We start from the raw sequence: 56,527 nt of genomic DNA on the forward strand, positions 1-56,527 counted from the left end.
GTACGAAAACCGGCAAATCTTTCGGCAGCACTTTTTGCGCCGCTTCGTCCCAATGGTCGTCATGGGTGTGGGTCACGACAATCGCGTCCACGCCTTTGATGATATCGGCAACAGGTTGCGCTAATTCAGTCAGCGGATGGCGCAATCGGCTATTTACTGTGCCTGCAAAACCGGCATATGCACCTTTAGGCGCAAGATACGGATCAACCAAAAAAGTGGTGCCGCCGTAATTGATTTTGGCGGTGGCGTTTCGGATATGCTGATAGCTTACTTCGGCCATGGCAGGCGCGGCGGCCAGCAGGGTGGAAGCGGCCGATACGGCGGCAAACAGGATATTCGATTTCATGATTTTTCCTTCGTTCAGATGATTGAATCCATTGTACGCAGCATAAGGCCGTCTGAAAATTGACATTCAGTTCAAAAAACATAACAATCGGGTCAATTCCAACCAAAGAATCTCATCATGCTGACCATCGCCTTGCTGCTTTATCCCGAAGTCAACCCGTTTCATTTTTCCGTGCCGTATATGGCGTTTCAAGATGGGGTAGAAAACGGTTTGTTTGACGTGAAAATCGTCACGCCCACCGGCAAGCCGTTGCGCAATCAGATTATGCAGCCGCCTATCGATGGCGGTTTGGACTTGATGGCGCAATGCGATATTTTGATAGTACCGGGCTGGAAAGACGAAAAAACGCAGCCTGCACCCGAATTAATCAGTGTGCTTCAGACGGCATATCGGCGCGGCGCATATATTGTCGGCCTGTGTTACGGTGCGTATGCCTTGGCTTACGCCGGTTTGCTTGACGGCAAAAAAGCGGCCACGCATTGGAAGGGTGAGGCTGATTTCAGCCGCCGCTTCCCTGAAGTGAAATTGGACGTGAACTCGATTTATGTAGAAGACGGCAACATCATCACCTCTGCCGGAACCGCCGCCGCATTGGATTGCTGTTTACACATTATCCGTAAGTTTTACGGTGCGAAAGCGGCCAACAAAACCGCGCGTTTGCTGGTGGTGCCGCCGCATCGCGAGGGTGGACAGGCGCAGTTTATCGAGCGGCCATTGGCACAATCCACCAAAGACACGCAAATCAATGCGCTGCTGGATTATTTGCGCGACCATCTGCATGAGCCGCAAAATATTGATGAAGCCGCCCGACGCGTTTCCATGAGCCGAAGCACTTTCACCCGCCATTTCAAAAAAGCCACCGGCATGACATTTCTCGAATGGTTGCACAAAGAGCGCCTGCAGCGCAGCTTGGATTTATTGGAAAATTCTGGTTTTAGCGTTGGGCAGATTGCAGAGAAAACCGGTTTTCAGAATGAGGTGTCGTTTAGGCAGCAGTTTTTCAAATATTATCAAGTGAATCCGCATGTTTGGCGGAAAATGTTTCGCAATGCGGAATAGAATTGAAACAGGCCGTCTGAAAATCATTAGTTTTCAGACGGCCTGTTACTTCATGTCGGTTTAACCCAAAATCATCGGTGCAAAGCGGCTGATGGTGTCGCGCAATACAATCAGTTTGCCGTGGAAAAAGTGAGTAGATCCGGCAATGGCAATCACCGGAATATCTTGCGGCTCCGCCCATGCCAAGGCTTTTTCGATTTCGACTACTTCATCTTCCGCACCATGAATGATTAAGGTCTTGTTCGGATCCGGTGCTGCTTCAGGTTCGGGGCGGTCGGTGTAGTGGCGTAAGGCGGCACCCATCAGCAACAGCATATCCGGTTCGCGCTCTTGCGCGGCGAAGTTGGCGACGTAACCGCCGAACGAGAAACCGGCTAACACGAATTTTCCCAATTCGGGATGTTGCGCGTGGGCGTAGTCGATAACGCAGATGCAATCATCGGTTTCGCCTTGACCGTAATCGTGTTCGCCATCACTGTTGCCCACGCCGCGCAGGTTGGGCAGGTAGCAGTGAAAACCAAGCTGGGTCAGGGCTTTGGCGGCGGTTTGAATCACTTTATTGGTGTTGGTGCCGCCTTGCAGCGGGTTGGGGTGGTTGACTACCGCCACGCCGCGTGCTGTGCCTTGGGCGGGCAGGTAAATGGTTTCGAGTGCACCGGCCGGGCCTTGGATGGCGATAACTTCGGGTTTCAACATCATGATTTCCTTTTGATGGATGGTGAGGCCGTCTGAAAATATTCAGACGGCCTTCCCGTTATAAATAAAAATGTTTGCCGTTATTCTGATTATGGGCTTTTAAGTCAGCCAGCATACGTTTGAAATTCAAGCCGTATAAGTTGCTGAGTTTGTCGGCGCGTTTTTTCAGGTTGTCGAGATTTTGCTCTTTCGGGCTGCTTTGAAATGCCATTACCGCCATGTTGCCGTGACTTTCGGCCGGCAATTCCAACACGCGCCCGTCAAACACTTTCAGCAAACGCTCGACAAAACGCTGATAACGCTTGTCGCCGCTCCACCAGTTGGTCACAAACACGCCTTCGGGCGACAGCGCTTGACGGCAGTTTTCAAAAAACGGTTCGCACACCAAATCATCGATAATCTGTTCACCGTCGAAACCGTCGACCAAAATCACGTCGGTATTATGGCGAAACACCTTAATATATTCTGCACCATCGGCTTCCACGATTTCAAACTTTTCCCCCTCAAACGGCAATTCAAACAAACTGCGTGCCACGGCAATCACTTGCGGATTAATGTCGACGGCAGTTTGCTTGGTGTCGGGCAGATAGGTGTCAATCCAGCGGGCAAACGAGCCGCCGCCCAAGCCGATTTGGGTGATGTGGCGCGGTGTGTTTTCGGCAAACAGAAGCCAGCCCATCATGACGCGGCTGTACGACAAAACCAACTCGGCAGGGTGATCCAGATTCATCGAGCTTTGGATTGTCGGGCTGCCCAAATGCAGCGAGCGGATATTACCTTCTTCAGAAATGCCGACTTCGGGCAAATGCGCTTGCGGCGCGCGCAAGCGGCGGTAGGGATGTTGTGCCATGGGAAATCGTGAAATATTGGGAAAGTCCGCTATTTTAACAGATTTTGCGGCCTTTTTCAGACGGCATGTTGCAGAATGATTGGCCTTATGGATTTCCATCATGTCATTTGCGTGAAATGTAGGAAAGTATATTCAATTTAAAATCAAAGATTTTGTGTGCCGGTAGATTTTTTTCGCAGCAAAGACCTTGTCAATGGCGAGGCTTAAAGGCATAATGCTGTCTTTCTTAGCCGGTATAGCTCAGTTGGTAGAGCACCTGACTTGTAATCAGGGGGTCCCGAGTTCGACTCTTGGTGCCGGCACCAGTTTAAAACTGTATCGCTTTTATGCAGCCAGTTAAGCCGGTATAGCTCAGTTGGTAGAGCACCTGACTTGTAATCAGGGGGTCCCGAGTTCGACTCTTGGTGCCGGCACCAAAATAAAACAGCTTAATCATGAATGTGGTTAAGCTGTTTTTTATTTCCCGGCGCATACCATATTTAATACGAAAGCCTTATAATGGCCTCGTTTTAATCTACATAAGGCCGTCTGAACAAGGCGGGAAAGCCAAACGACATGATTACTGTGAACACATTGCAAAAAATGAAAGCCGAAGGCAGTAAAATCGCCATGCTTACCGCTTACGAAGCAAGTTTTGCCGCGTTGATGGACGAAGCGGGTGTAGATGTTTTGTTGGTGGGTGATTCCTTGGGCATGACTGTGCAGGGGCGTACATCCACGCTGCCGGTAAGTTTGCACGATATGTGTTACCACACCGAAGCCGTGGCGCGCGGTACGAAAAATGCCATGATTGTGAGTGATTTGCCTTTTGGTGCGTATCAGCAAAGCAAAGAGCAAGCCTTTGCTGCTGCGGCGGAATTGATGGCCGCCGGTGCGCACATGGTAAAACTGGAAGGCGGCGTATGGATGGCGGAAACCACTGAATTTCTGCAAATGCGCGGTATTCCCGTGTGTGCGCATATCGGTTTGACACCGCAATCGGTGTTTGCATTCGGCGGCTATAAAGTCCAAGGGCGCGGCGATAAGGCGCGGGCTTTGTTGAACGATGCCAAAGCACATGATGAAGCAGGTGCGGCAATTGTGCTGATGGAATGCGTGCCGGCGCAATTGGCCAAACAAGTGACCGAAGGCGTGGCTTGCCCAACCATCGGGATTGGCGCAGGCGTGGATTGCGACGGTCAGGTTTTGGTGATGCACGATATGCTGGGCGTGTTTCCGGGAAAAACGGCCAAGTTTGTGAAGAACTTTATGCAGGGCAAAGACAGCGTGCAAGCGGCTGTAAAAGCCTATGTCGATGAAGTGAAAGCGCAAACCTTCCCCGCACCCGAACATACCTTTGCTGATTAATCAGTAAATAAAAAATAAACATGCCGTCCGAAAACCTATTATTTCAGACGGTATGTTCGTTTTTATCGTCTGGATTTGGTTATCGTCGGGGCTAAGCGTATAATTAGGCCGTTATTTTCAGACGGCCTTGCCGTCTCTAAGGATTATTCGAATTATGCAAATCATTCATACCATTAAAGAATTGCGCGAATGGCGCAAACAGGCCGGCAAAGTGGCGTTTGTGCCGACCATGGGCAATCTGCACGAAGGTCATCTGGCTTTGGTGCGCGAAGCGAAAAAACGAGCCGATAATGTGGTGGTCAGTATTTTTGTGAACCGTCTTCAGTTTGGTCAGGGCGAAGATTTTGATAAATACCCGCGCACTTTGCAGCAAGATGCCGATAAATTGGCCAATGAAGGCGTGGCAGTGGTGTTCGCGCCGGATGAAAAAGAGCTGTATCCCAATGTCGAGCAGCGTTACAACGTCGAGCCTCCGCATCTGCAAAACGAATTATGCGGCAAATTCCGCCCCGGTCATTTCCGCGGTGTGGCAACGGTGGTGGGCAAATTATTTAATATTGTCGAAGCAGATGTGGCTTGTTTCGGTAAGAAAGATTATCAGCAATGGGCGATTATTAAAGGTTTTGTCGAAGACTTAAACTTTAATATTGAAATTGTGCCGGTCAACACAGGCCGTGCTGCCGACGGCTTGGCTTTATCGAGCCGCAATCAATATTTAAGCGAAACCGAGCGTACCGAAGCGCCGCGTTTATACCGTGAATTACAAGCCGCTGCGGCGCAATTGCAGGCCGGTAATGTTGCATATACGCAAATCGAGCAAACGGCAATAGAAAACTTAAATCAAGCCGGTTGGGCGGTGGATTATGTTGAAATCCGCCAAGCGGAAAGCCTGGAAGTAGCGCGTGTGGGTGACAAACATTTAGTGGTATTGGCAGCGGCCCGATTGGGCAGCACACGTTTGATTGATAATTTAGAAGTTTCATTAGATTTGTAAATATATTTATAGTTATAATAAAGGCCGTTTGAATATGTTTAGGCGGTCTTTTTTATGGCCAATGGAAACTTTTATTTATTTTAGGTTATAATATTGGCATAAAAGCAGTTTTATTATCTCTGAGCATCATAAAAATAAGCGAAACGTACTCACGATAGAATAAAAAAGGAGACGCTATGGGAATGCTGGCAACTTTATTGATTCTTGTCTTATTGGCCGGCGTGGTCATTATCTGCCAGCAGAAATTAACCGCCGGAAAACAAGACTATCAAGAATCCTTCATGGCCTTAAAAATCGCCTTATCGTGCCGCCATCAGGCTGCCAAACATGTTTTGGACGCATCCCAACTTTATCTGCTCAATGCCGCCGATTTAAACGAAAATCTAACCAAAGCCTGCCGGGAAGCCGAGCAGGTATTGTCACAAGCAGCACGATCGGTGTCGGACGAATCATTAAGCACACTAAGCAAAGCCGAGAATAAACTCACCACTTTACTGCGCCGTTTGCAAAATCATTTACGCGACGAATTGAAGCACCGCGAAGATGCCCGCTTGAGCAACCAACTTGAAATGCTGGAAGCGGCAGAAAGCGATGTCTTGCATTCGCGCCGTGCCTATAACCGTTCGGCAGAGCGTTACAATCACTTATTACGCAAATTGCCGATGTCGGTGTGTGCTTATGTGTTGGGACACAAAAACTGCGTCGGTTTGATCAAATTTGAAGACAACAATGCCGCGCAGATGAGCAAGCATTTAATGGTTTAAAAGTTTCTGTACAGGGCCGTCTGAAACAAAATATCGGAATATTTTGTTTCAGACGGCCTTTGTTATATGTTTTAGTTATAAATGATAGCAGAAAGCATTCTTTGTATTTGCAGGCAGTATCCATTAAAATAAGCGCTTTAAAGATACACACAGGAATCAAGCGATGTTGAAAAAATTCTTATTGGGCAGCATGACTGCTTTGGTATTGGCCGCTTGCGGCGGCAGCGAAGGCGGCTCTACTGCTTCAGGTGCGGTATCCGCGGCCAAGACTTCGGGGTCTTTGATTGAACGTATCAATAATAAAGGTACCATCACTGTCGGTACCGAAGGCACTTACGCGCCGTTCACCTATCACGACAAATCCGGCAAACTGACCGGCTACGATGTTGAAGTGACCCGCGCCGTGGCTGAAAAATTGGGCGTAACGGTTGAATTTAAAGAAACTCAATGGGATGCCATGATGGCCGGCTTGAAAGCAGGCCGTTTTGACGTGGTGGCCAACCAAGTTGCCTTGACCAGCCCCGAACGCCAAGCGACTTTCGACAAATCCGAGCCGTACAGTTGGAGCGGCCCGGTTTTGGTGGCGCGCAACGACAGCGCCATCAAGTCAGTTGAAGAAATTGCCGGTAAAAAAGCCGCTCAATCTTTAACCAGCAACTATGGCGAACGCGCCACTGCGGCCAAAGCCGAAATCGTACCGGTTGACGGTTTGGCGCAATCTTTGATGTTGATTGAGCAAAAACGTGCTGAAGTGACACTGAATGATGAATTGGCGGTATTGGATTATCTGCAAAAAAATCCGAATGCCGGTGTGAAAATCGTATGGGCTGCTCCTGCTGATGAAAAAATAGGTGCCGGTTTGATTGTCAACAAAGGCAATGATGAAGCCGTAGCCAAATTCAGCGAAGCAATGAAAGAATTGCAGGCAGACGGTACTTTGAAAAAACTGGGCGAACAATTCTTCGGAAAAGACATCAGTGTTAAATAATTTACTGGCTTCGCTGCCGTTTATGACCGAGACACGCGCTGATTTGGTAATCAGCGCGTTTTGGCCCATGGTCAAGGCCGGATTTCTGGTATCCATGCCGCTGGCGATTGCTTCGTTTATCATCGGTATGGTGATTGCCATCATCGTGGCGGTGATTCGTGTGATGCCGTCTGAAAGCTGGCTGCACAAAGTTTTATTGGCTGTGGTGAAATTTTATGTTTCCGCTATTCGCGGCACGCCGATGCTGATTCAACTGGCGGTGGTGTTTTACGGTTTACCGGCGGTAGGGATTTACATTGATCCGATTCCGGCGGCAATTATCGGCTTTTCGCTGAATGTCGGCGCGTATGCTTCCGAGACCATCCGTGCGGCGATTTTGTCGGTGCACAAAGGCCAATGGGAAGCCGGTTTTTCCATCGGTATGACCTATATGCAGACGTTCCGCCGCATTATTGCGCCACAGGCTTTCCGCGTATCCGTGCCGCCTTTGAGCAATGAATTCATCAGCTTATTCAAAAGCACATCGTTGGCTTCGTTTGTAACGGTAACGGAATTGTTCCGCACCGCATCCGAAGCGGCTAACCGCGCCTATGATTTTTTACCGGTATATATCGAAGCGGGCTTGGTGTATTGGTGCTTCTGCTGGGTATTATTCCTGATTCAAGCGAAAATTGAAAAACGCTTCGACCGCCATGTGGCTAAGTAAGGGAAAAAGATGATTAAAATCCGTAACATCCACAAAACATTCGGCGACAACACCATTTTGCGCGGTATTGATTTGGATGTGAACAAAGGCCAAGTAGTGGTGATTTTGGGGCCTTCGGGTTCGGGTAAAACCACATTTTTACGCTGCTTGAACGCTTTGGAAATGCCCGAGCAAGGGCAAATCGAATTCGACAATGCCGCACCTTTAAAAATTGATTTTGCCCGGAAGCCGAGCAAAGCCGAAATTTTGGCCTTACGCCGTAAATCGGGCATGGTGTTTCAGCAATACAATCTTTTCCCGCACAAAACCGCTTTGGAAAATGTGATGGAAGGGCCGGTATCGGTGCAGGGCAAAGCCAAGAACGAAGCGCATGCCGCTGCTTTGGCCTTGCTGGAAAAAGTAGGCTTGGGCGATAAGGTGGATTTGTATCCGTATCAATTGTCGGGCGGCCAGCAGCAGCGTGTCGGCATTGCCCGCGCCTTGGCAATTCAGCCGGAATTGATGCTGTTTGACGAACCGACTTCCGCACTCGACCCGGAATTGGTACAAGATGTGTTGAACACCATGAAAGAGTTGGCGCAGGAAGGCTGGACGATGGTGGTCGTGACCCACGAAATCAAGTTTGCCATGGAAGTGGCCGATATTGTGGTGGTGATGGACGGCGGCGTGATTGTCGAACAGGGCGCGCCGGAAGTGTTGTTTGACAATCCGCAACACGAACGCACCCGCCGCTTCTTGCAGCAAATCCGTGCGCCGCATTGATGATTTTTGTCGGGCCGTCTGAAACTGATATTCAGACGGCCTTTATGAATTTCAATCAAACGAATGCATGAATTTTTCATATCTTTTTGACTTCAGGTCATTAATGAATTCATTTATACTTGCCGACAGATAAACTTAATCTAAGGAAACCTACCATGAGCAAAACCTTACCTTTGCGTGCCGATACTGTCGGCAGCTACCTGCGTACTGAAAACCTGAAAAAAGCCCGCGCCGAATTTGCAGAGGGCAAAATCAGCCGCGAAGAGTTGACTCGCGTGGAAGACCAAGAAATCGCCAAATTGGTGCAAGACCAATTGGATGCGGGCATTCAAGTGATTACCGACGGCGAATTCCGCCGCTCATGGTGGCATATCGACTTTTTGGAAAACCTCAATGGCATTGAAGGCTTTGTGCCGGAGCAGGCTTATGCGTTCAAAGACACCGAAGTGCGCAAGTACAATACGCGCTGCAACGGCAAATTGTCTTGGAACGAAAACCATCCGTTTATCGCCCATTACAAAGCCTTGGCCGAAATCGTCGGCGACCGCGGCATTGTGAAATACACCATTCCAAGCCCGAACCAATTGATGTATCCGTTTATCTGGGATACCGGCGTGTATGAAAGCAAAGCCGCATTCTGCGAAGACGTACGCCAAACTTATAAAGACGCAATCAAAGCGTTTTACGATGCCGGCTGCCGTTATCTGCAAATCGATGACGTGTATTGGGGCACCTTGTGTAACAATTTCAGCAACCCTGAATTTGATTTTGAAGCCAGCAAACAATTTGCCTTGGAAAACATCCAAGCAATTTTGGCCGGCAAACCGGCCGATATGACCATCACCACCCATGTTTGCCGTGGTAACTACAAATCGTCTTATTTGTTGACCGGTGCTTACGATCCGGTAGCGCCCGAATTGTTCGGCCAAACCGCTTACGACGGCTATTTCTTGGAATACGACAACGAGCGTTCGGGCGGTTTTGAGCCGTTGAAATACTTCAACGACAATCCGCACAAAGGCCGCATTGTGTTGGGTTTGGTGACTTCCAAATTCCCTGAATTGGAAAGCAAAGAAGCAATCAAAGCACGCATCGCCGAAGCTGCGAAAATCGTGCCGCTCGAGCAATTGGCCTTGTCCCCGCAATGCGGTTTTGCTTCAACCGAAGAGGGCAACATCATGACCGAAGCCGAGCAATGGTCTAAAGTGCGCTTGGTGGAAGAAATCGCCGCCGAAGTATGGGGCGAAGATTAAGGTTAAACAATAAACAAGGCCGTCTGAAACATTGGGTTTCAGACGGCCTTGTTTGTATTTTCAGACGGCCTATCGAATCACGCTATTCCAATCTCGTTTAAAATATAGTGGATTCACTATAGTTGACTAAAATCTGATTATTCAAACATTCGTTCCACATCGCGCCGCATCCATAGCGGGCGGGAAGTGAAACATTGCCGCGGTGGTTTCGGCATTGAGAAAACGCGTCGGCACATCATGGCGTTGCGGAATCGGAAAATCATTGTCCGCCGCCGCCGACACAAAGCCCCATTCGCCAAAAGAAGGCACATACCGGCCCTTGAAGAAGCGGCGTATTGGGGGAGCGAAGCGGCAAAGAAGGTATTGGCTTAAAGATTGATGACAGTAAAAGGCCGTCTGAAAGATTTCGTCTTTCAGACGACCTGTGTTTTAACCGATATTATTTATCCACTTTAATCGTTTGCGGCTCGTAAATGGTTGATTCGTCGCCGTAATACAGCTTTCCGATTTTAATCGGAATACGGCCTTGCGATTTGCGGTGTTTGTTGGAATCGCGCAGGGAATAGGCGCAGCCGCAGTATTCTTGCTGGTAAAAGTTTTCGCGTTTGCTGATTTCAATCATGCGCGCGCTGCCGCCGCCTTTGCGCCAGTTGAAATCCCAATACGTCACGTCGCCAAACAAATCCGCCGCGCGATGGCCGCAACCGTTGATTTGTTTCATGTCTTTCCAGCGTGAAATGCCGAGTGAACTGGTGAACACGGGAAAACCATTGTCATGGGCATATTGCGCGGCTTTGACGAAACGCATATCGAAACACATGGTGCAGCGGATGCCGCGCTCCGGCTCGAATTCCATGCCTTTGGCCAGCTCGAACCATTCTTTGCGGTCGTTTTCATAGTCGTCGTCTTTATCGACAAACGGAATGCCGAATTTTTCCGCAAAGCGCAGGTTTTCTTCTTTGCGCAACATGTATTCTTTGTGCGGATGGATGTTGGGGTTGTAGAAATAAACGGTGTAATCGATACCGCTGGCAAGCATGGCTTCCATTACTTCGCCGGAACACGGTGCGCAGCAGGAATGCAGTAACACTTTTTTATGGCCGTCGGGCGGGGTGAGTACGGGGCGGTCGATGTCGGTGACGATTAATTTTTCGTTTTGGCTCATGGTTTGATTCTGTGTGGTGGAATTTTCAGACGGCCTGATAAATGAATAGGCCGTCTGAAAGAATAAATAGGCTGCCATTTTAGCAAATTATGCGTTCAACTGAAAGGCTGATAGAACATGAAAGCCGCCTGAAGCCTTTGTTTTTACAATCATTCAGACGGCCTTAACATTTAGCTTATGGTTGCGGCGGCAATTCGAAATCATCGAAATCCGTGGTGTTCACATTGTTGAGTTTTTCAATCGAAAACGGATTTTCCATCGGTTTCATTTCCAGATTTTCTTCCATCGCCGGCTCCGTTTGGGTAAACAAGGCTTCGGCATTCGGCCGGGTGGATAATTCTTTGAGCAAGCCCTGATATTCTTTGGAATGCTTCATTAATTCAGCGGCAGCAGTGCGTAAGTTATCGACATCTTCACCCGGCAGGTAGAAGCTGGTCGGAATATTCAACACGGTGTCGCGCAGTGGTGATTCAGGCAAATCGCGCAGGCTTAGGCTGACAAAGGTAAGCGAAATCGGATTACCGTTAGCAGCTTTATATTTGGCTTCGTTCCAGCGGTCGGTAAAGGCGCGGAAGCGGCGCAGCGATTCTTGCGAATATTTGCCGATCGGAATGTCGATAATGGCGTTGACCACATCGCGCATGCCCGGCACGGCGGCGGTTTTGTCTAAATCGCTGTTGATTTGGTTTTGCGCGTTGACATTAATCACGACAATGCGCTTGATTTTATGCGTGTTCATTTGTTGCACCAGCATATTACCCGAATACACTTCAGTCATATCGAGCAGGCTGCGCATACCGAGATTGTCGGTCAGGCCGCCGTCGAGCAGGTGGATATAAGGTCGGGATTGACTGTTGCTGTATTGCGTGATGCTTTGGGCAACTTCTTTACGCGTGATGCTCTGCTGCGTGTCTTTGTCTTTCTGCATGGCCGTCTGAACACGTTTCGGCGGCGTATAGTCGCAATTGCCGCCATTATTATTGAGCGTAAGCGGTGCAAACACCACCGGCACGGCACTCGATGCAGCCACCGCGCGGGCAATGCTCAATTTGCTTAAATTCAGACACATCGGGTCGAAATATTCTTGGGTGAAATTAATGCGTTCGCCTATGCCCATATCCGTTGCGCTAATCATGGCAAACGGACCTTTGCGGCGTTTTTCTAAATCTTCAAACGTGGTTTTTCCGAATAAATAAGTTTCAAACTGCTCTTGCAACAAATCGCCGCGTCCGAATTCGGGTGAAGTCAAACGCGGGATATTGGTGGCTGAAAAGGCTTGCCTGATGATTTTACGTTGGAAATTTTGGCGCAGGAAACGCTTGTAAAAACTCGGAATGGTATCCGCACCATGCAGTGAGTAATAAGCGGCCAATACCGAGCCGCCGGACACACCCACTACTAAATCGACGTTTTCCAGCAAAGATTTTTTCTGACCGTTGATGCTGACTTGTTGCTGATGCAGTTGCTCTAATACGCCGTATCCCAAAGCGGCCGCACGTGTGCCGCCTCCTGAAAACATCAACACCATAAAAGTGTCGTCTTTATTTTCTTTATTGGCATTTTCAAAACGATAGCCTTTGTTCAAATCTACTTTGTCGATGGTTTCGAGCGGTTGGTATTTGACCAGCGAACAAGCAGAAAGCATGACGGCCAGCAAGGCGGTAAGAGTGAATTTGGCGTTTTTTTTCAACATGATGTTTAATCGGCAAATAAAGAAAAAAATGATGAATCTGTTTTCAGACGGCCTTGTTTATTCTAGCTGAATTATGTTTGAATAAATACACTATCGTATGTATCGAAGCATAAAAAAGCCCGACATTGTCGGGCCCTAAAATATGAGTGTTCGGCAAAGTTATGAAGCTTTATCGCCGATTTTACTTTCCTTACCGGAAATCAGGTTGATGATGTTGTTTTTATGGCGATACAACACCAATACCGCAATCACCGCCGTTGACCAGACCCAAGAAGGATAAGGCATAAAGAAATAGGCCGCAATCGGGCTGATTACCGTGGCTGCCAAAGCCGCCAGCGAAGAAACTTTAAAGCCGAAAGCCATCACCAACCACACAATGGCGCATACCAACGCAGTCGGCCAAGAAAGCGCCAATAATGCGCCCAAGGCAGTGGCCACACCTTTGCCGCCTTTGAAGCGGAAGAATATCGGCCACATATGCCCGGCCAATACGGCTACTGCACTCACGCCGATGGTGGCGGTGGTCATGTTGATTTCGGTTTCCAGCCACCGAACCAGCCACACGGCCGCAAAGCCTTTGAGCGCATCGCCCAGTAAGGTGAGTGCGGCTGCTTTTTTCCTGCCGCTGCGCAAAACATTGGTCGCGCCCGGATTGCCCGAGCCGTAAGTACGCGGGTCGTCCATGCCGTATGCTTTCGACACAATCACCGCAAAAGACAATGAACCGATTAAATAAGCTGAAGTAACCGCTAAAACATTGTACATTTTGTATGCTTTGCTTAGAATGAAAGCGGTATTCTATCCAAAAAACGGGACAATGCAAATGGATAAAATTTTTTTACGCGGTATGAAGGCCGATACGCTGATTGGTGTTTACGATTGGGAACGCGAACGCCTGCAAACGCTGGTGCTGGATTTAGACATCGGTGTGCCGGAAAAATCTGCACTGAGCGACGATATCGGCGATACGGTGCATTACGGCGAAGTGTATGAAGCCGTGCGCAACAGCTTGCGCGAACAGGATTTTTTGTTGCTGGAAGTATTGGCCGAGCATGTGGCCGAGCTGATTTTAGAAGATTTCAATGCGCTGTGGGTGCGCGTGAGAATTGTCAAACCGGGCATTCTGCCGGACGTGAAAGAAGTGGGCGTGGAAATCGAACGCAGCAAAAATTGATTTCAGACGGCCTGAGTATAAAGGCCGTCTGAAAGATTAGCTTGAGTGTTCAGACGGCCTGTTATCATTTATTAAAGAAAGCATATCATGGATTTAAAAGAAACCTGTATCAGCAGCGAACCGATTTACGAAGGTTCGTTTATTCGCATTAGCCGTGACCAAATCCGTTTGCCCAACGGTAAAAAAAGTCAGCGCATGGTGATTCGCCATCCCGGTGCCGCTTGTGTGTTGGCCGTGACCGACAACGACGAAGTGGTGCTGGTGCGTCAATGGCGCTATGCCGCTGACCAAGCCGTATTGGAATTACCGGCCGGTAAATTGGATGTGGACGGTGAAGATCCGGCCGAATGCGCCTTGCGTGAATTGGCCGAGGAAACCAACTACACCGCCGACGGCGTGAAGCTGCTGCACACTTTCTATACCGCAGTCGGCTTTTGCGATGAAAAAATGTATCTCTACCAAGCCGACGGCGTGCGCGTAGGCAGCACACTGAGTAACGATGAAGACGAAATCACCGAAACCGTATTGCTCAGCCGTGAAGAAGTAAAAGCCGCTTTGAAGAACGATGAAATCAAAGATGCTAAAACCTTAGTCGGTCTGCAATATTGGTTGATGAATAGTTAAATGATTTAATGAAAGTCAAAGGCCGTCTGAAAGATTATCTTTCAGACGGCCTGATTTGATTCATCACAAGCAGCAATTGCCAAAGCGCAATTTCTTGCTGAACACTAATTCATGCGTTTTTTGTTTGATGACTAAAATATTGGTGGCATCTTCCAAAGCGCGGATGCTGTGCGCTTCGTTCGGCTCAAGGCGCACTAATTGCAAGCCTTGCGTGTCGATCGTGCCTTCGGAAGTAGTGATTTGCGCGCGGCCGTTGAGTACCAGCAATAAAACAATCGCATCGGTTTCATAGGTTGGGATTTCATTGTTTTGCTGTAGTGAAAGCTGCACGATTTCTTGGTCGTTGTCGCCGGCAATCACGCCGCCGAGTAGGGCTTGGGGGGCAAGGGTGTATTGTTTCACGGTATTTTTCCTTAAGCGTAAAATTCAGCGGTTAGTATAATCTTTTATTTCATTTTGATATTAAGTATCAGAATGTATTTTGACATGAAACAAGGCTGAGACCTTTGTAACATCTCCGGCTTTGGCACATTTATCCGTTTACGCTGCCCGAAAGCTTGCCTGTCTTCATGATATGTCTTCGCTTTCTGTGCCGCTATGACTTTGAATTGTACTCAAATCTGAGGTTTTACAAAAGTCGCAGGTCGTCTGAAAAGTTTCAGACGACCTGCGGATTACTCAATTAAAGTTTGAACAGTTACAGCCCCATCGCATGTTTAATCAAACGGTTTTTGACAAATGGCGTGGCGTTGACCAAATCCAAACCGGTGTTGCGCAGCCAAGACAGGGCGGGCAGGGTGTCGTCGGCAAACAGGCGGAATAAGCCGTCGCAGCCGTATTGCATGGTGCGCACCGGTTCGAGGCGGTTTTGCGCAAAGCGTTTTAAAAATTGATACGCGCCGATGTCGGTCACGCCTTGGCTGAGTTTTTGTAATTCCAGTACATCACCGAACCCCAAATTTACGCCTTGTCCGGCCAAGGGGTGAATGGTGTGCGCGGCATCGCCAATCAGCAGCACGCGCGGTGCAAACGTGGTTTCAGGGCGGCGCAAAATCAGGTTGAACGAAAACGCGGGGGAGAGCGGTGAGAGTTTGCCCAATACGCCTTCGCCTTGCGCGGTCACGGCGGCAGCCAAATCTTCGGGGCTGAGTGTGGTGAGTTTTTCCGGTCCGGCTGTGCTCCACACCACGGAAATTTTATGGCCGGGAAGCGGCAGATAAGCCAGTACTTCGCCGTTTTTAAACCATTGAAACGCCGTGCCTTGATGGTCTTTTTCAGTGATAAAGTTGGCAACCACCCCGTAATGGCCGTAAGGATTCTCGCGTACCTTAATCCCTGCCTGCGCGCCCACCCAGGAATCGGCCCCGTCGGCACCGATGATGAGCTTGGCCTGCACCGTATCGCCGTTTTCCAAGCGTACGGAGGCCGTCTGAATATCGGTTTCCAGTTCGACTGCTTTTTGCGTGATGACCGGAATATCCAGCGCACGGATTTGCTGCCACAGTCCGGCCAAGAGCCAGCGGTTTTCAGCAATGGCGGTAAGGCGCGGCGCAAGAATATCGGCTGCTTTGAATTCGATACGCCCGCCGTTGTCACCGCGCACATCCATGGCCGTAACCGGCTGAATGCGGCTTTCAGACGGCCACGCATCCAGCGATTGCAGCAAAGCCTGATTAGCCGGGCTAATCGCAAAAATGCGCGCGTCCCAGCCGGTTTCCAAGCAGCTTAAATCGGTTTTGGCGGGGCGGATTTCCAGCAAAGCGACATCGCGGCCTTGGCGTTTGAGTGCCACAGCCGCCGCTGCGCCGACCAAGCCGCCGCCGATAATCAGAATCTCGAGTTCAATCATGACATGGTTTTCTAAAAAGAATATAGTGCAGATTATAGCTTTTTTCAGACGGCCTTACTAACAGGTAAGGCCGTCTGAAACATAGACAAATCCCAAACCGCGCATTTACAATCGCATTCATCATCACTCGGGGATTAGGGCATGAATATTTTGATTTGTAACGACGACGGTTATCTCGCACCGGGCATTGCGATTTTAGCAAGGGTAGCGGCAGAATTTGCCAACGTACGCGTGGTTGCACCCGAACGCGACCGCAGCGGCGTGAGCAATTCTTTAACACTCGACCGGCCTTTGCGCATCCGCCAAGCGGAAAACGGCTTTTATTATGTGAGCGGCACACCGACCGACTGCATTCATCTCGGATTGCACGCGCTGCCTGAATTTCAGCCCGGTTTGGTGCTTTCCGGCATCAACAACGGCGCCAATATGGGAGACGACACGCTGTATTCGGGCACGGTCGCCGCGGCAACGGAAGCCTATTTGATGGGCATTCCGGCGGTGGCGATTTCGTTAAACGATTTCAGCGGCCGCTATTGGGAAACCGCCGAAAAAGCGGCTTGGCTTCTGCTTGAGTATTTGCTGAAAAATCCACCGCAACGCCCCATGCTGTGGAACATCAATATCCCCGCCGTCGCACCGGAAGATATCCGGGGTATTAAAATCACGCGCTTGGGACGGCGCCACCACACGCAAAGTATCGTGCCGGCGGCTAATCCGCGCGGCGAGCCGGTGTATTGGATTGGCCCTGCCGGTGACATTTCCGACCGTGAAGAAGGCACGGATTTCGGCGAATGCGAAGCCGGTTTCATCACGGTGACGCCGTTGCAAATTGATTTGACTTCACATGAAGAGCTAAGCGGCGTGCGTGCATTTTGGCAAAATGCACCGCATAAACCGGCTTCAAAAGAAGCATGAAAAATCGGTTTACTTTTGCTAAAGTAAAAATTTTCAGACGGCCTCAAGCATAAATCCGCTTAAAAACAGAGAAATAGGTCGGATGAATGCAGCCGCTTTCATCAGATTAGTTTGTCATTTTACCTATACAACACTTGAGAATGGGGCGTATTTTGATTATGATATGCCCCAACAGAAATAGAAAACCCCAAAACGAAGGTCATTCATATGTTGAAAAAAACCGCATTCTATGCCGGCCCGGCCGCTTTGGCATTATTCTTAAGCGCATGTGCCAGCCAGCAACCTGCACCTGTTGTCGCCGGTACTTCTTCCACCGGCTCGATTTCAACAGCAACCAATCCATACGGCGCCAATCCATACGACCCGAATGCGGCTTCTACCGTGGCCACTGATGCGCCATACGTTCCACCTGCCGCGCCACCTGTTTCTACCCCTGTTTATACCGGTTCGACCGGCGGCACTTATGTGCCTTCTTACGCACCGGTTGACGTGAATGCGGCAACGCATACCGTGGTGCGAGGCGATACCGTTTACAATATTTCCAAGCGCTACGGCATCAACCAGAACGACTTGCGCTCATGGAACAATCTGGCCGACAACACCATCAGCGTGGGGCAAGTTTTGCGCGTGAAACCGGCAGGTTATGTAGCTCCGGCTACCACCGCAGCCAACACTCCGGCGGCCGCTCCGGCCACTACCGCCACCGTATCGACCGGTGCAACCCGCACCGTGAGCGGCATTACTTGGCAGCGTCCGACAGTGGGTAATGTGATTACCAGCTTCGGCGGCAGCAACAAAGGCGTAGACATTGCCGGTAACGCCGGCCAATCTGTGGTAGCCGCTGCCGACGGTAAAGTCGTGTATGCCGGTTCAGGCTTGCGCGGCTATGGTAATTTGGTGATTGTGCAGCATAATTCTACTTTCCTGACCGCTTACGGCCACAACCAAAGCCTGATGGTCAACGAAGGTCAAACCGTGAAACGCGGCCAGATTATTGCTAAGATGGGCAGCACCGATGCACCGCGTAACCAATTGCATTTTGAAGTGCGTCAAAACGGTAAGCCGGTGAATCCGACTGCTTACGTTCCGTTCTGAATCAACTGATTTTATTTTATACACATAAAGCCGTCTGAACCATGCATCTACATGACTCAGACGACTTTTTTAAATTTTCCTTGCAAAGGATAAACTATCGGGAGTATAGTTTTTCTAATTGGACAAATGTCCAATCGACACAAAATAATCACAAGGAGAATATCGTGAACAGTGTCCCGCCATGCAATTGGTGCATGCCGGTATCAAGTTCTGTCCGGTCGCGGATACGATGGTTTGACTGCCGAAGCCATCTCCGGACACCTCAACATTTCCGCACAAGCATACGAATTGATGTTTCCCGATAAAGATGATTTCATCAAGATCATACTGTAGGAATTCAATGCCCGTTCTTCGGGAAGATTGTCATTCGACTTCGCGCCGAAACTGCTGATTGATCACTTTTGCCAAATTGTTTGGTGCTTGGCCGTGGCTTTGCGCTGCAATTTGGATTGGACGCATCGCATGCTGTCGGATAGTTGCTTAGGCATCAAAATTATCCGAAAAGCTTTGAAAATTCAGAATGAACTCATTGCTTTTGGATTAATGAAGCTGCTGCGTGAATGCTGACAAGAACAGGAAATTTCCGAATTGGAATTGCAAAACCGCTATGAGTTTTTAAAAGGTGCGGTATTCCTACCGCTCATCATGACCCACTGCGATGAGAAAATGAGGATTTCGGATGGCTTTCAGACGGCCTGTCTATCTTATTCAAACGAAAATATGAATTTGAAAAAACTATGCAAACCCAAGAGTAAAAATACAATAACACATTAATGGATGATAAGTGTTTTTATTCTAAAAATTTCCTTGATAGGAAAAATTTTTCATCATGATTGGACAACTGTCCAATGAAAAGGAAGATGCCATGTCTGCACAAAACGCACATGACAAATTCATTGCCGCCGGCAGCAAACTCTATCCGGAATTGGGTTATTACAGACTTTCGGTGCGCGTGTTGGCGGCCGAAGCAGGCTTAAGCTCGGGTATGTTTCATCATCTTTTTACCAGTAAAGATGCCTTTATTCTTGAGTTGCTTAATCATCATAATAATTACATTTCCGCCAACCTCGATATGGTGGTGCTTTCGGACAATCCCTTTGAAAAGCTGCGCGCCATGGCGCAGGTTTTGGCCGAAAACATCCGCAATAATTTGCAACTGATTCACCGAATGTTTGCCGATAGCGCAAACGGCGTTGATGTCATCAATCATTTTCTCCGCATCACCAGCGCCAAGCGTATGGAATTATTCAGAAAAGTGTTGGAAGAGTGCGGCAAACTGGACAACAGTGTTCCCGCAACCGATGTGCAACGCTTGGGCTATTTCAGCGCGGCCGTGAATGCGCCGATGATTATCGGATCGCGCTTTGGCCAAATGGATTTGCTGCCCGATACCATCAAAGACCGGGTGCCGGATATTCTTACCAATGAAGCCATTACCGAACGCATCGGCTGGTGTTTGGACGCCATGTTTCCCCATCACGCAAAATTCACCGATAAACAGGAAAAATCATGAAAAAAATCATTATGATTGCCGTGGTTACGGCATTGGCTGCCGGCGGTTTTTACTATTGGCAGCAACGGCAAAGCGGCAAATTGCCGGAAAACATCGCCCAATCCAACGGTCGCTTGGAATTAAACCGCATTGATGTCGCCAGCCTGTATGGTGGCAGGGTGGAAAAAATGAATGTGGCAGAAGGCGATGATGTGAAAGCAGGCGATGTGTTGGCGGAATTATCGTCCGACACCAGTTCCAGCCGCTTGGCAGAAGCGCAGGCGGCGGCGCGCCGGCAGCAAGAAGCAGTCATGCGTGCGCAGGCAGCCAAAGCGCAAACGCAACAATCGGTTGCCCGTGCGCAAGCCAATGTCGATTCTGCCCGTCAGCAGCAACGTGTGGCCAAACTGGAATTAGACAATGCACGAAAATTGCTGGCCGATCAATTGGTTTCCCGTTCGGAAGTGACCAAGCGTCAAGCAGATTACGAACGGGCAACTGCCGGAGTGAAAGCCGCTGAAGCCGCCCGCGATGAAGCACAAGCCGTGGTGGCGCAAACCGGCGCGCAGATTGCCGAAGCGCGTGCAGGTGTAGAGCAAGCCGAAGCACAAGTGAAATCCGCCGCTTCCGCCAATGATGATATGAACATCCGCTCTCCGATTGACGGCCGTGTGGAATACAAAATTGCCGAAGCCGGCAACGTGATTGGCGCGGGTAATAAAATTGTCAGCCTGTTGGATCCGAGTGATGTGTCGATGAATATTTTTCTGCCGACCGACAGCATGAGCCGTTTGAAAGTGGGTGACGAAGCACGCATCAAGCTCGACGGCATCGATGCCGTCTTCCCTGCCGTCATCAAATTTATCGCTACTGATGCGCAATTCACACCCAAATCGGTGGAAACTGAAAGCGAGCGAGCCAAGCTTATGTTTAAAGTGAAATTGCAAGTGCCGTCTGAAACCGCCACACGCTACAACCGCTTATTAAAAGGCGGCTTGACCGGAAACGGCTTTGTGAAAACCAAAGAAGGCGAATGGCCGTCTGAATTGGCGGTGAAGCTGCCGTAATAAGCTTTCAATATTTTCAGACGGCCTTGCAGCAATACAGACCGTCTGAGCCACGCGAGAGTGACATAACCATGACAACAACCGCCGTTTCCCTTTCCGCTGTTTCCCACCGCTACGGCAAAGTGCCGGCGCTGGATAACGTATCGCTTGAAATCGAGCACGGCCGGACCGTGGGTTTAATCGGCCCCGATGGCGTGGGCAAATCGACTTTATTGTCACTGATTGCCGGTGTGCGTATGATTCAGGAAGGCAGCGTGTCGGTGTTGGGCGGCGATATGAGCGACAAAGAAGCACGGCGGGAATTGTCTCACCGTATTGCCTATATGCCGCAAGGTTTGGGACAGAACCTTTACCGCACCTTGTCCGTATATGAAAACATCGATTTTCACGCACGTTTGTTCGGCTTGAAGGCGCAAGAGCGCGAAGAGCGGATTGTGCGTTTGGCGGCAGCGACAGGTTTGGCTCCGTTCATCGACCGCGCGGCAGGTAAACTTTCCGGCGGCATGAAACAGAAATTAAGCCTGTGTTGCGCCTTGGTGCACAATCCCGATTTATTGATTTTGGACGAACCGACCACCGGCGTCGATCCCTTGTCACGCCGCCAATTCTGGGCGCTAGTTAACGATTTGCGCCAAGAAAACCAAGGCATGACGGTGATTGTGGCCACCGCTTATGTGGAAGAAGCGCAGCAATTCGAGCAGCTTTTGGCGATGGATGACGGCAAACTGTTGGCCAACCAATCCACAAAATCGGTTTTGGAAGAATACGGCACCGAAGTGTTGGAAGAAGCCTACATCAAAATGCTGCCTGAAGAAAAACAGACCGAAGGCATTTTAAACATCACGCCATTTATGCCCGGACCCGATTTGCCGCCGGCGATTGAAGCGCACGGCTTGACCAAGCGTTTCGGCAATTTTACCGCGGTCGATCATGTCAACTTTACCATTCCGCAAGGTGAGATTTTCGGCTTTTTGGGCAGCAACGGCTGCGGCAAATCCACCACCATGAAAATGCTCACCGGTTTGTTGGAAGCGACCGAAGGTACGGCAGAATTGTTGGGCAAACCGATTGATGCGGGCGGCACCGACGTGAAAATGCGCGTGGGTTATATGTCGCAAGCGTTTTCGCTGTATGAGGAATTGAGTGTGCGCCAAAACTTGGATTTGCACGCCAAGCTTTACCAATTGGGCGATAAGGGCAAAGCGGCGGTTGATGGCGCATTGCAGCAGTTTGAATTGGCAGAAGTGGCCGATACCGCGCCATCATCTCTGCCTTTGGGCATTCGCCAGCGTCTGCAATTGGCTGCGGCGTGCCTGCACCATCCTGAAGTGCTGATTTTGGACGAGCCGACTTCAGGTGTTGACCCTGCTGCCCGCGATATGTTTTGGCGGCATCTGCTCAAGCTCTCGCGTGAAGACAGAATCACCATTTTCGTCTCTACCCATTTTATGAACGAAGCCGAACGCTGTGACCGCATTTCCTTTATGCACAAAGGCCGTGTGTTGGGTGTCGGTACGCCGGAAGAATTGACCCGCGAGCAAAATGCACCGAATCTGGAAGAAGCGTTTGTGCAGTATTTGATTGAAGCGGAAGGCGAAACCGAATCAGGTAACAAAACAAGTGAACCAAGCCAATCTGTGCGGATTGTTTCAGATGGCCTGCCATCAACCGAATTACAACAACCGCAACATTCAAATCCAACCGTAAACAGTGAAACCGCCGCACAATTGGCTGCCCGTGTGATTCAGGCGGACAGGCAGCAAGACAGACCGTATGAAAACAAACAAGCCGAATCTGATTCAGACGGCCTTGTTGCAGATTCTGCACAAACCGTGCCATTTTTTGCAGAAAATGACACGCATCATGTGCCTGACCCAAGAACACAATCCGTTCGGCAAAATGATGATTTTGCTTCTGCGAAACATATCTCTATGCCATCTGAAAGCCAACCGGCGGATACGCAGCCGGTTAACATACTTTCAGACGGCCTGAATACGCAAACATCGTCTGAAAACGCAAGCCGCAAGCGCGATACCGAATCATTGAAATACTGGCTGGCGATGGTGTTCACTTTTGCGCGGCGCGAAACCAAAGAATTAATCCGCGACAAAATCCGTTTGGTCTTTGCCGTGTTCGGGCCGGTGATTATGTTGGCGGCGATGGCATGGGGCGTGTCGTTTGATGTACAAAATCTAAAGTTTGCCGTGTACGACCGCGATCAAACCAGCGAAAGCCGTGAGTTGGTGGAATATTTTTCCGGATCGCGTTATTTCATCGAGCAGCCGCCTTTGCAAAGTGAAGCCGACATTCAGACGGCCTTGCAAAGCTCGCAAGCGGTGATGGTGATGGATATTCCGCACGGTTTCGGGCGCGATGTGATGCGCGGCTTGTCGCCGGAAGCGGCTTTTTATATCGATGGTGCCATGCCGTTTAATGCTGCCAATATTCAAGGTTATGCCGCCAGTTTGGCCGGGGCATACAGCCGCGCCAAAATTGAAGCGCAAGGCTTGCCGGTAAATTGGAATCCGCCGGCCGTGGTTGAGCCGCGTATGCTGTATAACCAAGATTTCAACAGCATCAATGCGATTGCTCCGGGCGTGGTGATGTTGGTGTTGATTATGGTGCCGGCGATGATGGCGGCGGTGGGTGTGGTGCGTGAAAAAGAGATTGGTTCGATTGCCAACTTTTATGCATCGCCGGCCAGCGTGTCGCAATATTTAATCGGCAAGCAACTGCCTTATATCGGCGTCGGCTTGATTAATTTCGCCGCCTTGGCGCTGATGCTGGTGTTTTGGTTCGGCGTGCCATTGAAAGGATCATTACCGGGCATATTGATTGGCACGATATTGATTGTAACCGCTTCAACCGCGATGGGTTTGGTGATTTCCTGCTTCGTACGCTCGCAACTGGCGGCGATTTTTGCGGCGGCGATTATCACGATTATCCCGACGGTCAACTATTCCGGCTTTCTGTATTCGCTTTCGGCCATGAGCGGGGCTTCGGTCATGTTCGGCAAAATCATGCCTGCATCGTGGTATCGCAATATTACCGTCGGCAGTTTTACCAAAGGCTTAAATACGGCCGATTACGTTACTGAATATGCGGCAATTGCGGCATTTGCGTCGGCGATGTTGATGCTGGCGTGTATGCTTTTGAAAAAGCAGGAGAAATGATGAGAACCTTACGCAACATTGTCACGCTGATGTTTAAGGAATTCCGCAGCCTGTTTACCGATCCGGTGTTGTTGGTGTTGATTGCATTTATGTTTACCGGCTCAATCATCAGCTCGGCGCAAATCAGCACTGATGTGAAAAATGCGACGGTCGGCATCATCGATCAAGACCGCTCGACCTTGTCGCTGCGCATCCGTGATGCCATCTTGCCGCCTTATTTTAAAGTGCCGGTGGAAATCAAGCGTGAAGATGCCGATGAACTGATGGATAAAAACAGTTTGATTTTTGTGTTGGAGATCCCGCCGAATTTTGAACGTGATGTTCAAGCCGGACGCCGCCCGTCGGTGCAGCTTCTGACCGATGCAACCATGATGACGCAGGCCGGTTTGGGTTCGGCTTATCTGACTCAGATTATCAACCGCGAAATTCGGGAATTTGTCGACATGCCCTCGATGCCGGTGGTTTCGCCGGTGATGAATATTCAGTTTAACCCCAATGGCGACAGCGTATGGTTTCTGCCGATTATGCAGGAAGGCAACAATGCGGCGTTGCTGATTCTGATTTTGGTCGGCGCGGCGGTGATTCGCGAGCGCGAACGCGGCACGATTGAGCATATGCTGGTGATGCCGGTGAATAGTTTTGAATTGATGATGTCGAAGATTTTGGCTAACAGCTTGGTGATTATGGCGGCGGAATTGCTGTCGGTATGGCTGATTGTGCATCATGCGTTGGGTGTGCCGATTAATGGTTCAATCGTGCTTTATGCGGCAGGCTTGTGGCTGTTTCTGTTTTGCGTGGCAGCCTTGGGCGTAATGCTGGCCACCGTTGCCCCGAGCATGGCGCAATTCGGCTTATTGATTATCCCGATTCACATGGTGACGCTGCTGTTTTCAGGGTCAACATCTTCGCGCAGCAATATGCCTGAAGCCGCGCAAAGGATTAGCGAATATTGGCCGCAAACGCAATTTGCCAATTTCTCGCAAAATGTTGTTTTTCGCGGCGCGGGCTTGGATATTGTGTGGCCGCAAATGCTTGCCTTAACGCTGTTGGGTTTGGCCTTTTTGGGCTATGCATTGCTGCGCTTTAGAAAGATGCTTGAACAGCAGGGATAATATTTTCAGACGGCATAATGCCTTGGTGCAATCAAGAGTTTGCAGGCGGCTTATAGTAAACTGAAATAAGAAATTTGCTTCGTTGGCTGAGGCTTGTCGCATTTTGATGCTGCCCGGCCTGTTGCCGTTTAAGACAGTTATATTTCTCAGATGGCCTCAATGGGTAGGCAAGCCATCTGAAAAGAAGATAAATATGCAAAGAAAAAGCCGCCTGCAAAGAATGGGACGGCTTTTTCTGATTGGTGGCAGCCCGATAGAATCAGATTAAAACCATTCAGAAGAATACATTGAAAACAATGTATCAAGCTATATCTCTGAAATTAAAAACTGCTCAACGGTTAAGTAACCGGATAAAAATCACCATAACAGCCATTCCGATTGCAAGCCGCCAATAAAACATATCTTTATCTGGAAAGAAAAATTTAAATCCTATCCCAATAATTAAGGAAGATATGGTAATAATTAATAACAGAAGGCATAATTTTTTCATGGTTAACCGGTTGTTCGTCTTAGAAATAGGGGCTGCCGACCGATGTTCCTATTGCGCTGGTTGCAAAAGCACCTCCGGCAGTCATTGCTGCCGAACGGATACCGTTCACTGGACTGAATGCACCTCCTACTCCGCCAAGTGCTACCGCACCCAGAAATTTGTTGGGATCTTTGCCTCCCGCAGCTAAATAGCCATATCCGGCACCATATGCGCCGGCTACTGCGCCTACTGCATTCGCAACCCAACCTCCGGATACATTTTGGATTTCTTCGGTACTTAGAACTTGCATAATAATTGTCTCTTATCGGATTAAAGTTTGAAACCAAACAGAATTTTCGATTTTTCAAAAATCCTACACAATAAGAGAAAATATGAGAGTTAAGGTTTTTATGTATTTTTTTTTTTTTTATAAAAAATCATTAAATTCAATTAATTTAAATTATAACAGTCAAATCATTATGAAGATTGAATTTTGATTGTTACAGGAATACTTAAAGGCCGTTTGAACACAAAAAGGACATTCCATGAAAAAATCCGTATCAATATCCGCCTTATACGCCGCTGTGTCGCTGCTCGTAACCGCTTGCCAAAGCACGCAGATTCCGCTTCATTCTGAGATTAATGTGCCGCAATCGTTTAGCGAAAGCGAAGCGGCAAAAGGCAGCGAACAAATCGCCCAATGGTGGCAGCATTGGCATGATCCGGTGTTGAGCCGTTTGGTTGAACAAGGCTTGGCGCAGGGCTATGATGTCAAAATTGCGGTCGGCCGCTTAAACGAAGCGCGTGCCGCCGGTCGGGCCGCCATCGCAGATTTAGGGCCGCAAGTCGGTTTGGGCGGGCAGGGTGCGGTTGTGCGCGGGGAAGTGGATAATCCGCTTTCGGGCGTGGCATCACAAATTCCGCAAGCGGGTGCATTGGGTAGAGACACAATGGATATCAAAGGCGATCAGTTGATGGTCGGTGTATCTGCTTCGTGGGAGCCGGATATTTTCGGCCGCAAACGCAGTGATGCTGATGCCGCCTATTACGCTGCTTTGGGTCGGCAAGAGCAGGTATATGGCGCGCAAATGTTAGTGGCCGGAGATATTGCCGAAAACTATTTCAAAGCACGCGCGGTACAAGGCCGTCTGAAAGTTGCGGATGCCAGCATTAACACGCTCGAACGCTTGCAGCAATATGTGCAGGGGCGTTTCAAAGCCGGTCATGTCAGTAGTTATGAGGTGAATGAAGTTAGCGTGCAGCTTACCGCCGCCGAAGCCAAACGCACCACGCTGCAAGCCGAATATGGCGCTTATGTGCGCAGTATTGCCGTGTTGACGGGGCATGTGCCGCAAAGCTTTGGCTTGCCGCCATCGGATGCGGACGTTTTAGCCAAGCAACCGGCAGCGCCAGGCGGACAAACGCCGCAAGGCATGCTGGAGCGTCGCCCCGATTTACGCGCCCGCATCGCACAAGTGAATGCTTATGCTGCTAAGTTGGCCAGCGCCAAAGCCGATTTGTTGCCTCGCTTCAGCATTAATTTTATGGGGCAAGGCACACGAATCGGTATTGACGGCAGCGATTCCTTGAAAGGTTGGGCAAGTCTGTTGAGCGTGGGTATTCAAATGCCGATTTTCACTAATGGCCGTATTAAAGCCAATATTGCCGCCGCCGATGCCCGCCTTCAGACGGCCTTGCTGCAATACGACCGGCAACTGTTAACCGCATTAGGCGAAGTCGATAGCGCCTATCAAAGCGTGCATGCCATGCAGCGACAAACGGGGCTGATGCAAACTGCCCGCCGTCAAGCCGCACAGCATGCGAATGACACGGAAAAACTGTTCCGCAACGATTACAAAACCTTAGACCACGCCTTGCGCGCACATTTGAACGAAAACCAAATGCAGGAAAACCTGATTCAGGCGCAGCTTGCCCGTGCGCAAATGCTGGTGTCGCTTTATAAGGCTTTAGGCGGCGGTTGGCCAGATAGCATGAATTCATCAGAATCGGGGGCATAATATAGATAAAGGCCGTCTGAAATGGATTTACCGTAATGTCAATTCATTTCAGACGGCCTTTTTTGACAGCGTGTCGTGTTTGTTACATATTTTTAAGTTTACAAATTTTAACACGCTAAAATCTGCTCAAAAATCAGTCAAAAAAATGGATTTAACCATTTTCAGACGGCCGCGCGACAAAATCAAAATTACCTGATTTCATAAGCCTCTAGCCATTTTGCCATTTGATGACATATTCAGCTGCTTTCACGCCAAGGCTTGAATTATCTGCATTATGGCTGTCAAGAGGGCAAAAATGTAAAAATCTTCAGGTTATCTGAATCTTGCAAGCAATCTAAAAAAACACGGTTTGTCAAGTACTAGATGTTCAGATTGAAATACATTATATTGTGTGCCGTAAGATTAATTTATACCGTATCTTGTGTTTTCAGCTAGGACTTTGACGATGAATGCAACCACTCACTTGCAAGTAACCAAACGTGACGGACGTTTGGAGCCGATTGATTTGGAAAAAATCCACCGTGTCGTTAGTTGGGCAGCCGAAGGTTTGAACAATGTTTCCGTTTCCCAAGTCGAATTGAAATCGCATATCCAGTTTTACAACGGCATCCGTACCGACGATATTCACGAAACCATCATCAAAGCGGCTGCCGACCTGATTTCACAGGAATCCCCCGATTACCAATATCTTGCTGCACGGCTGGCAATTTTCCATCTGCGCAAAATTGCCTACGGTGAATTCGAGCCGCCTCATCTGTATGACCATGTACAGAAACTCACGCAGGCAGGCAAATACGACCGACATATTTTGGAAGACTACAGCCGTGAAGAGTTTGACGAGTTAAATGCCTATATCGACCACAAACGGGATATGACCTTTTCTTACGCTGCCGTGAAGCAGCTGGAAGGCAAATATCTGGTGCAAAACCGTGTAACCCGCCAAATCTATGAAACGCCGCAGTTTCTGTATATTCTGGTGGCGATGTGCCTGTTCAGCAAATATCCGGAAACCACACGTCTGGATTATGTCAAACGCTTCTACGATGCGGTTTCTACTTTTAAAGTATCGCTGCCGACCCCGATTATGAGCGGCGTGCGTACGCCGACCCGCCAATTCTCAAGCTGCGTACTGATTGAATGCGACGACAGCCTGGATTCGATTAACGCCACCACCAGTGCGATTGTGAAATATGTTTCACAACGTGCCGGCATCGGCATCAATGCCGGCCGTATCCGCGGTTTGGGAAGTGAAATCCGTGGCGGCGAAGCGCAGCATACCGGCTGCATTCCGTTTTTCAAAATGTTCCAAGCAGCGGTGAAATCCTGTTCACAAGGCGGCGTGCGCGGCGGTGCGGCAACGCTGTTTTACCCGATGTGGCACTGGGAAGTGGAAAACCTGCTGGTGCTGAAAAACAACCGGGGCGTGGAAGACAACCGTGTCCGCCATTTGGACTACGGCGTGCAAATCAACCGCCTGCTCTATACCCGCCTGATTAAAGGCGGCAATATTACCCTGTTTTCGCCCAACGAAGTGCCGGGCTTGTATGACGCATTTTTTGCCGACCAAGACGAATTCGAGCGTTTGTACACCCAATACGAGCAAGACGAAAGCATACGCAAACGCAGCGTTCCGGCAACCGAACTGTTTTCATCATTAATGCAGGAACGTGCCGGTACCGGACGGATTTACATTCAAAACGTCGATCACTGCAACACCCACAGCCCGTTTGACCCGAGCGTTGCGCCGGTGCGCCAGTCCAACCTGTGTTTGGAAATCGCCCTGCCGACCAAACCGCTGGAACACATCAACGATGAAAACGGCGAAATCGCCCTATGTACCCTTTCCGCATTCAATCTCGGTGCATTGCAGCATTTGGACGAATTTGAAGAACTTGCCGATTTAACCGTGCGTGCCTTGGATGCTTTGCTTGATTATCAGGATTATCCCGTTCCGGCTGCCCGCATTGCCACTATGAACCGCCGTACTTTGGGCATCGGCGTGATTAACTATGCTTATTATCTGGCGAAAAACGGCGTGCGTTACAGCGACGATTCCGCTCTTGCGCTGACCCACCGCACCTTTGAAGCCATGCAGTATTACCTGCTCAAAGCCTCGGTTAATCTGGCCAAAGAATACGGCGCTTGTCCATTGTTTAACGAAACCGTTTATTCGCAAGGCAAACTGCCGGTTGATACCTACAAAAAAGATTTGGATGGCATCTGCCAAGAGCCGCTGCACTACGATTGGGAAAGCCTGCGTGCCGATATCGTGAAATACGGCCTGCGCAACTCCACCCTGACCGCATTGATGCCGTCTGAAACCAGCTCGCAAATCGCCAACGCCACCAACGGCATCGAACCGCCTCGAGGTTTGGTTTCCGTAAAAGCCTCGAAAGACGGCATTTTGAAACAGGTCGTTCCGGAATTTGAAACGTTCAACCGCCAATACGAAACCCTGTGGCAACTGCCGGGCAACGACGGCTATCTGAAGCTGGTCGGCATTATGCAGAAGTTTGTCGATCAGGCGATTTCCGCCAACACCAGCTATGACCCGGCCAAATTCGAAGGCGGCAAAGTGCCGATGAAACAAATGCTCAAAGACTTGCTGACCGCCTACAAATACGGCGTGAAAACCCTGTATTACCACAACACCCGAGACGGTGCCGACGATACCCAAACCGATTTGCAGGACGACGGCTGCGCGGGCGGGGCTTGCAAGATTTAAAACAGGTTAATTTTTGAAATATATCCAAAGCTTCTAGATAGTAGAAGGCTTTAAGGATTGTCTTAAATTGAAACCTGCTACTGTATGAAGCTAAATTATTATTTCCAGAAAAGGAAAAATATGGATGCCATTTGGTCATTCTTAGCTGAATATAAATTTTATGTATTTATTAGTGTTCTTTTAGTCATTTCTATTTTGTTGTGGCGTTTTATTGATAAGATTCAGCATGTTTCGTATGGTGAATTTAAAATTGATAGAAAAGTTGACTAATTTTAATAAGAGATAGTACCCCATGTCTTGCGAACATTTAACCATGTCCTACAGCACTTTCCCGAAAACCGCCAATGATGCGCTGAAAGAGCCGATGTTTTTCGGCCAGTCGGTGAACGTAGCCCGTTATGACCAGCAGAAATACGAAATCTTTGAAAAACTGATTGAAAAACAGCTTTCCTTCTTCTGGCGGCCGGAAGAGATTGACGTTTCGCGCGACCGTATCGACTATGCCAATCTGCCGGAACACGAAAAACATATTTTCATCAGCAATTTAAAATACCAAACCCTGCTCGATTCGATTCAAGGCCGCAGCCCGAATGTGGCTTTGTTGCCGCTGGTGTCGATTCCCGAACTGGAAACCTGGATTGAAACATGGTCGTTTTCCGAGACCATTCATTCCCGCAGTTACACCCACATTATCCGCAATATCGTCAACGACCCGTCGATTGTGTTTGATGATATTGTACAAAATCAATATATTATCGCCCGAGCCGAAGACATCGCCTGCTATTATGACGATTTAATCGAATATACCCAATATTACAATCTGTTAGGCGAAGGCCGGCATACCGTTAACGGCAACAGTATTACCGTCAGCCTGCGGGAATTGAAGAAAAAGCTGTATCTGTGCCTGATGTGTGTCAATGTTTTGGAAGCCATCCGCTTTTACGTTTCCTTCGCCTGCTCGTTTGCCTTTGCCGAACGGGAATTGATGGAAGGTAACGCCAAAATCATCAAACTCATTGCCCGAGACGAAGCGTTGCACCTTACCAGCACCCAACATATGCTGAACCTGATGCGTGCCGGCGAAGACGATGCCGAAATGGCGGAAATTGCTGCCGAATTGGAAAACGAATGTTTTGAGTTGTTCAAAAAAGCCGCCATGCAGGAAAAAGAATGGGCGGCCTACCTCTTTAAAGACGGCTCGATGATCGGCCTGAATAAGGAAATTTTGGGACAATACGTCGAATACATCACCAATCTGCGTATGCAGGCGGTCGGCCTGAAACCTGCTTTTGAAAAAGCCAACCAAAATCCGATTCCATGGATTAACGCATGGCTCTCTTCCGATAATGTTCAGGTTGCGCCGCAGGAAGTTGAAATTTCCTCTTATCTCATCGGCCAGATTGATTCGGAAGTCAATGCCGACGATTTGGGCGATTTCGAGCTGTAACCCTTCATTTACAAAAGGCCGTCGGATTGAGCATTTCTTTCAGACGGCCTTTTATCAAACTATGGCCATTATTAGCACACACGACAAAATTTTTGAGCTGCAAAACGGCGAGACCCTGCTGGAAGGGCTGGAGCGCACCGGCCACGAAGTCGAATACCAATGCCGCAGCGGCTATTGCGGTTCATGCCGTCTGAAAATCATCAGCGGCAAGGTCGGCTATGATGATTTCCCGTTGGCCTTTATCACACCCGGCGAAATCCTGCCGTGTTGCTGTCGGGTCACGGAAGACATCACGCTCGATTGCCGCATCAAAATCCGCGAGCCGGATTTGTTTGATGTGGATTTGTTTGACAAAGAATAACCGGTGTGACAACGGCTTGATTTTGCTGCTGTTTGTACCGATATTAAACAAACTGCTCAAAGGCGTGCATTGATACATTTTCGCCAAGCCGTCTGAAAACCGCGACACGCATTTTCAGACGGCATTGCTATCGAAATTTGTTCAAATCAAACAAACCAACAAAAAGATAATTGAAAAGGCCGTCTGAAACATTGCTAAGCGTGGCCGGCAATATCTTTCAGACGGCCTTTTTTTACGATTGGCAATTCAAAATTACCTAATCATTTTGTTTCAAGGCTTCATCATCCAGCGATTTCAGCCAAGCCAGTTTTTCACCGATTTTGATTTCCAAACCGCGCGGTACGGGTTGGTAAAACTCAGGTTCGTCCAAACCGTCGGGCATATAGGTTTCACCGGCAGCATAGGCGTGGGGTTCGTCATGGGCGTAGCGGTATTCGCGGCCGTAGCCCAATTCTTTCATCAGCTTGGTGGGCGCATTGCGCAAATGTACCGGCACTTCGTCGCCGGCATTGTTGTGCACAAATGCACGCATTTGGTTGTAGGCATTGTAGCCTGCATTCGATTTCGCCGCCGAAGCCAAATACAATACGGCTTGCGCCAAAGCCAATTCGCCTTCGGGGCTGCCCAGCCGCTCAAAAGTGGTGGCGGCATCGTTGGCAATCTGAAAGGCGCGCGGGTCGGCCAGGCCGATGTCTTCCCAAGCCATGCGTACAATGCGGCGCGCCAGATAGCGCGGATCGGCACCGCCGTCGAGCATGCGGCAGAACCAATACAGCGCGGCGTTGGGGTGTGAGCCGCGCACGGATTTGTGTAATGCGGAAATTTGGTTGTAGAAGCTCTCGCCGCCTTTATCAAAACGGCGGATTTGTGTGCCCAAACTTTCTGCGAGAAACGCGGCATCTAGGGTTTTCAGACGGCGTGTGCCGGCGGCGCGAAGCAATTGTTCCAATAAATTCAGCATGCGGCGTGCATCGCCGTCGGCTGTGTTCACCAATAATTCGCGTGCTTCCGCATTAATCTCAAAGCCTTGATATTCGGGCAACGCCAGCACTTTTTCAATCAATTGCTGCAAGTCTTGTGCAGATAAGGATTGCAACACATACACCTGCGCGCGGCTGAGCAAGGCCGGATTGACTTCAAATGACGGGTTCTCCGTAGTTGCGCCGATAAAGGTTAATAAACCGCTTTCCACGTGCGGTAAAAAGGCGTCTTGCTGCGCTTTGTTGAAACGGTGCACTTCATCGACAAATAAAATCGTCGCCCGGCCTTGTTGCAAGGCAATTTCGGCTTTTTCGATGGTTCCTCGAATGTCTTTCACACCGGAAAATACTGCTGACACGGGCAGAAATTGTGCATTGAAACTTTGCGCAAGAATCCGTGCCAAAGTGGTTTTACCCACACCGGGCGGCCCCCACAGCAGCATGGAATGCGGTTTGCCGCCTTCCACCGCCACACGCAGCGGTTTGCCTTCACCGATTAAGTGCTGCTGGCCGATGATTCCGTCTAAAGAATGCGGGCGCAGGCGTTCGGCGAGCGGGGCGTCGGGTTGGCGGGTAAATAAATCGTTCATGGCAGATTCCGTTTCAGACGGCATTGTGGTTTTCTTGCCGGATATTATAGCGCAAGCGTTCGCATGATTCAGAGCCTTGCTGTATAATATGCCGGAAATTTAAACCGCGCTGCCGGCTAAGCGGTGTGCAGTTAAAATAGGGCGATTGGGGCGGGATAGCCAAGCCCATTATCATGTTGATTTGAATGTTCCGTTTGGAAGGTTACAGAATGAAAAAAATCTTGGCAGCCGCTGTATCGGCTTTATTGTTGGGCGCATGCGCCAGCGGTACCAGCATATCGATGAACGGCTTGGGCAGCGGCACCGGTATAGGCAGCAGTGTGGTGAAAATGGCGGTGGAAAACCAATGCCGCACCGAATTGAACAAGCGCAACGAATGGCGCATGGCGGCTTTGGCCATGTCGGCTGAAAAACAGGAAGCATGGGAAGGCAAAATTTGCGGCTGTGCCAGCGAAGAAGCCCCTAACCAATTGACTGCCAACGAAATGATGCAGGTTTTGAACCCAAGCACCCGCACACAAGCCTTAGCGGCCGTGACCGCCAAAACCGTGACTGCCTGCGTAAAACGCGTTTACCGCTAATTAATTGTTCAGACGGCCCGAAAATACTTCAGGCCGTCTGAAATCTTTAATGATTAAACAGATACAGAGTAGAAAACATGAAATACATCAGCACGCGCGGTGCCACTGCGCCGAAATCGTTTAGCGAAGTATTATTGATGGGCTTGGCACCCGACGGCGGCTTGATGCTGCCCGAGCATTATCCGCAAGTGGACGAAGTGACCCTGCAAAAATGGCGCACGCTGAGTTATCCTGAGCTGGCGTTTGAAATCATCAGCCTGTTCGCTACCGATATTCCAAGCGGCGATTTGCGCGACATCGTCAACCGCACTTACACGGAAGCAGCTTTCGGCACCAAAGAAATCACGCCTGTGCGCAGCCTTTCAGACGGCATCAAAATCGAGGCCTTGTCCAATGGCCCGACCTTGGCCTTTAAAGACATGGCGATGCAGTTTTTGGGCAATGCGTTTGAATATGTGTTGAACAAAGAAGGCAAGCAAATCAACATTTTGGGTGCGACCAGCGGCGACACCGGTTCGGCTGCCGAATATGCTTTGCGCGGCAAAAAGGGGGTGAATGTATTTATGCTCTCGCCGGAGGGAAAAATGAGCGCGTTCCAACGCGCGCAAATGTTCAGCCTGCAAGACGAAAACATTCATAACATCGCAGTAGAAGGCATGTTTGACGATTGCCAAGATATCGTTAAAGCCGTGCAAAACGATGCCGAATTCAAAGCCAAATACCATGTCGGCACAGTTAATTCGATTAACTGGGGCCGCATCGTGGCGCAAGTGGCGTATTATTTCGCCGGCTATTTCAATGCCGCCACCGGCAACGGGCAAAAGGTGAGCTTCTGCGTGCCAAGCGGCAATTTCGGTAATGTGTGCGCCGGCCATATTGCGCGCCAGATGGGCTTGCCGGTACACCGCTTAATCGTGGCAACCAATGAAAACGATGTATTGGACGAGTTTTTCAAAACCGGCCGTTACCAACCGCGAACTACCGAGCACACCCACGTCACTTCCAGCCCGTCGATGGATATTTCCAAAGCGTCTAATTTTGAGCGTTTTGTGTTTGACTTGATGGATCGCGATGCCGACAAAATCCAAAGCCTGTGGGCCGAAGTGGCTTCCGGTAAAGGCTTTGATTTAAAAGACTATTTAGAAGAAATTCACGAGAAATACGGTTTCGTATCGGGAAAATCAACCCACGCCGACCGCTTGGCCACCATCCGCCAAGTGTACGAGCAAGACGGGGGACTGATTGATCCGCATACCGCCGACGGCGTGAAAGTGGCGCGTGAAGTACGCGAAGCAGGCGAAACCATTGTTTGCTTGGAAACCGCTTTGGCCGCCAAATTCGACCAAACCATTTACGAAGCCGTCGGCGATGTGACTATTCCGCGTCCGGCCGGTTTGAATGGTTTGGAAGATTTGCCGCAACGCGTCGAAGTGGTGAAAAACGATGCCGAACTGGTGAAAAACATCATTCGCAAAGCATTGGATTAATCACTCATTAGGCCGTCTGAAGCGAATTGATTCAGACGGCCCGAATCATGATTGGAAACGATTATTTTCAAAATATTAGAAAGCGCCGGCAACGGTTTTTGTTCATAGGAAAAAATTCATGTCATCAAAATTTTACACTGAAAAAGTGTTGTCAGTGCATCACTGGACAGATGCTTATTTCTCTTTCACCTGCACCCGCGATGAATCATTGCGCTTTGAAAACGGCCAATTTGTGATGATTGGCTTGATGGTGGACGGCAAGCCTTTGATGCGTGCCTACAGCGTGGCTTCGGCCAACTGGGAAGAGCATTTGGAATTTTTCAGCATTAAAGTGCAAGATGGTCCTTTGACCAGCCGTTTGCAGCATTTGCAAGTGGGCGATGAAGTGTTGATCAGTAAAAAACCGACCGGCACTTTGGTGGCAGGAGACTTGAATCCGGGCAAACATTTGTATCTGCTGAGCACCGGTACCGGCCTTGCCCCATTCTTGAGCGTCACCAAAGACCCTGAAATTTATGAGCAATTTGAAAAAGTGATTCTGGTGCACGGTGTGCGTTACAAGCAAGATTTGGCCTATTACGACCACTTCGCCAAAGAATTGCCGGAGCATGAATACTTAGGCGGTATGGTTAAAGAAAAATTGATTTACTATCCTGTGGTGTCACGCGAAGAATTCGAACATCAAGGCCGTCTGACCGATTTGATGAAGAGTGGCAAATTGTTTGAAGACATCGGTTTGCCGCCGATGAATCCGCAAGACGACCGTGCCATGTTGTGCGGCAGCACCGCGATGAACAAAGACACTGCCGCCATTCTCGACAGCTTCGGCCTGACTCCGTCGCCAAAAGTCGGCCAACGTGGCGATTACTTGATTGAACGCGCGTTTGTGGATCAATAATAGCCGATTACGTTTAGCCTTCATAAGGCCGTCTGAACATAATTATGCTTTCAGACGGCCTTTCATTTTATAGTGAACTTTAAATAAAGGAGAAAAAATGAATACCGTTCAAATCAAAAACGTGACACTGGGCGCAGGCAGCCCGAAAATTGCCGTACCGCTGGTCGCCAAAAATCCAGACGGCCTGCAACAAGCGATTGCCGGTTTGGCAGGGTTGAGCTTCGATATTGTGGAATTTCGTGTTGATTTTTTAGACACCGCCGCTGATGCGGATGCCGTGTTGGCGCAAACGGAAATGGTGCGCCAAGCCTTGCCGGATACGCCGTTACTGTTTACTTTCCGCCGTGCAGCAGAAGGTGGTGAATGCCCTTGTGACGATGACTATTATTTCGACTTAATTCACCGCGCAATTAAATCGGGGTTGGTCGACATCATTGATATCGAACTGTTTGCCGGTGATGAAAAAGTTCGAGCAGCGGTACAGGCTGCGAAAGGCAAAGGCGTGGTTGCGCTGTTGTGCAACCATGATTTTGACAAAACGCCAGAGAAAGAAGAGATTACCGGCCGTCTGAAAAAAATGGAAAGCTTGGGTGCGGACATCTGCAAAATTGCGGTGATGCCGCAAAGCACTGCCGATGTGCTGACCTTGTTGGAGGCCACGCAAGAAGTGTATCAAACAGCCAAGCAGCCGATAGTGACCATGTCTATGGGTAAACTCGGCGTCATCAGTCGCTTGGCCGGACAAACTTTCGGTTCGGCCATGACTTTCGGCGCTGCAGCCAAAGCGTCGGCGCCGGGTCAGATTGGTGCGAATGATTTGCGACAGATTCTGGAGACTCTGGCGTAAGTGATTTGAAATGAACGGGCCGTCTGAATTTTAGACGGCCTACTTATTAGACAAAAATAAATTGGCACATCGCATCATTTACCGAATTGATCCATCTCGAGCTATGGCAGATTTATATAGTGAATCCACTATAAAAGCCGCATTGATGCTTTCGTGGTGGAACAAAATTGCCCTTATCCGGAAATGGATGACAAAGATTTAGATGCGCTGCATTTGTTTGCCGAACAAGGCGGCCAGTTAGCTGCGTATTGCCGCATAATTGCGGAAGAAGCGTTGGTTAAAAATCGGTCGCGCGTTGGCGGTGTCGTCTTTTCGGGGTTGGGGATTGGGTAAAAGGCTCATGCAAAGCCTTGCAAGCGGTGTAACAGCGTTTCTCACATAGCTTTGTTTACAGCGGTTTTATGAATTTTTGGGTTTTTACAAAGTATCGGATGAATATTTGGCAGACGGTATTCCGCACATCGATATGGCGCGGCAAAGGAAAGGTGAGGCCGTCTGAAAATAGTGGATATAATCAGTTTAGTGTATTCATTGTGAATAAATTAAGGCTATAATGCTTTACTAAAGAGCCGCTTCAGACGGCCTTGTTAAACGGAAACTCTTCATGAAGCTCACTTATTTTGTCGTACTGGCGGTTGTCGGCGCGACGCTGCCTGCTTATGCAAACCAGCCGCTGTATTCCACCGGCAAGCTCGATAATGGCCTGACTTATCATATTTTCAAAATTCCATCGGCCGGTAAACGGCTGATGACACGCATGAATGTCGGCGTGGGCGCAGCCGATGAAAATGCCGGAGAAGAAGGCATTGCCCACATCACCGAGCATATGGTGTTTCAATCTTCGCCGCAAAACCCACAAGGCTTGTCTAACCGTTTGATGAAAGACGGCTGGCAGATGGGGCGGCATTTCAACGCGCTTACTACTTACGACTATACGCGCTATATGCTGACCCCGCCACGCGGAGTCAAACAGCTTGATGAAGCCTTATTGATCTACCGCCAAATTTTGCAGCCGAAGCAGTTTTCCGCTGCCGATTGGGAAAAAGAACAGCAAGTGATTTTAAGTGAATGGCGTCAGCAGCAAAGCCTGCAAAACCGACTCAGCCGCCAGCAGCATGAATTGCTGTATAAAGGCGCGCGCCAAGGGCGGTATGCGCCGATTGGGCGTTTGGAAGCTATAGAAAAAGCCGACATGAAAACCGCCGGCGATTTTCACAACCGCTGGTATGGCGTGAACAATGCCGTGTTGGTGGTGATGGGCAATGTAAGTATTGACGAAACTTCCGCCTTGATTCAAAAATTATTCGGCAGCTTGCAGCCGGTTACCTTGAGCGAGCGCCGCTACGAAGAATACGAGCCGGCTTTGCAAAACGGTTGGCACATTGCGCAAGTGGCTGACCGCGATAATGCCGATAACAAATTATCGCTGGTGTTCCGCTTTAAAAAGCAGCCGGCATCAGCTTACGAAGAGTATGCTTATCAGCGTTTACTGGATAATTTTGCCGCCTTTATCATCAACCGCCGCATTCAGCAATCGGGCGAAGATGTGGTATTGAAAATGGATACGCTGGGGCGAAATACCGGCGTTTTGGTGTTCCAATCCGAAACCGGGACCAATCAGCATAGTGAAATGTTGGACGTGTTGCGTCATTTGCGCCAAGACATTTTAAACACACCGGCCACCAACGAAGAATTGGCGCAATACCGCAAAGCATTGCACGGAAATTTGTCGCCGCAGAAAGCCGGTATTCCCAATGATTTGAACAAAGTAGCCGCAATAAGCGATGAAACCGTATTGCGCGGTTTGCCAATGCCCGATGCCGAAACCCAAACCATAGACCGCAGCCAGCTTTACCGCATCAATGCCAAAGCGGTGAATGAACGCATTGCCGATTGGCTGAACGCACCCGATAAAATGATTGAGGTGCAGGCACAGGCAGATGAGAAAGTGAAGCTTCCTGAAGTATCTGAATTGAGTCAAGAGGTTAGTTCGCATAAAAACGGTTCGGACGGTCTGATTGAGCCGCATTTTGCCGAAAATCAAGGCGGCAGTATTCTCGCCGAACGCCACGATGCCAAATTGAACCTGCATTATCTGACTTTGAGTAACGGAGATATGGCGGTGGTGATGAAATTGCCGGTGGCAGGTAATAATCTGTATTTCAAAGCCTTATCCAATGTTGGCTATTGGCAACAGCCGCAACAGGCATGGCAGGGCGAAATTTTAGCCGATGTGTTGGTGCGATCAACGCCGCAAGGTATGAGTGCGGCCAATTTCAAACAATGGCAACAAAAGAAGGGCATACAGCGTTACCGTTTCCGCTTGGGTGGCTATTATCAGACGACCGATGTACAAGCCGCCAAAACTGCGTTGCAATCGGTGTTGCAGCTTTACCGCCAGCAGCAAACTGCCCCTGATTTCAGCGGTTGGCAACAGGTTGTGAAGCGGGAAGAATCGCGTTTTAAAGTGGCGCAATATGCCAAATCAGGGCGGCAACGTGATGCCTTGAACACGCTGCAATATGGCCGCAATGCGCTGATGCCGTCCGAAAGCCTTGCTTATGCAGGTTTGAATGAAGCTGCTTTCCGACAACAATGGCAAACACTGGCTTCCGCACCAACTACTTATTACATCGTCAGCAATCTGCCGATTGAAAATGTGAAGCCTTGGGTGGCGCAATACTTGGCCGATATTCCGCGCCAAGCCATGCCTTCGACCAAATATCCTTGGCAAAGTGGCCGTCAGATACGGCAAATCGCCGCCAACGATACGCAAGGCACAGATGTGCAAGCCTTGTCGTGGCAAACCATAGCCCGGCTTTCGCCGGCGCAACATGAGCAAATCAAGCTTTTGAACAATATTGCCAATGCGCGTTTGAAAGACGAATTACGCGGCAAACAGCAAAGCGTTTACGCCGTGAAATTTCAGGCTGAGCCTAATATCGGGCAAAACCGTATGCAAAGCCGCTTGTCGTTTAATACGTCAAGCGAACAAGCCCGATCCGCTTGGCAGACCGCGCAAAAGGTGTTGAACGCCCTATCTGACAATATCGGCTTCAGCGAAGCACGTAATCTGCGTAAGCTCTTTGTCGAACAGGAAAATGCCCGCCGCCGCAAGCCCGAATTGTGGTTGGAGCGGTTGGTTATTAGCCACCAAAGCTACGGTGATGCACGTTATTTGACCGAGATTTCCAATATCCCGGCAAATTTCAGCCGCAATCAGTTACGCGAAACGGCGAAATTGATGTGGTCGGCGGAAAACGAGAAAATTTTGCTGATGACACCGCGGCCTTAACCAGCCTGATAAAAATGCCGTCTGAGCAGGGTGTCGGGCGGCATTAAAGCAAGCGGTCGCTGCCTTCAAATGGTTGGGAATGGTTTTGCATGGTTATCATCCTAAAAAATATTCAGACGGCCTTAAGATGCAGATACAGGCCGTCTGAAAGATCAGCATAAATATAGTGAATCCACTTTAAAATAGTACGGCGTTGGTTCGCTTAGCCGTTATCTATACTGTCTTCGGCTCACCGCCTTATCCTATTTTAAAGTGAATCCACTATATTTTTCAGTTAAAGCGCACCAATAAGCCGCTGCCGGCACGATAATCCGGTCGTTGAAATCATAAAGCGGATTGCTGCGCCAGTCGTGGATATTTTCTTCATGAATCGGCAATGCATCCATATCCGCGCGTAAGCCGATGATTTTTTACCGTCGCCGTTTTTTTAACGTACCGGCCACACCGGTTTTGCCCAAACCGTGAGGCACTTCATAGCCCATTGCTGAAGCAAATCGGCAATGATGTCGCCGGTGTGCTGTTTTTCAAACCCAAGCCCGGGAGGTTTGGTGGATTTGGCCGGCGCAGGCGGGTAAATTCTTTTTCTCTTTGTCGTAGCGTTTGCAAATGGCTTATGGCATTTCCTTTGGATTCTTCTGAATTATGGTAGGTAGAAAATTTCAATTATCCTGGCCCCTTCAACTTTGTTAACAATATGCAAATATAAAAAGGCCGTCTGAAATCTTTTCAGACGGCCTTTGATGGTTGAATTTTATTGCGCTTTCAGGCGGGCAATGCGGTTATCCAAAGACGGGTGGGTACTCAACAGCGAATCTTTGCTTTCGCTGGCAATACCCATGGCGTTCATCTCTTGCGGTAAATCGTTTCCGGCACCTTTCAAGCGTTGCAAGGCGGCAATCATTTTGGGTGCGCCGACTAATTTGGCGGCACCGGCATCGGCGCGGTATTCGCGTTGGCGGCTGAACCACATCACAATGATGCTGGCCAAGAAACCGAAGACGATTTGCAACACCATGCTGACCATGAAATACATGCCGGTGGAGGTGCTGCCGTCTTCATTGCGGGCAACCATGCCGGAAATGATGCGGGCGAAGAATACAACGAAGGTATTGACCACGCCTTGAATCAAGGTCAGCGTCACCATATCGCCGTTGCCGACGTGTGCCATTTCGTGTGCCAATACGGCTTCGACTTCATCACGGGTCATGTGGTCGAGCAGGCCGGTGGATACGGCAACCAAGGAATTGTTTTTACTGGCGCCGGTAGCGAATGCGTTTGGCTCCGGCGAATGGTAAATGGCCACTTCCGGCGTTTTCAAACTCCATTGACGCGCTTGGGCTTCAACGGTGGACAACAACCAAGCTTCTTCTTCGCTGCGCGGCTGGGTAATCACTTCCGCACCGACCGAACGTTTGGCCATGGTTTTGGAAAGAAGTAGGGAAATAATCGAGCCGCTGAAGCCGACGACGGCAGAATAAACCAACAGGCTGCCGACTTCGTCGGTGCTGTTAATGCCTAAAATAGCCAGAACGATACGGATAACGATCAGAACGGCAATATTGGTTGCAAGAAACAAGAAAATGCGTTTCACCGGATGGATTCCTTTAGTTGGTATGGTTTGTTTTATACTGGCCGCGGTGGCGCAGATTTGACGGTATTGTCTCAAAAAGGTTGATTCTAGGGAATAAGCTTTTGAGCAAAGGTATGCAAATCTGAATGTTAGTATCTGTTGGAAAGCAGTGGTTTATGCAAATTTCGGCCGGGCAGGTAAACATGTTGCCATAATCGAAAGGCCGTCTGAAAGTTTCAGACGGCCTTGATTCGGCCATGAAACATTACGATTGGCGTTGTTTTTCCGCCATCATTTCATGCAGTGTTTTCTTCGCCGGTTTCATCGGCACACGGCTATCCGTCCAGCCCAATTGTTTGTTTGGGGTTAAGGCGCGGAATTTGGTCGCTGCCCAACCAAATGCACGGTAGGCTTTTTTTCCGCTGAAAATGCCGTTGAACGTGCGCCATGCCATTTGCTCGCTAAAGGTATGAGAAGCACCTTGGCCGCGAATCGGATGCGGCACCACTTCGCTTGGCGGGCGTTGGGCTTCTACACGCAGACGCTGCATTTGCTCGGTAATCGGGATGCGTACCGGACACACTTCCGTACATGCGCCGCACATACTGCATGCGGTCGGCAGGTCGCTGGTGCTTTCCAAGCCGAGCAAGTGCGGCGACAGGATTTCGCCAATCGGCCCCGGATAAGTGGTGCCGTAAGCCGCGCCGCCGATGCGGGTGTACACCGGGCAGTGGTTCATACACGCACCGCATCGGATGCATTGCAAAGTGCGGCGCATTTGGTCTTCGGCATAGGCTTGCGTTCGGCCGTTGTCGAGCAACACCAAGTGCATTTCCTGCGGGCCGTCCAACTCTTCACTGCGGCGCGGGCCGGTAATCATGTTGAAATAAGTAGTGATGTTTTGACCGATGGCCGAGCGTGGCAGCAAGCTATACAGCGGCGGCACGTCCGACAATTTGGCCACGACTTTTTCGATGCCGGTAATGGCAATATGCACCGGCGGTACGGTCGTAGACAAGCGGCCGTTGCCTTCGTTTTCAACCAAACACAAGGTGCCGGTTTCGGCGACGGCAAAGTTCACGCCGCTCAAGCCGACATCGGCAGTGCGGTAAATATCGCGCAAGGCCATGCGGGCAAAGCCGGTGAGCTGGTCAACGTCATCGGTCAGCGGGGTGTCTAAGTTTTGGTGGAACAATTCGCTGACTTGCTCTTTGGTTTTGTGGATGGCGGGCATTACGATATGGGTCGGCTTTTCGCCGGCCATCTGAACGATGAATTCGCCCAAATCGCTTTCTACTGCGCGAATGCCGTTGTCTTCCAAATAATGGTTCAGTTCGATTTCTTCGCTGACCATGGATTTGCCTTTGACCATCAGTTTGCCGTTGCGGGCATTTATAATGTTGTGAATGATGGTGCAGGCTTCGGCAGGGGTTTCTGCCCAGTGTACTTTCACGCCCAAGCGGGTCAGGTTGGTTTCAAGCTGCTCCAGCAAATCAGGCAGGCGTGACAGTGAGCGCTGGCGGATGTGCTCGCACAAATCACGCAGGGTTTGCAATTCTTCTTCGTCCGACAACACGGCTTTGCGTTTGGTCATCAGCATATCCATTGCCGTGCGCAGGCTTTTGCGCAATGGTTTGTCCTGTAGTGAAATGGCGGTATTTTGTTTGAAGGTTTCCGGCTTCATGTGGAATCGGATGGTTTGGCTGCTCATACGGTTTCCTCCAGATCGGCAGGTGAAATGTGGTCGGGCAGAATCGCCAGCACCACCAAATCACGCGGACCGTGTGCACCGTAGGCCAGCGTTAATTGGATGTCGGCGGTTTTAGATGGGCCGGAGATGAGAATCACGTTGGTCGGCATACCGTTTTCAACCAGTTTTTCGCCTTCGACGGCATGATGGAATTCACCGTACATTTTGCCGGTATCAAACAGGCAGAAATGCACCGGCGGCACCAGGCTCAAGCTTCGCGGCTGCTCGGGGCCGGATTCCAGCATGATGGTGCCGGTGCGGGCGATGCCGCATTTTGAGCCGCTGAAACCGGCATCGACTTGCAGGAAAAATTCGTCTTTCCAGTCTTCGATTTTACGGTCGAACGACAAGGCTTCGATGTTGCTGCCTTCCAAGGCGGCCCGGGCTTTGAGGCCGTCTGAAGTTTGTAATGGCAATAAGATGTTTTTCAGGCCTTTTTCTTCGGCTGCTTGGCGGAACACTTGCGGCCAATTGTTGCGGGTTACCCAGTAAATCTCTGTTTTCACCGCGCGCATGGTAACCGCCCAATGTTTCAGACGGGCGGTTTCGCTTTCCCAAGTCATTTCGTTTTGGCGGTAGTAACCATAGGTATTTGGCTCAATCATCGGGTAGGCATCGGCTTTTCTCAGCTTGGCCAGGATATTGTCGCGTGCGCTCATGCTTTGCCTCCTGTGCGTTCCAATAAGAAGGTGGCAATGTGTTTCGGTGCCGGCATGTTTGGTTCGTCTTTGGCGATTTTGCCGCCGATGTTCATCATGCAGCCGCAGTCGGCGCTGATGATTTCCGTGGCTTGGGTTTCTTTCAAGGCGGCTACTTTGTCGCTGACCATGGCACCGGAAATGTCGGGATGTTTGACCGAGAATGTACCACCGAAGCCGCAGCATTCGCTTTCGTGATCGTGCACGATGCGTTCGACATTTTCCATGCCGTCAATCAGCTCCCAGCCGGAAAGATGCACATTCATTTCACGGCGTGCGGCGCAAGAAGTATGCACAGCCACTTTCACCGGCGCACCTTTGTCTTCGGGGCGGTAACCGATGGCCAGCAGGAAATGGGTAAATTCGATTACGCGCTCGGCGATGTCTTTGGCTTTCGCTTCGTAAGGCGTGCCTTTAAATAAATTCGGCCAATGGTGCTTCATCATGCCGCCGCACGAACCTGACGGCACGACAATCGGCCAGTTTTCAGGAAATAAATCCAATTGCGCTTTGGCCACTTCAAACGCTTCTTGCGGATGACCCGAAGAATAAGCAGGCTGGCCGCAGCAGCTTTGATCCATCGGGAAATGGGTGCGGATGCCTTGCTGCTCGATTAAGGTCATGGCATCCATGCCGGCTTCGGGCATGAAGATGTCGAGAACGCAGGTGCCGAAGAAATATGCATCGGTCGGCACACTGTCGAAACGGATAATGGGGATAGGGGTTTTTACGCTCATTTGGGTAGGGATTTCTAATTGTAATGAGTAAAGGATAATTTTGTACTTTAAGTAATTTGATGTAACAGGTCAAGTTGAATTTTTCAAAATAAATTTGTCGATAGATGGTTGAAAGCTAAAAGGCTTATGTCTTCTGATATTTTATATTTTAGTAATCATTCTCATTAAATTTAAAATGTAATTTGTTTATATTAAAATGAAAAATAATTTTCAGACGGCATAGCATATTGTTTATTATAAAAGGCCGTCTGAATCAGTTTTCCGGGTTGGGAGGAAATATTTAACCTTAGGCCGTCCGAAAGCAAAGTTTTTTCAGACGGCCTTGTTGCCTTGGCTGGCTTTAAATTCAGGTACAATGCCCGATATTGATGAAAAGAAACATTATTTAAGCCGGATTATGATGACCCAAGCTGTGAAACCTTCCCGCTGGCTGCCGCTGTTGATGGCCATTGCCATTTTTATGCAGATGCTGGATGCCACCATTTTAAATACCGCTTTGCCCAAAATTGCCGGGGATTTGCACGAATCGCCGCTGAATATGCAAATGGCGGTGATTGTTTATACTTTAACCGTGGCGTTGCTGATTCCTTTAAGCGGCTATTTGGTTGACCGATTGGGTACGAAAAAGGTGTTTTTAGCTTCAATTTCTATCTTTATGCTGGGTTCGCTATTGTGTGCTGCCGCGTCAAACCTGCCGATGTTGGTGCTGGCCAGGGCGGTGCAGGGGATTGGCGGCTCGATGTTAGTGCCGGTGCCGCGTTTGACGATTTTGCGCGTGTATGAAAAATCGCAGTTACTCAATGCGTTTAACTATGCGGTGATGCCCGCTTTAATCGGGCCGGTGTTGGGGCCGTTGGTTGGCGGCTATTTGGTGGAATATGCATCTTGGCATTGGATTTTTTTGCTGAATCTGCCGATTGGCTTGGTAGGTTTGATTGTCGGCCGGAAAATTATGCCTGATGTCAAAGGTGGGAAAACGGCGTTGGATTTGAGTGGTTTCTTGATGTTTGCCGCAGCGGCGTGTGCGCTGACTTTGTCGGTAGAGATCGTGTCTCATGCCAATGCCGCACCGTTTTCATTGCTGCTGGCGGCAAGTAGCGTGGTGTTGATGTGGCTGTATTACCGCCATGCGAAGACGGCACCCAATCCGATTTATGCCGGCCATTTGTTTAAAGTGCGCACTTTCCGCCTGGGCCTGATGGGTAATTTGCTCAGTCGGTTAGGAATTAGCTCGGTGCCGTTTTTGCTGCCTTTATTGTTTCAGGTGGCTTTTGGTTACGGCGCAAGCCTGTCGGGGTGGTTGGTAGCGCCGATTGCGCTGGCTTCGTTGCTGGTAAAACCGGCCATTAAGCCGATTATGGCGCGCTTCGGTTATCGTAATGTGTTGATTTGGAACACGCGTATTCTGGGCGTGCTGATTATGCTGTTGGCGATACCGGACGCAGAGACACCGATGGCGGTGTGGGTAGTTTTATTGTTGTTGATGGGTGCCTTCAATTCCATTCAATTTTCATCAATGAACACGCTTACGCTGGCGGATTTGCGCGGCTATCAAACCGGCAGCGGCAACAGCCTGATGGCGGTGAATCAGCAATTGGCCATTGCTTTGGGTATTGCCTTGGGTGCACTGATGCTCCGGTTTTGGCGTGACAGCAGCTTTGCTCAGGCGGATTTGCATATTGCGTTCCAACTGACCTTTATCGGCGTTGGCTTGATTACTTTGCTTTCCGGTCTGATTTTTAGCCGTCTACATGTTTCAGACGGCCAAAATCTTACAAACTAGCAATAAAAATCAGGTAAAATGCGCGAAGTAACAATTTAAATTCATTTTTTCAGACGGCATGTAATAAATAAACCTGCAACGGTGTATTGTATTTCTATAAGGCCGTCTGAAAACCATCACATCAATGAAGACAACATATTTAACACTTATGTTATCAGCGTTTCTTGCCGGCTGCGCCGCTTTGCCACCTTTAGACCGGCGGACGGAAAGCCAGTATATTGAAGTGGATTCCGCACCGCGCTTGGAAGCGATTTTAAAACCATCGCAACAAGGCGAGATTGACGATGATCCGGAGACTTCGGGCATCTATTTGTTAAATGATGCGCATGAAGCCTTTGTTGCGCGTGCAGCTTTGATTGAATCGGCCGATGTTAGCTTGGATTTGCAATATTATATTTGGCACAATGATATTTCGGGCCGTTTACTGTTTAATTTGTTGCATCGTGCCGCAGAGCGCGGCGTACGCGTGCGCCTGCTTTTGGATGATAATAACACTAACGGTTTGGACAATGTTCTGCTCGCGCTCGACAGCCACCCGAATATCGAAATCCGCCTGTTTAATCCGTTTGTGTCACGCAAATGGCGGGCGTTAGGCTATCTCACTGATTTCCCGCGCCTTAACCGCCGCATGCACAATAAATCATTGACTGCCGACAACCGAGCCACCATTCTCGGCGGGCGCAACATCGGCGATGAATATTTCCAAGTCGGCAAAGACACTGTGTTTGCTGATTTGGATATCTTGGCCACAGGGCCGGTGGTGACCGATGTATCCAAAGATTTCGACCGCTATTGGGCGAGCAATTCCTCCTACAACGCCACCAGCGTGATTAAGAAAGGCAGTATCGAAAAAGGCTACGAAGAGCTGGAATACGATCGTTCAGACCGCAACGAAGTTTTGACCAGATACCGTAAAGAAGTTGAAGACTCAGGTTTGTTTAAATCCATGCAGGAAAACAACATCGAATGGTTTAACGTACATACCCGCCTGATTAGCGACGATCCCGCCAAAGGCTTGAACCGCGACCGCTCCAAGCAGCCGATTAGCCAGCGCTTATTTGAAGCGCTGCAAAAGCCGCAAGAGAGCATGTATCTGGTGTCACCGTATTTTGTGCCGACCAAAAGCGGCACCGAAGCTTTGTCGCAAATGGCCAAAGAAGGCATTGACGTGAACGTGTTGACCAATTCGTTGCAGGCGACCGATGTGGCGGCGGTGCATTCGGGCTATGTGAAATACCGCAAGCCCTTGCTCAAAGCCGGTGTGCACCTTTACGAATTGCAGCCCAACCACGCCGTGCCGAAAACCAAAGACCGCGGCTTGACCGGCAGTTCGGCCACCAGTTTGCATGCCAAAACCTTTATCGTTGATGCCAAGCGGGTGTTTATCGGATCGTTCAATCTTGATCCGCGTTCGGCGCGTCTGAATACCGAAATGGGCGTGGTTATCGAAAGCCCGGAAGTGGCCGGCATGATGCAGCGCAGCTTGGTGGAAACCACGCCGAAATACGCTTATAAAGTGACCATGAACAAATTCCACAAGCTGCATTGGTACAATCCCGAAGACGGCAAAACCTACGGCAAAGAGCCGGAAGCAGGTTTTTGGAAACGCGTAACTGCGCGTATTTTGTCGTTTCTGCCGATTGAAAGTTTGCTGTAAGGCCGTCTGAAAAGCGAAAGGAAAAGCGATGAAACTGATTTGGAAAGTTTTGTTTTTAGCTGCAAGCGTAACACTGTTGGCTTCGTGCGGCACCACCGCCAAAAAGCCGAAAAAAACGGTAAAAACCGCCAAACAGGCATCGGTGCGCAAAATCCAGCCCGTACGCATCAGTCATATCGACCGCACCCACGGTTCGCAAGAAATCATGATTCAAAGCATGGGCTTGGTCGGTACGCCTTACAAATGGGGCGGCAGCAGCACCTCCACCGGCTTTGATTGTAGCGGTATGATTCAATATATTTATAAAAATGCACTTGGTGTGAATCTGCCACGCACCGCCCGCGACATGGCTGCTGCCTCACGTAGAATTCCGGACAGCCAATTGAAGCCGGGCGATTTGGTGTTTTTCAACACCAGTAAGCGTACCAAATATTCGCATGTCGGCATTTACATCGGCAACGGCGAGTTTATCCATGCACCAAGCAGCGGCAAAACCATTCAGACCGAAAAACTGGCCAAGCCGTTTTACGCCAAAAATTACTTGGGTGCGCATACGTTTTTTACCAATTAATGCCGTCTGAAAGCAGGCCATATCATTAAGGCCGTCTGAAATTTTTCAGACGGCCTCAATCCAATTAAAACAAGGAAACATCATGCACACAGAAGCCGTGCTAACCGTATTGAAAAAACTGCAAAACCATATCTGCGCCGCATTGGAAGCCGAAGACGGCGGTGCGGTGTTCATGCGCGACGAATGGACGGGCAAACTCGGCAAAGGTGAATCGCGCGTGTTGAAAAACGGCGCAGTATTCGAGCAGGCGGGGGTGAATTTTTCCCATGTCAAAGGCGATAAAATGCCGGTTTCCGCCACCGCCCACCGCCCCGAATTGGCGGGGGCTGCGTTTGAAGCGATGGGCGTGTCGCTGGTGATTCACCCGAAAAACCCTTACGTGCCGACCAGCCATGCCAACGTTCGCTTCTTTATCGCTTATCCCGAAAACGCCGAGCCTGTGTGGTGGTTCGGCGGCGGTTTCGATTTAACGCCGTTTTATCCGTTTGACGAAGACATTGCCCATTGGCACCGTGTGGCAGAAAATCTGTGCCGTCCGTTTGGCGGGGAAGTCTATCCCGAATACAAAAAATGGTGCGACGAATATTTCTATCTCAAACACCGTGGCGAAACCCGTGGTGTGGGCGGCCTGTTTTTCGATGATTTAAACCGTTGGGATTTCGATACTTGCCTGAACTTTATCAAAGCAGTGGGCGAAGGTTATCTTGATGCTTATGTGCCGATTGTCGCCAAACGCAAACACACCGCCTATGGCGGGCGGGAACGGGATTTCCAGCTTTACCGCCGCGGCCGTTATGTGGAATTCAATCTGGTGTGGGACAGAGGTACGCTTTTCGGCCTGCAAAGCGGCGGGCGTACCGAAAGCATTTTGATGTCGATGCCGCCGCTGGTGCGTTTTGAATATCAATACCAGCCCGAAGCCGGCAGTGCCGAAGCGAGGTTGAACGATTATCTGAAGCCGAGGGACTGGCTGGCGGAATTTGTTTGCAAATAAAAAGAGAAGCAAACACCGTTTATGCAAACGCTGCGCAAATAGCGTTTCTTAATTGCCGTTAATTGGTATAAAATAAGCGGTTTAAAGGATAACAGGCCGTCTGAAAACCGGATAAGCGGTTTTCAGACGGCTTCAAATAGAAAATAAAATATTTCAAAAGATAAGGAAGCCCATCATGCCGGACTACCGTTCCAAAACTTCCACCCACGGCCGCAATATGGCGGGTGCACGTGCGCTGTGGCGTGCGACAGGCGTGGCCGATGCCGATTTCGGCAAACCGATTATCGCCATTGCCAACTCGTTTACCCAGTTCGTACCGGGTCATGTTCATTTGCACAATATGGGCCAGCTTGTCGCCCGGGAAATTGAAAAAGCCGGTGCGATTGCCAAAGAATTCAACACCATCGCTGTGGACGACGGCATCGCCATGGGTCATAGCGGCATGTTGTACAGCCTGCCGAGCCGTGATTTGATTGCTGATTCCATCGAATATATGGTGAATGCCCACTGCGCCGATGCGCTGGTGTGTATTTCCAACTGCGACAAAATCACTCCCGGTATGCTGATTGCCGCTATGCGTTTGAACATTCCGGCTATTTTCGTTTCCGGCGGCCCGATGGAAGCGGGTAAAGTCATCGGTGCGATTAATATTGCCGACGAACGCCGTTTGGACTTGATTGACGCAATGGTTGAAGCCGCCGACGACAATGTTTCCGATGCGGCGATTGCCGAAGTCGAACAAAACGCCTGCCCGACCTGCGGCTCGTGTTCGGGCATGTTTACCGCCAATTCGATGAACTGTCTGACCGAAGCCTTGGGTCTGTCGCTGCCGGGCAACGGCTCATATTTGGCGACCCATGCCGGCCGCAAAGATTTGTTCCTTGAAGCAGGCCGTCTGATTGTCGAAATTACCAAACGTTATTACGAACAAAACGACGAAAGCGTGCTGCCGCGCAGCATTGCCACCAAAAAAGCCTTTGAAAACGCCATGACCATGGACATCGCCATGGGCGGCTCGACCAATACCATTCTGCATTTGCTGGCGGTTGCCAACGAAGCCGGTGTCGATTTTAAAATGGCCGACATCGACCGCCTGAGCCGCATTGTGCCGTGTATCTGCAAAACTGCGCCGAACAACCACGATTACTATATGGAAGACGTGCATCGTGCCGGCGGCATTTTCGCCATTCTGAAAGAATTGGAAAAAGCGGGCAAACTGCATACCGATGTGTACACCATTCACGCCCCGACCTTGGGTGAAGCCATCAAACGCTGGGACGTAACCAATCCGGACAACACCGAAGCTGTCGAACGCTTCAAAGCTGCGCCGGGCGGCGTACGCACCACGCAGGCATTTTCGCAAAACCGCATGTGGAAAACGCTCGACCTCGACCGTGAAAAGGGCTGTATCCGCAGCGTAGAGCACGCCTATTCGCAAGACGGCGGCTTGGCTGTTCTGTTCGGCAACATCGCCGAACGGGGCTGCGTGGTCAAAACCGCCGGCGTGGACGACAGTATTTTGAAATTCACCGGCAAAGCCAGAGTGTTTGAAAGCCAAGATGCTGCGGTAGAAGGCATTTTGGCCAACACCATCGAGCCGGGCGACATCGTGATTATCCGTTACGAAGGCCCGAAAGGCGGCCCGGGTATGCAGGAAATGCTGTATCCGACTTCCTACCTCAAATCCAAAGGCTTGGGCAAAGCCTGCGCCCTGCTCACCGACGGCCGTTTCTCCGGCGGCACCTCGGGCCTGAGTATCGGCCATGCCTCGCCGGAAGCCGCAGAGGGCGGCGCAATCGGCTTGGTTGAAGAAGGCGACATCATCGACATCGACATCCCGAACCGCAGCATCAACCTGCGCATTTCCGATGAAGCCCTTGCTGAACGCCGCCGCAATATGGAAGCCCTCGGCAACCGTGCGTGGAAACCGAAAAACCGGGACCGCTACGTTTCCCCTGCGCTGCGTGCCTATGGTGCGATGGCGACTTCCGCCGACAAAGGCGCAGTACGCGACGTATCGCAAATCGAGCGTTAAACCGATACCGCAGGCCGTCTGAAAAATAATGTTTCAGACGGTCTCACGAAAGAATGTAATGAATAAATTCATTATCGCCATGATTGCCTTGGCCGTCATCTTATTGATTTTGATGAGCGTTGGTTTTGCGGCGACCGAATATTTGAAGAGACATCCCGATACATTCCAAGTGCAGCCGAAAAAGTGAATTGATTTAGCAGCAAGGCCGTCTGAAAAAATCGAGTTTTCAGACGGCCTTGGTTTTATGTTTGGTAGAATGCATGTATTCAAACAATTATGCTTAATGGCTTAATCAAAGCCGTCTGAAACGCAACCATGAAATCCCTCATTCTTTGGCTCAGCCTGTTTGCCGCTGTTTTCGCTTTTTTCCAATATCAGCAACCGCCCAAAATTGCATCGGAACAATTGATGCAGGCGAGTGCGCCGCAGGATCGTTCGGCGGTGGCTGGTTTGGACGGCTTGGGCTATTTGAACTTTTTGCGCAAAACAGGCGGGTTTGCAGCCCTTGGCGCATTCGGTAATTTTGGAGCAACCTGCCCGCAATCATGCGCTGTATTTGACCGAGAATCCCGAAGACGGCCATGATGAGCACAACCGCACCAGCCGTTATTTTACCGGCAATAAGCCGTCTGAACGGGCAAAGCGCGTGGGTTATATCTATGACGGCGTACATGAAAATGTCAGCACCAGCAGCCGTTTTCAAGATACGGACAGGACGGCTGAATTTGCCGTACATCAGCAGCTTGACGGCTTGATGACGGCGATTTATCACCGTTTTTTTTTGTTGGAACAAAGTATTAATGGAGCCGGAGTGGGCTTATGAAAGCTGGCGAAATCATGGTAAATCAAGGACATAAAGGATTCAACTGATTGTGCGGTTTAGGCTGTCTGAAGGTCGAGCCGAACCGTCATTATTACAAGCAATCGTGTCACAACGGTGGGGGGGGTGTATACCGATGAAGTGCAAAACCGTCGCGGGCTTTTGCACACGGTTTACCCGATGGGGCAGTTTGCTATGCCTGATTTTCAAGGCGAGCGGCCGGATCCGATGCCGGGGTATGAGTTTACCGGCAATCCGGTGAGTATTGCTTTTACCGAGCAAGCAGGGCACTTAGAAATGCGCTCGTTTAAATTGTATCAAGGCGAGAAGGAAATCACCCGTAAACGTGTGTTGAGACCGGACACAACGACCCGAACCGGCAATTCAGTGAGCAGCAATTTGCGCTGTTTCCCGTTCGGCCTTTGGAATACTACACGCTGCATCGGGCGGTGTTTGAATTTGAGTGCAAGGGTAAGCCGGAGCGTGCCGAATGGACATCCCGCACTAAAAAGCCGGATTATCCGTATTTTATTGTCAAAGGCGGTGAGGAGTTATCGCTGCAATCGGGCAGGAAATATTTATTTATTGGCACAATCATTGGTGTTTGAAAACCTGTCCTCAATTGGCGTATCAGCAGCGCGGCGGGGTGAAATTGGAAGTATTGAAGCGGCAAATCGGCGGTATTGGTACGCGTTACAGGCGTGGCGGGCGGTGATGTGCGGCTGATGTTTGGAGGAGAGAGGGAAAAAGCGTTGACGCTTTATCTTGCTTCCTAAATCAATTAGGCCGTCTGAAAGGCATTCAGACGGCCTAATTGGATGCCTAATGTCGCGCTTTCGGGAAACACCGGCTCCATGCTGTTGCCGTCTGCCGGCACGCAAACTACGTCAGCCGGATTAATGCCGTTCCGGCGCAAGTTGGCCTTAGAGAAGCGCAGCTTGTAGCCGTTGTAATCGGCGATGCCATCTGAAAAACCGTTGCTTGCTGATAGGTGGATTTCTTTATAGAATGGTACTTTCATGTCGTCTTTCCCTAGTGGTGTCAGGTTGTCCCAATTGTTGGCAAACCGTTTAAGGATTATCGAAATTTAACCGGAAAGCTGTTAAAATACCGCTTTTATCATATCGGCAGCCATGATGACGAATCCGGAAATTTAAGCCAACACGCGTTATGCATTTGTGTGTATTGAGTTGATAGTGTTGACGTTTTTGGTGTTTGCCGTGTTAATGGCCGCGCCTTTGGGCTTGAGCATGAACCATCAAATTATTGTCATGTGCGTTTCCTTGTATGCGCTGGTGATGTTTATTGCTTTGGGCGGCATTTTTTCCGTCAGAGTGGCGATGCTGTGCAAAAACAGTACGAAAGTGATCAAATGAGCGAACACCAAATCCCCGAAGAAATCCGCCTGCAAAACGACCGCGTAGCCCTGACTTTGGTTTACAATGGAGAACACAAAAGCCTGCCGGCCGAATTTTTGCGCGTGTATTCGCCCAGCGCCGAAGTGCGCGGTCATGCGCCGGGGCAGGAAGTTTTACAGACCGGCAAAGCCGATGTCACCATTACGGGCTTGGAGCCGGTCGGTCAGTATGCGCTGAAAATCACTTTTTCAGACGGCCACGACAGCGGTTTATACGATTGGCCGTATTTACACCGATTGGCCTACCAATATGACGAAATGTGGGCCGATTACTTACGCCGCATCGAACTGGCCGGTGCATCACGCATTCCGACTGCCGAAGATTTGGTGGCGCAAGCCAAAGCCGGCGATTCGTGTGGCGGCGGCAGTTGCGGTTGCAGCCGTTAAGCAGACACAACCTATTCCATTGAAGAAAGCAGATTATGAGCGACCACAAAACCCACTTCGGTTTTTCAACCGTCGATGAAAATGAAAAAGCCGGCAAAGTAGCCGAAGTGTTCCACTCGGTAGCGAAAAACTATGACATCATGAATGACGTGATGTCGGGAGGTTTGCACCGTGTGTGGAAGCATTTCACCATCAACACTGCGCGTTTGAAAAAAGGCGATAAAGTATTGGACATCGCAGGCGGTACAGGCGATTTATCGCGCGGCTGGGCAAAACGAGTGGGTAAAGAAGGCGAAGTGTGGCTGACCGACATTAATTCATCGATGCTCACCGTCGGTCGCGACCGCCTGCTCAACGAAGGCTTGATTTTGCCGGTATCGCTGGCCGATGCGGAAAAATTGCCGTTTCCGGATAACTATTTCAATCTGGTTTCGGTGGCTTTCGGTTTGCGCAACATGACGCACAAAGATGTAGCATTGAAAGAAATGTACCGCGTATTGAAACCGGGCGGCACGCTGTTGGTATTGGAATTTTCCAAGGTTTACAAGCCGTTATCGGGCGCATACGATTTGTATTCGTTCAAATTGCTGCCGGTGATGGGCAAGCTGATTGCCAAAGATGCCGACAGCTACCAATACTTAGCCGAATCTATCCGCATGCATCCTGATCAAGAAACGCTGAAACAAATGATGCTGGAAGCCGGTTTCGACAGCGTGGATTACCACAACATGAGCGCGGGCATTGTGGCTTTGCATAAAGGCGTGAAGTTTTAATTTTGGATTGGTGTGAGCCAATCAACAAAGGCCGTCTGAAATTTCAGACGGCCTTTGTTAATCTTGATTTTATTCTTTTGGTTCAACGGTAAAAAATAATTGTTCTACCGTCAAAACATTACCATCGGCATCGGTTAATGCCGCATCAGTGGCTGAAAATTTAATCACAGCTAAGTTTAGGCTGCCGTTGTCAGTAAGGGCGGTATTGATGATTTGGCCGGCTTCTTCGCCGCCAACTTGTACCGCAATACCCGCCGCTTCCAATGAGTTGCCGCTCAATACGGCCAAACCGCGTTTTACTTGGCCGCGATATTGGGCGCGGGCGATAATTTCCTGACCTGGATAGCAGCCTTTGCGGAAGTGAACGCCGCCGATGATGTGTTGGTTGAGCATTTGCGCTACGGCGGTTTCTTTGGTAGAGGCGGAAATCCAAGCGTAGCCGCTTCGGATTTCGTGAAGATTCCAAGCATTTCCTGCGGCAGTGTCGTGTGCAGGCAATTGTTCTGCCAAACC

At 49.7% G+C, this 56,527-nt stretch carries 56 protein-coding genes, 2 tRNA genes and 1 pseudogene (2 of these 59 running past the window's edge); 41 read left to right on the plus strand and 18 right to left on the minus strand.

What is annotated here, in order from left to right:
• A protein-coding gene (locus tag H4O27_RS05220) for an MBL fold metallo-hydrolase (RefSeq protein WP_165008088.1) crosses the window boundary here: on the minus strand, nucleotides 1-346 show its start. Its footprint begins 512 nt before the window's first position; the window shows 346 of its 858 coding nt (coding positions 1-346); it begins with the start codon at nucleotides 344-346; its stop codon lies beyond the left edge, outside the window.
• Between the two features lie 117 nt (nucleotides 347-463).
• On the opposite strand from H4O27_RS05220, the gene H4O27_RS05225 reads away from it, so the two are divergent.
• Complete coding sequence (locus H4O27_RS05225; protein ID WP_165008090.1) at nucleotides 464-1,405, plus strand: GlxA family transcriptional regulator; 942 nt, start codon at nucleotides 464-466, stop codon at nucleotides 1,403-1,405.
• 60 nt (nucleotides 1,406-1,465) lie between these two features.
• On the opposite strand, the gene H4O27_RS05230 is transcribed toward H4O27_RS05225, so the two are convergent.
• Nucleotides 1,466-2,101, minus strand: coding sequence for an alpha/beta hydrolase (locus tag H4O27_RS05230; RefSeq protein ID WP_165008193.1), 636 nt, complete (start codon nucleotides 2,099-2,101; stop codon nucleotides 1,466-1,468).
• 58 nt (nucleotides 2,102-2,159) lie between these two features.
• Nucleotides 2,160-2,951, minus strand: coding sequence for a polyamine aminopropyltransferase (locus H4O27_RS05235; RefSeq protein WP_165008092.1), 792 nt, complete (start codon nucleotides 2,949-2,951; stop codon nucleotides 2,160-2,162).
• Nucleotides 2,952-3,180: 229 nt separating this feature from the next.
• On the opposite strand from H4O27_RS05235, the gene H4O27_RS05240 reads away from it, so the two are divergent.
• The 9 genes from H4O27_RS05240 to H4O27_RS05280 all read left to right on the plus strand — a co-directional run bounded on the left by H4O27_RS05240 (nucleotide 3,181) and on the right by H4O27_RS05280 (nucleotide 9,765).
• Nucleotides 3,181-3,256: transfer RNA gene (locus H4O27_RS05240), tRNA-Thr, on the plus strand.
• Nucleotides 3,257-3,291: 35 nt separating this feature from the next.
• A tRNA-Thr gene (locus tag H4O27_RS05245) sits at nucleotides 3,292-3,367 on the plus strand.
• Between the two features lie 139 nt (nucleotides 3,368-3,506).
• Complete coding sequence (gene panB, locus H4O27_RS05250; RefSeq protein WP_165008094.1) at nucleotides 3,507-4,298, plus strand: 3-methyl-2-oxobutanoate hydroxymethyltransferase; 792 nt, start codon at nucleotides 3,507-3,509, stop codon at nucleotides 4,296-4,298.
• A gap of 154 nt (nucleotides 4,299-4,452) precedes the next feature.
• Nucleotides 4,453-5,292: a pantoate--beta-alanine ligase gene (gene panC, locus H4O27_RS05255; RefSeq protein ID WP_165008097.1), complete on the plus strand. Its 840-nt coding sequence runs from the start codon at nucleotides 4,453-4,455 to the stop codon at nucleotides 5,290-5,292.
• A gap of 182 nt (nucleotides 5,293-5,474) precedes the next feature.
• A complete protein-coding gene (locus H4O27_RS05260) occupies nucleotides 5,475-6,056 on the plus strand; it encodes a LemA family protein (RefSeq protein WP_226883442.1) in 582 nt (193 codons plus the stop codon).
• Between the two features lie 163 nt (nucleotides 6,057-6,219).
• Complete coding sequence (locus tag H4O27_RS05265; RefSeq protein ID WP_165008100.1) at nucleotides 6,220-7,044, plus strand: amino acid ABC transporter substrate-binding protein; 825 nt, start codon at nucleotides 6,220-6,222, stop codon at nucleotides 7,042-7,044.
• A complete protein-coding gene (locus tag H4O27_RS05270) occupies nucleotides 7,034-7,750 on the plus strand; it encodes an amino acid ABC transporter permease (RefSeq protein WP_165008102.1) in 717 nt (238 codons plus the stop codon). The genes H4O27_RS05265 and H4O27_RS05270 overlap by 11 nt, the downstream gene beginning before the upstream one ends.
• A 9-nt stretch (nucleotides 7,751-7,759) precedes the next feature.
• Nucleotides 7,760-8,512: an amino acid ABC transporter ATP-binding protein gene (locus tag H4O27_RS05275; RefSeq protein WP_165008105.1), complete on the plus strand. Its 753-nt coding sequence runs from the start codon at nucleotides 7,760-7,762 to the stop codon at nucleotides 8,510-8,512.
• A gap of 155 nt (nucleotides 8,513-8,667) precedes the next feature.
• A complete protein-coding gene (locus H4O27_RS05280; protein ID WP_165008107.1) occupies nucleotides 8,668-9,765 on the plus strand; it encodes a 5-methyltetrahydropteroyltriglutamate--homocysteine S-methyltransferase in 1,098 nt (365 codons plus the stop codon).
• Nucleotides 9,766-9,862: 97 nt separating this feature from the next.
• On the opposite strand, the pseudogene H4O27_RS05285 reads toward H4O27_RS05280, so the two are convergent.
• From H4O27_RS05285 to plsY, 4 genes and pseudogenes are all read right to left on the minus strand, one after another.
• Nucleotides 9,863-10,077, minus strand: a pseudogene (locus H4O27_RS05285) (polyamine aminopropyltransferase); the annotation flags it as partial.
• A gap of 127 nt (nucleotides 10,078-10,204) precedes the next feature.
• Entirely contained in the window at nucleotides 10,205-10,930 is a 726-nt protein-coding gene (locus H4O27_RS05290) for an epoxyqueuosine reductase QueH (RefSeq protein ID WP_165008109.1), read from the minus strand.
• 175 nt (nucleotides 10,931-11,105) lie between these two features.
• On the minus strand, nucleotides 11,106-12,623 hold the full coding sequence (locus H4O27_RS05295; RefSeq protein ID WP_165008111.1) for a patatin-like phospholipase family protein: 1,518 nt from the start codon (nucleotides 12,621-12,623) through the stop codon (nucleotides 11,106-11,108).
• A 159-nt stretch (nucleotides 12,624-12,782) separates the two neighbouring features.
• The gene (gene plsY, locus H4O27_RS05300) at nucleotides 12,783-13,388 is read right to left on the minus strand and encodes a glycerol-3-phosphate 1-O-acyltransferase PlsY (RefSeq protein WP_165008113.1); all 606 of its coding nucleotides are present in this window, start codon (nucleotides 13,386-13,388) and stop codon (nucleotides 12,783-12,785) included.
• A gap of 58 nt (nucleotides 13,389-13,446) precedes the next feature.
• Here plsY and folB point away from each other — a divergent pair, with 58 nt between their 5' ends.
• Both folB and H4O27_RS05310 read left to right on the plus strand, forming a co-directional pair.
• The gene (gene folB / locus H4O27_RS05305; RefSeq protein WP_165008115.1) at nucleotides 13,447-13,797 is read left to right on the plus strand and encodes a dihydroneopterin aldolase; all 351 of its coding nucleotides are present in this window, start codon (nucleotides 13,447-13,449) and stop codon (nucleotides 13,795-13,797) included.
• A gap of 87 nt (nucleotides 13,798-13,884) precedes the next feature.
• The gene (locus tag H4O27_RS05310) at nucleotides 13,885-14,421 is read left to right on the plus strand and encodes an NUDIX hydrolase (protein ID WP_165008117.1); all 537 of its coding nucleotides are present in this window, start codon (nucleotides 13,885-13,887) and stop codon (nucleotides 14,419-14,421) included.
• Nucleotides 14,422-14,484: 63 nt separating this feature from the next.
• Here H4O27_RS05310 and H4O27_RS05315 read toward each other — a convergent pair whose 3' ends face one another.
• Both H4O27_RS05315 and H4O27_RS05320 read right to left on the minus strand, forming a co-directional pair.
• The gene (locus H4O27_RS05315; protein WP_165008119.1) at nucleotides 14,485-14,823 is read right to left on the minus strand and encodes a cupin domain-containing protein; all 339 of its coding nucleotides are present in this window, start codon (nucleotides 14,821-14,823) and stop codon (nucleotides 14,485-14,487) included.
• Nucleotides 14,824-15,118: 295 nt separating this feature from the next.
• The gene (locus H4O27_RS05320; RefSeq protein WP_165008121.1) at nucleotides 15,119-16,270 is read right to left on the minus strand and encodes an FAD-dependent monooxygenase; all 1,152 of its coding nucleotides are present in this window, start codon (nucleotides 16,268-16,270) and stop codon (nucleotides 15,119-15,121) included.
• A 141-nt stretch (nucleotides 16,271-16,411) separates the two neighbouring features.
• On the opposite strand from H4O27_RS05320, the gene surE reads away from it, so the two are divergent.
• From surE to H4O27_RS05350, 6 genes are all read left to right on the plus strand, one after another.
• The gene (surE, locus tag H4O27_RS05325) at nucleotides 16,412-17,185 is read left to right on the plus strand and encodes a 5'/3'-nucleotidase SurE (RefSeq protein ID WP_165008123.1); all 774 of its coding nucleotides are present in this window, start codon (nucleotides 16,412-16,414) and stop codon (nucleotides 17,183-17,185) included.
• A 207-nt stretch (nucleotides 17,186-17,392) separates the two neighbouring features.
• Nucleotides 17,393-18,280: a peptidoglycan DD-metalloendopeptidase family protein gene (locus H4O27_RS05330; protein WP_165008125.1), complete on the plus strand. Its 888-nt coding sequence runs from the start codon at nucleotides 17,393-17,395 to the stop codon at nucleotides 18,278-18,280.
• A gap of 865 nt (nucleotides 18,281-19,145) precedes the next feature.
• On the plus strand, nucleotides 19,146-19,793 hold the full coding sequence (locus H4O27_RS05335) for a TetR/AcrR family transcriptional regulator (RefSeq protein ID WP_165008127.1): 648 nt from the start codon (nucleotides 19,146-19,148) through the stop codon (nucleotides 19,791-19,793).
• Complete coding sequence (locus H4O27_RS05340) at nucleotides 19,790-20,839, plus strand: HlyD family secretion protein (RefSeq protein WP_165008129.1); 1,050 nt, start codon at nucleotides 19,790-19,792, stop codon at nucleotides 20,837-20,839. Before H4O27_RS05335 ends, H4O27_RS05340 begins: the two co-directional genes overlap by 4 nt.
• Before the next feature lie 71 nt (nucleotides 20,840-20,910).
• A complete protein-coding gene (locus tag H4O27_RS05345) occupies nucleotides 20,911-24,012 on the plus strand; it encodes an ATP-binding cassette domain-containing protein (RefSeq protein ID WP_165008131.1) in 3,102 nt (1,033 codons plus the stop codon).
• On the plus strand, nucleotides 24,012-25,124 hold the full coding sequence (locus tag H4O27_RS05350) for an ABC transporter permease (protein WP_165008195.1): 1,113 nt from the start codon (nucleotides 24,012-24,014) through the stop codon (nucleotides 25,122-25,124). Before H4O27_RS05345 ends, H4O27_RS05350 begins: the two co-directional genes overlap by 1 nt.
• A 509-nt stretch (nucleotides 25,125-25,633) precedes the next feature.
• Here H4O27_RS05350 and H4O27_RS05355 read toward each other — a convergent pair.
• Nucleotides 25,634-25,903, minus strand: coding sequence for a hypothetical protein (locus H4O27_RS05355; RefSeq protein ID WP_165008133.1), 270 nt, complete (start codon nucleotides 25,901-25,903; stop codon nucleotides 25,634-25,636).
• Between the two features lie 235 nt (nucleotides 25,904-26,138).
• Between H4O27_RS05355 and H4O27_RS05360 the strand changes: the two genes are divergently transcribed.
• From H4O27_RS05360 to yfaE, 5 genes are all read left to right on the plus strand, one after another.
• The gene (locus H4O27_RS05360; RefSeq protein ID WP_165008135.1) at nucleotides 26,139-27,611 is read left to right on the plus strand and encodes an efflux transporter outer membrane subunit; all 1,473 of its coding nucleotides are present in this window, start codon (nucleotides 26,139-26,141) and stop codon (nucleotides 27,609-27,611) included.
• A 445-nt stretch (nucleotides 27,612-28,056) separates the two neighbouring features.
• Nucleotides 28,057-30,336, plus strand: coding sequence for a class 1a ribonucleoside-diphosphate reductase subunit alpha (nrdA, locus tag H4O27_RS05365; protein WP_165008137.1), 2,280 nt, complete (start codon nucleotides 28,057-28,059; stop codon nucleotides 30,334-30,336).
• A 120-nt stretch (nucleotides 30,337-30,456) separates the two neighbouring features.
• The gene (locus H4O27_RS05370; RefSeq protein ID WP_165008139.1) at nucleotides 30,457-30,606 is read left to right on the plus strand and encodes a hypothetical protein; all 150 of its coding nucleotides are present in this window, start codon (nucleotides 30,457-30,459) and stop codon (nucleotides 30,604-30,606) included.
• 43 nt (nucleotides 30,607-30,649) lie between these two features.
• Nucleotides 30,650-31,783 (plus strand): class Ia ribonucleoside-diphosphate reductase subunit beta, encoded by a 1,134-nt coding sequence (nrdB, locus tag H4O27_RS05375; protein WP_165008197.1) that lies wholly within the window; start codon nucleotides 30,650-30,652, stop codon nucleotides 31,781-31,783.
• Nucleotides 31,784-31,844: 61 nt separating this feature from the next.
• Nucleotides 31,845-32,144, plus strand: coding sequence for a class I ribonucleotide reductase maintenance protein YfaE (gene yfaE / locus H4O27_RS05380; RefSeq protein WP_165008141.1), 300 nt, complete (start codon nucleotides 31,845-31,847; stop codon nucleotides 32,142-32,144).
• A gap of 256 nt (nucleotides 32,145-32,400) precedes the next feature.
• On the opposite strand, the gene H4O27_RS05385 is transcribed toward yfaE, so the two are convergent.
• Complete coding sequence (locus H4O27_RS05385; protein ID WP_165008143.1) at nucleotides 32,401-33,714, minus strand: replication-associated recombination protein A; 1,314 nt, start codon at nucleotides 33,712-33,714, stop codon at nucleotides 32,401-32,403.
• A 209-nt stretch (nucleotides 33,715-33,923) separates the two neighbouring features.
• Here H4O27_RS05385 and H4O27_RS05390 point away from each other — a divergent pair, with 209 nt between their 5' ends.
• The 6 genes from H4O27_RS05390 to H4O27_RS05415 all read left to right on the plus strand — a co-directional run bounded on the left by H4O27_RS05390 (nucleotide 33,924) and on the right by H4O27_RS05415 (nucleotide 40,822).
• Nucleotides 33,924-34,295 carry a hypothetical protein gene (locus tag H4O27_RS05390; protein WP_165008145.1) on the plus strand — a complete coding sequence of 124 codons (372 nt, stop codon included), beginning with the start codon at nucleotides 33,924-33,926 and terminating at the stop codon, nucleotides 34,293-34,295.
• Nucleotides 34,296-34,372: 77 nt separating this feature from the next.
• A complete protein-coding gene (thrC, locus tag H4O27_RS05395) occupies nucleotides 34,373-35,782 on the plus strand; it encodes a threonine synthase (protein WP_165008147.1) in 1,410 nt (469 codons plus the stop codon).
• Nucleotides 35,783-35,900: 118 nt separating this feature from the next.
• Nucleotides 35,901-36,680 carry a ferredoxin--NADP reductase gene (locus H4O27_RS05400; RefSeq protein ID WP_165008149.1) on the plus strand — a complete coding sequence of 260 codons (780 nt, stop codon included), beginning with the start codon at nucleotides 35,901-35,903 and terminating at the stop codon, nucleotides 36,678-36,680.
• 97 nt (nucleotides 36,681-36,777) lie between these two features.
• On the plus strand, nucleotides 36,778-37,527 hold the full coding sequence (gene aroD, locus H4O27_RS05405) for a type I 3-dehydroquinate dehydratase (protein ID WP_165008151.1): 750 nt from the start codon (nucleotides 36,778-36,780) through the stop codon (nucleotides 37,525-37,527).
• A 153-nt stretch (nucleotides 37,528-37,680) separates the two neighbouring features.
• On the plus strand, nucleotides 37,681-37,860 hold the full coding sequence (locus H4O27_RS13000) for a GNAT family N-acetyltransferase (protein ID WP_206224744.1): 180 nt from the start codon (nucleotides 37,681-37,683) through the stop codon (nucleotides 37,858-37,860).
• Between the two features lie 271 nt (nucleotides 37,861-38,131).
• A complete protein-coding gene (locus H4O27_RS05415) occupies nucleotides 38,132-40,822 on the plus strand; it encodes a M16 family metallopeptidase (RefSeq protein ID WP_165008153.1) in 2,691 nt (896 codons plus the stop codon).
• Between the two features lie 242 nt (nucleotides 40,823-41,064).
• Here H4O27_RS05415 and H4O27_RS05420 read toward each other — a convergent pair whose 3' ends face one another.
• The 5 genes from H4O27_RS05420 to H4O27_RS05440 all read right to left on the minus strand — a co-directional run bounded on the left by H4O27_RS05420 (nucleotide 41,065) and on the right by H4O27_RS05440 (nucleotide 45,577).
• A complete protein-coding gene (locus H4O27_RS05420; RefSeq protein ID WP_165008155.1) occupies nucleotides 41,065-41,208 on the minus strand; it encodes an amidohydrolase in 144 nt (47 codons plus the stop codon).
• A 365-nt stretch (nucleotides 41,209-41,573) separates the two neighbouring features.
• A complete protein-coding gene (htpX, locus tag H4O27_RS05425; protein WP_165008157.1) occupies nucleotides 41,574-42,413 on the minus strand; it encodes a protease HtpX in 840 nt (279 codons plus the stop codon).
• Nucleotides 42,414-42,657: 244 nt separating this feature from the next.
• The gene (locus H4O27_RS05430) at nucleotides 42,658-44,103 is read right to left on the minus strand and encodes a LutB/LldF family L-lactate oxidation iron-sulfur protein (RefSeq protein WP_165008159.1); all 1,446 of its coding nucleotides are present in this window, start codon (nucleotides 44,101-44,103) and stop codon (nucleotides 42,658-42,660) included.
• A complete protein-coding gene (locus H4O27_RS05435) occupies nucleotides 44,100-44,801 on the minus strand; it encodes a LutC/YkgG family protein (protein WP_165008161.1) in 702 nt (233 codons plus the stop codon). The genes H4O27_RS05430 and H4O27_RS05435 overlap by 4 nt, the downstream gene beginning before the upstream one ends.
• Nucleotides 44,798-45,577, minus strand: coding sequence for a (Fe-S)-binding protein (locus tag H4O27_RS05440; RefSeq protein ID WP_165008163.1), 780 nt, complete (start codon nucleotides 45,575-45,577; stop codon nucleotides 44,798-44,800). The genes H4O27_RS05435 and H4O27_RS05440 overlap by 4 nt, the downstream gene beginning before the upstream one ends.
• A 355-nt stretch (nucleotides 45,578-45,932) precedes the next feature.
• Between H4O27_RS05440 and H4O27_RS05445 the strand changes: the two genes are divergently transcribed.
• From H4O27_RS05445 to H4O27_RS13015, 9 genes are all read left to right on the plus strand, one after another.
• Nucleotides 45,933-47,360: an MFS transporter gene (locus tag H4O27_RS05445; RefSeq protein WP_165008165.1), complete on the plus strand. Its 1,428-nt coding sequence runs from the start codon at nucleotides 45,933-45,935 to the stop codon at nucleotides 47,358-47,360.
• A gap of 124 nt (nucleotides 47,361-47,484) precedes the next feature.
• Nucleotides 47,485-49,017: a phospholipase D family protein gene (locus H4O27_RS05450; protein ID WP_165008167.1), complete on the plus strand. Its 1,533-nt coding sequence runs from the start codon at nucleotides 47,485-47,487 to the stop codon at nucleotides 49,015-49,017.
• A gap of 28 nt (nucleotides 49,018-49,045) precedes the next feature.
• Nucleotides 49,046-49,588: a C40 family peptidase gene (locus tag H4O27_RS05455; protein WP_165008169.1), complete on the plus strand. Its 543-nt coding sequence runs from the start codon at nucleotides 49,046-49,048 to the stop codon at nucleotides 49,586-49,588.
• Nucleotides 49,589-49,670: 82 nt separating this feature from the next.
• The gene (gene hemF / locus H4O27_RS05460) at nucleotides 49,671-50,582 is read left to right on the plus strand and encodes an oxygen-dependent coproporphyrinogen oxidase (RefSeq protein ID WP_165008170.1); all 912 of its coding nucleotides are present in this window, start codon (nucleotides 49,671-49,673) and stop codon (nucleotides 50,580-50,582) included.
• Between the two features lie 175 nt (nucleotides 50,583-50,757).
• Nucleotides 50,758-52,617, plus strand: coding sequence for a dihydroxy-acid dehydratase (ilvD, locus tag H4O27_RS05465; protein WP_165008171.1), 1,860 nt, complete (start codon nucleotides 50,758-50,760; stop codon nucleotides 52,615-52,617).
• 58 nt (nucleotides 52,618-52,675) lie between these two features.
• Nucleotides 52,676-52,804, plus strand: a complete 129-nt coding sequence (locus H4O27_RS13360; RefSeq protein WP_255525195.1) for a hypothetical protein — start codon at nucleotides 52,676-52,678, stop codon at nucleotides 52,802-52,804.
• 128 nt (nucleotides 52,805-52,932) lie between these two features.
• A complete protein-coding gene (locus H4O27_RS13005; protein WP_226883564.1) occupies nucleotides 52,933-53,202 on the plus strand; it encodes a hypothetical protein in 270 nt (89 codons plus the stop codon).
• Nucleotides 53,123-53,440, plus strand: coding sequence for a CAP domain-containing protein (locus tag H4O27_RS13010; protein WP_241158672.1), 318 nt, complete (start codon nucleotides 53,123-53,125; stop codon nucleotides 53,438-53,440). Before H4O27_RS13005 ends, H4O27_RS13010 begins: the two co-directional genes overlap by 80 nt.
• Before the next feature lie 123 nt (nucleotides 53,441-53,563).
• The gene (locus H4O27_RS13015) at nucleotides 53,564-54,163 is read left to right on the plus strand and encodes a hypothetical protein (RefSeq protein WP_226883447.1); all 600 of its coding nucleotides are present in this window, start codon (nucleotides 53,564-53,566) and stop codon (nucleotides 54,161-54,163) included.
• Between the two features lie 55 nt (nucleotides 54,164-54,218).
• Here H4O27_RS13015 and H4O27_RS05475 read toward each other — a convergent pair whose 3' ends face one another.
• Nucleotides 54,219-54,458: a hypothetical protein gene (locus H4O27_RS05475; RefSeq protein ID WP_226883449.1), complete on the minus strand. Its 240-nt coding sequence runs from the start codon at nucleotides 54,456-54,458 to the stop codon at nucleotides 54,219-54,221.
• 175 nt (nucleotides 54,459-54,633) lie between these two features.
• On the opposite strand from H4O27_RS05475, the gene H4O27_RS05480 reads away from it, so the two are divergent.
• The 3 genes from H4O27_RS05480 to ubiE are packed head-to-tail and all read left to right on the plus strand — an operon-like array spanning nucleotide 54,634 to nucleotide 56,014.
• Entirely contained in the window at nucleotides 54,634-54,813 is a 180-nt protein-coding gene (locus H4O27_RS05480) for a cytochrome b6 (protein ID WP_226883450.1), read from the plus strand.
• On the plus strand, nucleotides 54,810-55,241 hold the full coding sequence (locus H4O27_RS05485) for a gamma-butyrobetaine hydroxylase family protein (protein ID WP_165008172.1): 432 nt from the start codon (nucleotides 54,810-54,812) through the stop codon (nucleotides 55,239-55,241). Before H4O27_RS05480 ends, H4O27_RS05485 begins: the two co-directional genes overlap by 4 nt.
• A 35-nt stretch (nucleotides 55,242-55,276) precedes the next feature.
• Nucleotides 55,277-56,014 carry a bifunctional demethylmenaquinone methyltransferase/2-methoxy-6-polyprenyl-1,4-benzoquinol methylase UbiE gene (ubiE, locus tag H4O27_RS05490; protein ID WP_165008173.1) on the plus strand — a complete coding sequence of 246 codons (738 nt, stop codon included), beginning with the start codon at nucleotides 55,277-55,279 and terminating at the stop codon, nucleotides 56,012-56,014.
• Nucleotides 56,015-56,083: 69 nt separating this feature from the next.
• Here ubiE and ygfZ read toward each other — a convergent pair whose 3' ends face one another.
• Nucleotides 56,084-56,527, minus strand: partial view of a CAF17-like 4Fe-4S cluster assembly/insertion protein YgfZ gene (gene ygfZ, locus H4O27_RS05495; RefSeq protein WP_165008174.1) — the 3' portion only. 417 nt of this gene lie beyond the right edge of the window; only the last 444 of its 861 coding nucleotides appear in the window; its start codon lies off the right edge, out of view; the stop codon is at nucleotides 56,084-56,086.

Origin of the sequence: Neisseria yangbaofengii (assembly GCF_014898075.1) — a bacterium.
Classification (GTDB): Bacteria; Pseudomonadota; Gammaproteobacteria; order Burkholderiales; family Neisseriaceae; genus Neisseria; species Neisseria yangbaofengii.

Bases quoted from the DNA above. Each gene is read 5' to 3' on its own strand.
- H4O27_RS05225 (WP_165008090.1), top strand. From the start codon at position 464: ATGCTGACCATCGCCTTGCTGCTTTATCCCGAAGTCAACCCGTTTCAT.
- H4O27_RS05230 (WP_165008193.1), bottom strand. From the start codon at position 2,101: ATGTTGAAACCCGAAGTTATCGCCATCCAAGGCCCGGCCGGTGCACTC.
- H4O27_RS05235 (WP_165008092.1), bottom strand. From the start codon at position 2,951: ATGGCACAACATCCCTACCGCCGCTTGCGCGCGCCGCAAGCGCATTTG.
- panB (WP_165008094.1), top strand. From the start codon at position 3,507: ATGATTACTGTGAACACATTGCAAAAAATGAAAGCCGAAGGCAGTAAA.
- panC (WP_165008097.1), top strand. From the start codon at position 4,453: ATGCAAATCATTCATACCATTAAAGAATTGCGCGAATGGCGCAAACAG.
- H4O27_RS05260 (WP_226883442.1), top strand. From the start codon at position 5,475: ATGCTGGCAACTTTATTGATTCTTGTCTTATTGGCCGGCGTGGTCATT.
- H4O27_RS05265 (WP_165008100.1), top strand. From the start codon at position 6,220: ATGTTGAAAAAATTCTTATTGGGCAGCATGACTGCTTTGGTATTGGCC.
- H4O27_RS05275 (WP_165008105.1), top strand. From the start codon at position 7,760: ATGATTAAAATCCGTAACATCCACAAAACATTCGGCGACAACACCATT.
- H4O27_RS05280 (WP_165008107.1), top strand. From the start codon at position 8,668: ATGAGCAAAACCTTACCTTTGCGTGCCGATACTGTCGGCAGCTACCTG.
- H4O27_RS05290 (WP_165008109.1), bottom strand. From the start codon at position 10,930: ATGAGCCAAAACGAAAAATTAATCGTCACCGACATCGACCGCCCCGTA.
- H4O27_RS05295 (WP_165008111.1), bottom strand. From the start codon at position 12,623: ATGTTGAAAAAAAACGCCAAATTCACTCTTACCGCCTTGCTGGCCGTC.
- plsY (WP_165008113.1), bottom strand. From the start codon at position 13,388: ATGTACAATGTTTTAGCGGTTACTTCAGCTTATTTAATCGGTTCATTG.
- folB (WP_165008115.1), top strand. From the start codon at position 13,447: ATGGATAAAATTTTTTTACGCGGTATGAAGGCCGATACGCTGATTGGT.
- H4O27_RS05310 (WP_165008117.1), top strand. From the start codon at position 13,885: ATGGATTTAAAAGAAACCTGTATCAGCAGCGAACCGATTTACGAAGGT.
- H4O27_RS05320 (WP_165008121.1), bottom strand. From the start codon at position 16,270: ATGATTGAACTCGAGATTCTGATTATCGGCGGCGGCTTGGTCGGCGCA.
- surE (WP_165008123.1), top strand. From the start codon at position 16,412: ATGAATATTTTGATTTGTAACGACGACGGTTATCTCGCACCGGGCATT.
- H4O27_RS05330 (WP_165008125.1), top strand. From the start codon at position 17,393: ATGTTGAAAAAAACCGCATTCTATGCCGGCCCGGCCGCTTTGGCATTA.
- H4O27_RS05335 (WP_165008127.1), top strand. From the start codon at position 19,146: ATGTCTGCACAAAACGCACATGACAAATTCATTGCCGCCGGCAGCAAA.
- H4O27_RS05340 (WP_165008129.1), top strand. From the start codon at position 19,790: ATGAAAAAAATCATTATGATTGCCGTGGTTACGGCATTGGCTGCCGGC.
- H4O27_RS05345 (WP_165008131.1), top strand. From the start codon at position 20,911: ATGACAACAACCGCCGTTTCCCTTTCCGCTGTTTCCCACCGCTACGGC.
- H4O27_RS05350 (WP_165008195.1), top strand. From the start codon at position 24,012: ATGAGAACCTTACGCAACATTGTCACGCTGATGTTTAAGGAATTCCGC.
- H4O27_RS05355 (WP_165008133.1), bottom strand. From the start codon at position 25,903: ATGCAAGTTCTAAGTACCGAAGAAATCCAAAATGTATCCGGAGGTTGG.
- H4O27_RS05360 (WP_165008135.1), top strand. From the start codon at position 26,139: ATGAAAAAATCCGTATCAATATCCGCCTTATACGCCGCTGTGTCGCTG.
- nrdA (WP_165008137.1), top strand. From the start codon at position 28,057: ATGAATGCAACCACTCACTTGCAAGTAACCAAACGTGACGGACGTTTG.
- H4O27_RS05370 (WP_165008139.1), top strand. From the start codon at position 30,457: ATGGATGCCATTTGGTCATTCTTAGCTGAATATAAATTTTATGTATTT.
- nrdB (WP_165008197.1), top strand. From the start codon at position 30,650: ATGTCCTACAGCACTTTCCCGAAAACCGCCAATGATGCGCTGAAAGAG.
- yfaE (WP_165008141.1), top strand. From the start codon at position 31,845: ATGGCCATTATTAGCACACACGACAAAATTTTTGAGCTGCAAAACGGC.
- H4O27_RS05385 (WP_165008143.1), bottom strand. From the start codon at position 33,714: ATGAACGATTTATTTACCCGCCAACCCGACGCCCCGCTCGCCGAACGC.
- H4O27_RS05390 (WP_165008145.1), top strand. From the start codon at position 33,924: ATGAAAAAAATCTTGGCAGCCGCTGTATCGGCTTTATTGTTGGGCGCA.
- thrC (WP_165008147.1), top strand. From the start codon at position 34,373: ATGAAATACATCAGCACGCGCGGTGCCACTGCGCCGAAATCGTTTAGC.
- H4O27_RS05400 (WP_165008149.1), top strand. From the start codon at position 35,901: ATGTCATCAAAATTTTACACTGAAAAAGTGTTGTCAGTGCATCACTGG.
- aroD (WP_165008151.1), top strand. From the start codon at position 36,778: ATGAATACCGTTCAAATCAAAAACGTGACACTGGGCGCAGGCAGCCCG.
- H4O27_RS05415 (WP_165008153.1), top strand. From the start codon at position 38,132: ATGAAGCTCACTTATTTTGTCGTACTGGCGGTTGTCGGCGCGACGCTG.
- H4O27_RS05420 (WP_165008155.1), bottom strand. From the start codon at position 41,208: ATGGATGCATTGCCGATTCATGAAGAAAATATCCACGACTGGCGCAGC.
- H4O27_RS05430 (WP_165008159.1), bottom strand. From the start codon at position 44,103: ATGAGCAGCCAAACCATCCGATTCCACATGAAGCCGGAAACCTTCAAA.
- H4O27_RS05435 (WP_165008161.1), bottom strand. From the start codon at position 44,801: ATGAGCGCACGCGACAATATCCTGGCCAAGCTGAGAAAAGCCGATGCC.
- H4O27_RS05440 (WP_165008163.1), bottom strand. From the start codon at position 45,577: ATGAGCGTAAAAACCCCTATCCCCATTATCCGTTTCGACAGTGTGCCG.
- H4O27_RS05445 (WP_165008165.1), top strand. From the start codon at position 45,933: ATGCCCGATATTGATGAAAAGAAACATTATTTAAGCCGGATTATGATG.
- H4O27_RS05450 (WP_165008167.1), top strand. From the start codon at position 47,485: ATGAAGACAACATATTTAACACTTATGTTATCAGCGTTTCTTGCCGGC.
- H4O27_RS05455 (WP_165008169.1), top strand. From the start codon at position 49,046: ATGAAACTGATTTGGAAAGTTTTGTTTTTAGCTGCAAGCGTAACACTG.
- hemF (WP_165008170.1), top strand. From the start codon at position 49,671: ATGCACACAGAAGCCGTGCTAACCGTATTGAAAAAACTGCAAAACCAT.
- ilvD (WP_165008171.1), top strand. From the start codon at position 50,758: ATGCCGGACTACCGTTCCAAAACTTCCACCCACGGCCGCAATATGGCG.
- H4O27_RS13360 (WP_255525195.1), top strand. From the start codon at position 52,676: ATGAATAAATTCATTATCGCCATGATTGCCTTGGCCGTCATCTTATTG.
- H4O27_RS13005 (WP_226883564.1), top strand. From the start codon at position 52,933: ATGAAATCCCTCATTCTTTGGCTCAGCCTGTTTGCCGCTGTTTTCGCT.
- H4O27_RS05475 (WP_226883449.1), bottom strand. From the start codon at position 54,458: ATGAAAGTACCATTCTATAAAGAAATCCACCTATCAGCAAGCAACGGT.
- H4O27_RS05485 (WP_165008172.1), top strand. From the start codon at position 54,810: ATGAGCGAACACCAAATCCCCGAAGAAATCCGCCTGCAAAACGACCGC.
- ubiE (WP_165008173.1), top strand. From the start codon at position 55,277: ATGAGCGACCACAAAACCCACTTCGGTTTTTCAACCGTCGATGAAAAT.